The 57,671-nt window shown below is 52.2% G+C and carries 43 protein-coding genes (1 of these 43 only partly in view); 13 read left to right on the top strand and 30 right to left on the bottom strand.

Annotation, left to right across the window (positions count from 1 at the left end; genetic code table 11):
• The 6 genes from mepK to cmoM form a co-directional block, all read right to left on the bottom strand.
• A protein-coding gene (gene mepK / locus OGV89_RS20100) for a peptidoglycan L,D-endopeptidase MepK (protein ID WP_003035820.1) crosses the window boundary here: on the bottom strand, positions 1-294 show its 5' portion. The gene continues 255 nt to the left of window position 1, outside the view; only the first 294 of its 549 coding nucleotides appear in the window; its start codon is at positions 292-294; the stop codon falls past the left edge of the window.
• Between the two features lie 177 nt (positions 295-471).
• Positions 472-2,223 carry a L,D-transpeptidase gene (gene ldtD / locus OGV89_RS20095; RefSeq protein WP_003836872.1) on the bottom strand — a complete coding sequence of 584 codons (1,752 nt, stop codon included), beginning with the start codon at positions 2,221-2,223 and terminating at the stop codon, positions 472-474.
• A gap of 245 nt (positions 2,224-2,468) precedes the next feature.
• On the bottom strand, positions 2,469-6,929 hold the full coding sequence (gene mukB / locus OGV89_RS20090) for a chromosome partition protein MukB (protein ID WP_003846984.1): 4,461 nt from the start codon (positions 6,927-6,929) through the stop codon (positions 2,469-2,471).
• On the bottom strand, positions 6,929-7,633 hold the full coding sequence (gene mukE / locus OGV89_RS20085; RefSeq protein WP_200002959.1) for a chromosome partition protein MukE: 705 nt from the start codon (positions 7,631-7,633) through the stop codon (positions 6,929-6,931). Before mukE ends, mukB begins: the two co-directional genes overlap by 1 nt.
• Positions 7,614-8,936 (bottom strand): chromosome partition protein MukF, encoded by a 1,323-nt coding sequence (gene mukF / locus OGV89_RS20080; protein ID WP_003836877.1) that lies wholly within the window; start codon positions 8,934-8,936, stop codon positions 7,614-7,616. The genes mukE and mukF overlap by 20 nt, the downstream gene beginning before the upstream one ends.
• Positions 8,929-9,732, bottom strand: coding sequence for a tRNA uridine 5-oxyacetic acid(34) methyltransferase CmoM (gene cmoM / locus OGV89_RS20075; RefSeq protein ID WP_003846990.1), 804 nt, complete (start codon positions 9,730-9,732; stop codon positions 8,929-8,931). The genes mukF and cmoM overlap by 8 nt, the downstream gene beginning before the upstream one ends.
• 135 nt (positions 9,733-9,867) lie before the next feature.
• On the opposite strand from cmoM, the gene elyC reads away from it, so the two are divergent.
• A complete protein-coding gene (gene elyC, locus OGV89_RS20070) occupies positions 9,868-10,632 on the top strand; it encodes an envelope biogenesis factor ElyC (RefSeq protein ID WP_003846991.1) in 765 nt (254 codons plus the stop codon).
• A gap of 117 nt (positions 10,633-10,749) precedes the next feature.
• On the opposite strand, the gene OGV89_RS20065 is transcribed toward elyC, so the two are convergent.
• From OGV89_RS20065 to OGV89_RS20005, 13 genes are all read right to left on the bottom strand, one after another.
• Positions 10,750-11,643, bottom strand: coding sequence for a YcbJ family phosphotransferase (locus OGV89_RS20065; protein WP_003846993.1), 894 nt, complete (start codon positions 11,641-11,643; stop codon positions 10,750-10,752).
• A gap of 164 nt (positions 11,644-11,807) precedes the next feature.
• Entirely contained in the window at positions 11,808-12,554 is a 747-nt protein-coding gene (kdsB, locus tag OGV89_RS20060; protein WP_003035796.1) for a 3-deoxy-manno-octulosonate cytidylyltransferase, read from the bottom strand.
• Entirely contained in the window at positions 12,551-12,733 is a 183-nt protein-coding gene (gene ycaR, locus OGV89_RS20055; RefSeq protein WP_003035793.1) for a protein YcaR, read from the bottom strand. Before ycaR ends, kdsB begins: the two co-directional genes overlap by 4 nt.
• Before the next feature lie 51 nt (positions 12,734-12,784).
• Entirely contained in the window at positions 12,785-14,017 is a 1,233-nt protein-coding gene (locus OGV89_RS20050) for a winged helix-turn-helix domain-containing protein (RefSeq protein WP_003846998.1), read from the bottom strand.
• Positions 14,018-14,058: 41 nt separating this feature from the next.
• A complete protein-coding gene (lpxK, locus tag OGV89_RS20045) occupies positions 14,059-15,036 on the bottom strand; it encodes a tetraacyldisaccharide 4'-kinase (RefSeq protein ID WP_200002960.1) in 978 nt (325 codons plus the stop codon).
• Positions 15,033-16,781 carry a lipid A ABC transporter ATP-binding protein/permease MsbA gene (gene msbA / locus OGV89_RS20040; protein WP_003035784.1) on the bottom strand — a complete coding sequence of 583 codons (1,749 nt, stop codon included), beginning with the start codon at positions 16,779-16,781 and terminating at the stop codon, positions 15,033-15,035. The genes lpxK and msbA overlap by 4 nt, the downstream gene beginning before the upstream one ends.
• Before the next feature lie 36 nt (positions 16,782-16,817).
• Positions 16,818-19,082 carry a ComEC family protein gene (locus OGV89_RS20035; protein ID WP_199998422.1) on the bottom strand — a complete coding sequence of 755 codons (2,265 nt, stop codon included), beginning with the start codon at positions 19,080-19,082 and terminating at the stop codon, positions 16,818-16,820.
• A 206-nt stretch (positions 19,083-19,288) separates the two neighbouring features.
• Positions 19,289-19,573: an integration host factor subunit beta gene (gene ihfB, locus OGV89_RS20030; RefSeq protein WP_003035780.1), complete on the bottom strand. Its 285-nt coding sequence runs from the start codon at positions 19,571-19,573 to the stop codon at positions 19,289-19,291.
• A gap of 159 nt (positions 19,574-19,732) precedes the next feature.
• A complete protein-coding gene (gene rpsA, locus OGV89_RS20025) occupies positions 19,733-21,406 on the bottom strand; it encodes a 30S ribosomal protein S1 (RefSeq protein ID WP_003035776.1) in 1,674 nt (557 codons plus the stop codon).
• Between the two features lie 113 nt (positions 21,407-21,519).
• On the bottom strand, positions 21,520-22,203 hold the full coding sequence (gene cmk, locus OGV89_RS20020; protein ID WP_003035772.1) for a (d)CMP kinase: 684 nt from the start codon (positions 22,201-22,203) through the stop codon (positions 21,520-21,522).
• Positions 22,204-22,374: 171 nt separating this feature from the next.
• The gene (aroA, locus tag OGV89_RS20015; protein ID WP_003847004.1) at positions 22,375-23,658 is read right to left on the bottom strand and encodes a 3-phosphoshikimate 1-carboxyvinyltransferase; all 1,284 of its coding nucleotides are present in this window, start codon (positions 23,656-23,658) and stop codon (positions 22,375-22,377) included.
• 69 nt (positions 23,659-23,727) lie between these two features.
• Positions 23,728-24,816 carry a 3-phosphoserine/phosphohydroxythreonine transaminase gene (gene serC, locus OGV89_RS20010; protein WP_003847007.1) on the bottom strand — a complete coding sequence of 363 codons (1,089 nt, stop codon included), beginning with the start codon at positions 24,814-24,816 and terminating at the stop codon, positions 23,728-23,730.
• 212 nt (positions 24,817-25,028) lie between these two features.
• Positions 25,029-25,721: a DUF421 domain-containing protein gene (locus OGV89_RS20005; protein ID WP_003847009.1), complete on the bottom strand. Its 693-nt coding sequence runs from the start codon at positions 25,719-25,721 to the stop codon at positions 25,029-25,031.
• Between the two features lie 136 nt (positions 25,722-25,857).
• Between OGV89_RS20005 and ycaO the strand changes: the two genes are divergently transcribed.
• The 4 genes from ycaO to pflA all read left to right on the top strand — a co-directional run bounded on the left by ycaO (position 25,858) and on the right by pflA (position 32,149).
• Positions 25,858-27,618 (top strand): 30S ribosomal protein S12 methylthiotransferase accessory factor YcaO, encoded by a 1,761-nt coding sequence (ycaO, locus tag OGV89_RS20000; protein ID WP_016149860.1) that lies wholly within the window; start codon positions 25,858-25,860, stop codon positions 27,616-27,618.
• 405 nt (positions 27,619-28,023) lie between these two features.
• A complete protein-coding gene (focA, locus tag OGV89_RS19995) occupies positions 28,024-28,881 on the top strand; it encodes a formate transporter FocA (protein WP_003035756.1) in 858 nt (285 codons plus the stop codon).
• 59 nt (positions 28,882-28,940) lie between these two features.
• A complete protein-coding gene (gene pflB, locus OGV89_RS19990; protein WP_003035753.1) occupies positions 28,941-31,223 on the top strand; it encodes a formate C-acetyltransferase in 2,283 nt (760 codons plus the stop codon).
• Positions 31,224-31,408: 185 nt separating this feature from the next.
• A complete protein-coding gene (gene pflA, locus OGV89_RS19985; RefSeq protein ID WP_003035751.1) occupies positions 31,409-32,149 on the top strand; it encodes a pyruvate formate lyase 1-activating protein in 741 nt (246 codons plus the stop codon).
• A 43-nt stretch (positions 32,150-32,192) separates the two neighbouring features.
• Here pflA and OGV89_RS19980 read toward each other — a convergent pair whose 3' ends face one another.
• On the bottom strand, positions 32,193-33,614 hold the full coding sequence (locus OGV89_RS19980) for an amino acid permease (RefSeq protein ID WP_003035749.1): 1,422 nt from the start codon (positions 33,612-33,614) through the stop codon (positions 32,193-32,195).
• Between the two features lie 213 nt (positions 33,615-33,827).
• Complete coding sequence (locus OGV89_RS19975; RefSeq protein WP_003836902.1) at positions 33,828-34,976, bottom strand: MFS transporter; 1,149 nt, start codon at positions 34,974-34,976, stop codon at positions 33,828-33,830.
• Positions 34,977-35,360: 384 nt separating this feature from the next.
• Here OGV89_RS19975 and ycaC point away from each other — a divergent pair, with 384 nt between their 5' ends.
• Entirely contained in the window at positions 35,361-35,987 is a 627-nt protein-coding gene (ycaC, locus tag OGV89_RS19970; RefSeq protein WP_003035746.1) for an isochorismate family cysteine hydrolase YcaC, read from the top strand.
• Positions 35,988-36,096: 109 nt separating this feature from the next.
• Here ycaC and OGV89_RS19965 read toward each other — a convergent pair whose 3' ends face one another.
• The 8 genes from OGV89_RS19965 to lrp all read right to left on the bottom strand — a co-directional run bounded on the left by OGV89_RS19965 (position 36,097) and on the right by lrp (position 48,423).
• Positions 36,097-36,960 (bottom strand): dimethyl sulfoxide reductase anchor subunit family protein, encoded by an 864-nt coding sequence (locus OGV89_RS19965; RefSeq protein ID WP_003847014.1) that lies wholly within the window; start codon positions 36,958-36,960, stop codon positions 36,097-36,099.
• A 1-nt stretch (position 36,961) separates the two neighbouring features.
• Positions 36,962-37,579 (bottom strand): DMSO/selenate family reductase complex B subunit, encoded by a 618-nt coding sequence (locus OGV89_RS19960; RefSeq protein WP_003847015.1) that lies wholly within the window; start codon positions 37,577-37,579, stop codon positions 36,962-36,964.
• A 10-nt stretch (positions 37,580-37,589) separates the two neighbouring features.
• Positions 37,590-40,034, bottom strand: a complete 2,445-nt coding sequence (gene dmsA / locus OGV89_RS19955) for a dimethylsulfoxide reductase subunit A (protein ID WP_003847016.1) — start codon at positions 40,032-40,034, stop codon at positions 37,590-37,592.
• 236 nt (positions 40,035-40,270) lie between these two features.
• Positions 40,271-41,563 (bottom strand): serine--tRNA ligase, encoded by a 1,293-nt coding sequence (serS, locus tag OGV89_RS19950; RefSeq protein WP_003836908.1) that lies wholly within the window; start codon positions 41,561-41,563, stop codon positions 40,271-40,273.
• Between the two features lie 92 nt (positions 41,564-41,655).
• A complete protein-coding gene (rarA, locus tag OGV89_RS19945) occupies positions 41,656-42,999 on the bottom strand; it encodes a replication-associated recombination protein RarA (RefSeq protein ID WP_003836910.1) in 1,344 nt (447 codons plus the stop codon).
• Positions 43,000-43,009: 10 nt separating this feature from the next.
• The gene (gene lolA, locus OGV89_RS19940) at positions 43,010-43,621 is read right to left on the bottom strand and encodes an outer membrane lipoprotein periplasmic chaperone LolA (protein WP_003831898.1); all 612 of its coding nucleotides are present in this window, start codon (positions 43,619-43,621) and stop codon (positions 43,010-43,012) included.
• 111 nt (positions 43,622-43,732) lie between these two features.
• The gene (gene ftsK / locus OGV89_RS19935; protein WP_262143850.1) at positions 43,733-47,794 is read right to left on the bottom strand and encodes a DNA translocase FtsK; all 4,062 of its coding nucleotides are present in this window, start codon (positions 47,792-47,794) and stop codon (positions 43,733-43,735) included.
• A 134-nt stretch (positions 47,795-47,928) separates the two neighbouring features.
• Complete coding sequence (gene lrp, locus OGV89_RS19930; RefSeq protein WP_002439523.1) at positions 47,929-48,423, bottom strand: leucine-responsive transcriptional regulator Lrp; 495 nt, start codon at positions 48,421-48,423, stop codon at positions 47,929-47,931.
• Between the two features lie 547 nt (positions 48,424-48,970).
• On the opposite strand from lrp, the gene trxB reads away from it, so the two are divergent.
• The 5 genes from trxB (at position 48,971) to infA (ending at position 54,795) form a co-directional block, all read left to right on the top strand.
• The gene (trxB, locus tag OGV89_RS19925) at positions 48,971-49,939 is read left to right on the top strand and encodes a thioredoxin-disulfide reductase (RefSeq protein ID WP_003035727.1); all 969 of its coding nucleotides are present in this window, start codon (positions 48,971-48,973) and stop codon (positions 49,937-49,939) included.
• Positions 49,940-50,053: 114 nt separating this feature from the next.
• Entirely contained in the window at positions 50,054-51,820 is a 1,767-nt protein-coding gene (cydD, locus tag OGV89_RS19920) for a heme ABC transporter permease/ATP-binding protein CydD (protein ID WP_174329433.1), read from the top strand.
• Entirely contained in the window at positions 51,821-53,542 is a 1,722-nt protein-coding gene (gene cydC / locus OGV89_RS19915; RefSeq protein ID WP_196614662.1) for a heme ABC transporter ATP-binding protein/permease CydC, read from the top strand.
• A 44-nt stretch (positions 53,543-53,586) separates the two neighbouring features.
• Positions 53,587-54,291, top strand: a complete 705-nt coding sequence (aat, locus tag OGV89_RS19910; protein ID WP_003035721.1) for a leucyl/phenylalanyl-tRNA--protein transferase — start codon at positions 53,587-53,589, stop codon at positions 54,289-54,291.
• A gap of 285 nt (positions 54,292-54,576) precedes the next feature.
• Positions 54,577-54,795, top strand: coding sequence for a translation initiation factor IF-1 (gene infA, locus OGV89_RS19900; RefSeq protein WP_002211347.1), 219 nt, complete (start codon positions 54,577-54,579; stop codon positions 54,793-54,795).
• 79 nt (positions 54,796-54,874) lie between these two features.
• On the opposite strand, the gene OGV89_RS19895 is transcribed toward infA, so the two are convergent.
• On the bottom strand, positions 54,875-55,786 hold the full coding sequence (locus tag OGV89_RS19895; protein WP_003847025.1) for a LysR family transcriptional regulator: 912 nt from the start codon (positions 55,784-55,786) through the stop codon (positions 54,875-54,877).
• A 108-nt stretch (positions 55,787-55,894) separates the two neighbouring features.
• Here OGV89_RS19895 and OGV89_RS19890 point away from each other — a divergent pair, with 108 nt between their 5' ends.
• Both OGV89_RS19890 and OGV89_RS19885 read left to right on the top strand, forming a co-directional pair.
• Positions 55,895-56,755 (top strand): pirin family protein, encoded by an 861-nt coding sequence (locus tag OGV89_RS19890; RefSeq protein ID WP_003847027.1) that lies wholly within the window; start codon positions 55,895-55,897, stop codon positions 56,753-56,755.
• A 16-nt stretch (positions 56,756-56,771) separates the two neighbouring features.
• Positions 56,772-57,449 (top strand): isochorismatase family protein, encoded by a 678-nt coding sequence (locus OGV89_RS19885; RefSeq protein ID WP_003035382.1) that lies wholly within the window; start codon positions 56,772-56,774, stop codon positions 57,447-57,449.
• Positions 57,450-57,671 lie beyond the last annotated feature (222 nt).

Here is a 57,671-nt window from a genome sequence, read left to right as displayed (position 1 = left end):
CAGGCCCTGCAGACGGAAGAGTTGATCAAACAGTCCGGGGTCAATGGATTTCACTTTATTGGCCCGAAAATCACGGAAAAAGTGGTTAAGTTTTGCTAATTCGTCCTGAATATAGCCCCTGCCATCAAAAAACTCTGCTTTTATTGACTCACCGGTATGCAGGTTATTCAGAGTCAATATACGCGGACGTGGGGTAGAGAGTGTTGCAAACGCAGGCGTAGGCAGGATGGCAGCGCCGAGGGCAATACCACCAAGCGCCAGCAGTTTGCGGCGATTAGCGTCAAATTTGTCCATGGTATTAAGGTCTACAAGGTCAATGTTATCGTATGTATGCTCTAGCGCACGCGGGAAACCTTATCTGGCTAAGTAGTCCACGTCAAGGCTCCCAACCCCAGGAAATACGGGGCTCACAGCCATTTTGCCCCGTTTCCAGCATAACTTACGACAATCATTTTCCTCGAACTGCTTCATTTATCTGATTAATTGCTCGGCTTTTGACACAATTTGTGCGCTGGATCGCGCTGTCAGATCGTAATTGTAAATATCTGTACGATACTGCGTACGACCATCCGGGCCAACAAATGCGGTCAGATAGTAGAGGTTGACCGGAATATTCTGGCGAATATTCACGTACCGCGTATCCCCTTGCTTCAGGGCATCCGAGATGCGGGTATCATTCCAACCCGCGTCCTGTAGCAGCATATTCGCCAGCTCAGATGCCTTATTCACACGCACACAGCCGGAACTTAACGCCCGCGTATCTTTCTGGAACAGATTGTGGTTCGGCGTATCGTGCAGATAAATAGCGTCCGAACTCGGCATATTGAATTTATAGCGTCCGAGCGAGTTACGTGCGCCCGGAGCCTGCTGAAAGCGGAACGGCAGATTGGACGCAGTGATGGTGGCCCAGTCAACCTGCCACGGATCTATCGTCTCTTTACTGTTCCAGCCGCGCATTACGGTATAGCCGTGACGTTCAAGATATCCCGGATCATTCCATAACTTAGGCAGAATATCTTTTCGGGCCAGCGTCGGTGGAACGTTCCACGGTGGGTTAACGACCACGTTATTCAGCGCACTACTCATCATCGGCGTTTTGCGATCTGGACGCCCGACAATAACGCGCGAGGCCAGCACCTGATTGCCATTCTGATAATAAACCAGCGAATAGGCAGGAATGTTCACCATGATACCGGTAGACAGCTCACTCGGCAGCAGGCGCAAGCGCTGAATATTTAACGCCAGCACGCCCGCACGCTGAGCAGGCGTTACGTTCAGCCAGTCACGCGTGGCAGGGCCAATCGCGCCATCAGCCCCAAGCCCTTGCCACGTCTGAAAACGCTTTACCGCATCGACAAGTTCACGATCGTAAGCGCTACGTCCTTCTTTAGCAGATGTACTGACGGTGGACTCCAGCATTCCCGTACGACGCAAAATTTCACGCAGCGCAGGGATGTCATTACTCCACTCCCCCGGACGTAGCGTCGCGGTACCGGTTAGCTGCGGCCAGGGACGTGTATCACCTACCAGCTTGAGCAGCGATTCATGCATTGCGGCGTACTGCGGATGCTGCGGTGCCAGGCTGGCAACAAACGAAGTTAGTTGACCGTTATCCAGTGCGACCTGCCACTGGTTGATGACAGAAATCGGCGGCGTCGTTAGCGCATAGGGCTTACCGCTGTAAAGCCAGCGATTACCTTTGACAGGGATATTAGCGATAAAGTGCAGATACCCCATCATCGCATCCGAGAGCACAATGTCTCTCGCCTGACCGGTTACTGCCGGATCAGTCAGAAGTGCAACCCAGGTAGTAAACTGCGGCTGAAAGCCAGCAATCGCGACCTCGGCCAACTGTTGTTGAAAGGCCTTTACCGCATCACGATTTTCCCACATCGGCTTCATTTCACGTGCGGCATACAGCAATTCCAGCTGGCTCATATACACTGGCGTGAAGCCCGCTGGAAGTTGAGATTGTAATTCGGCGCGGGCTTGATCAACTGACACGCCCTGCGGTAACGGTTGAATCCCCGCCATAATAGCCGTCGCGGAAGATTGTACCTGCGGCTGCGATAATGCTGTTGGCTGTTCACTGACGCTCGCAGAGCTATCGCCAGGGATCATTTCAGGCTCATCGGCCTGCGCATTGAACAGTGGAGCGAATGTTACGGCCAGGCACAAACTGATTGCCGACAGCCGACGACCACACATTTTATTAAGCAACATCCCTTGCCCCCTGTTTTCTTTATCATACTCTATAGCCAGGCACCATAAATCGGGTTTGCAACGCCTGTAGACGCCAATACAACTGAAGTATGACGAGTAAGCCTGCATACCCGTCAGGCTTATCTTCAGTATATAAACTTCGCCAATGTTTTACCTGGTATAATGTAAAGAAGTTAAAAGAAATTGCACCTGCAATTGAGACTTTTCGGAAAAGAAGAAAGGCGGTCAAATGACCGCCTTTCTATTTAGCTTGCCTGCGAGGAGGCATCTTCAGTCCCCGGCAGTGGTTCCGGTAACTGAGGCGCAAATCCGCGCAGCCCCACCACATGAACGTGCTCGGTGTTCTGGAAGACTTTACGCACCAGTTTGTAGGTCGTGCCTTTCTCTGGGCTGATGTTTTCCGGGGCAGCGATAATCAGCTGCATCTGCAAACGCTCACACAGCTCAAACAGAGTCGCAATAGAACGCGCATCGAGTCGTGCTGCTTCATCAAGGAACAGCAGGCGGCAAGGAGAGATGTCTTTCCCGCGCAATCTGCGACCTTCATCTTCCCAGCTTTGCACCACCATCACCAGAATAGACATCCCGGTCCCGATCGCTTCACCCGTTGACAGCGCGCCAGATTCAGCACGCAGCCAGCCGTCAGAGCCACGGTTAACCTCAACTTCCATCTCCAGATAGTTACGGTAGTCCAACAGCTCTTCACCTATGGTTTGCGGCGTACGCTGTCCCATGTCAATCTGCGGATTCAGACGTTGATACAGCTTCGCCAGCGCTTCAGAGAAGGTCAGACGATTGCTGTTAAACAGATCCTGATGCTGCTCATGCTGCTCTGAAAGTACGTCCAGCAAGGTAGCATGCGTTTCACGCACATTGACGTTCAGGCGAACGCTGTTAACCTGGCCAAACGACACACTTTGCAGCCCCTGGTTCAGCATGCGAATACGGTTCTGTTCACGCTGAATGGTCTTACGAATAATGTTCGCCACGCTGCGTGAGCTGATCGCCAGTTTCTGTTCACGAGAGGTTAGCTCTTCCGTCAGACGGCTCAGCTCAATCTCCATCTGTTCGATGGCTTCAACCGGATCGTCGGTACGGATAATATCCTGGCGAATACGTTCACGCAGATGCTGGTAAACCGCGACGAAGAACTGGATTTTGCGCTCTGGGCGTTTTGGATCTTCAGACATACGCAACACATCGCGCAGGTGTTCGTTATCCGCAACCGCCAGACGTAGCGCACCGAGCGCCTTATCCGACATCGAACGCAGTTCGTCACCGGAAAGATAGGCCAACTCGCGACGGTGCAGACGACGTTCCACACCGTTATCTTTCACCATCCGCATGACTGCACACCAGCCGGCTTTGGCGGTGACTACCTGCTCGCGCATTTCATGATAATCACGTTCCAGCTTGCGCAGTCTGCGGGTCAGGTTTTCCATCTCCGCTTCGCAGAAGGTCAGTGCTTTCTCAAGTTGGTTACGGCGTGCACGGTTGTTGCTGAGCTGCGCATGCAGTTCGTCACGACGGATACGCGCGCGCTCTTCGGCACCGCTGTCCGCACGAACGCCAATATCCTGCAGTTCACGTTGTAAATCATTAAGCAGCTCTTTTTTGGTGTCATAAGAGCTTTTTAGCGATGCCATGACCTGGTTGTACTGGCTTAACTGTGCAGCATGACTACGCAGCGCTTCACGAGCGCGGGTACGTTCGGCTTCCGCCTGTTCCAGGCGTTCACGCAATTTTTCGTTCAGATCGCTATTACCGCTCAGCATTTCGGCTGAGTCGGAATAACTAAAGTGCGCCCGACGCTGTACGACTTCAGTCAGCGCAAAAGCCTGCTGACGTGCGTCGCGCTGCATCTGCTGGGAATACGTATAGTCTTCCTTCAGTTGTTCAAACTGCTCAGGGTCATTTTGCAGAACTGAAACGATAGGTTCCAGTTTCGCCAACTGATTACCATGTTGCTGTACAAAACGCGCGGCTTCCTGAGCTTCATCCAGACGCTCGCGAATTTCGTCCACGCGATCGGCCAGCGTGTCATCTGCCAGCAGATTCAAGCGCGGCAGCAGGCGGTTCAGCGCGGAGACGCCCTCTTTCGCCTGTTCAAACTGCATACGGCTTTGCTGATTATCATTTTCATGATTGGTCAGCGCACGTTCCAGTTCAACGCGACGGCTATTCAGTTGGCGAATTTCCGCTTCTGGATCGGCTTCAAACGCCACCGACAGATGGCTGCCGATAAAGCGGCTGAACGCCTGATGCAGACGCTGGGTTTTCTGTACATCAAAGGAGAGCGTGGCGAAACGTTCAGACAGCCCTTCACGCTCGGCATGCAGGGTTTCGATACGGCTTTCGCGCGCGGCACGACCAAAAATAGGCACCTTCGGGAAGCGGGAATAACGCCATTGACGCTCGGCGGTTTTCACCACCACCGCATTTTCCAGTTCATCAACGCTGAAGACGCTATCATCGAACGACTGCGGATCCCCTTCGATGAAATAGAGATCTTCCGGGCAATCCGTCAGCCCTTCAAGCTGTTCGGTAATTAGTGATAGATCTGGTACCACGATGGCATGGCGCGAAGGACCGTACAGCGCAGAGAAGTACGGGGCATCTTCAAGGCTAACGTCATCATAAATTTCTGACAGCAGCACGCCGCCAAAGCGTTCAGCCAGCGCGTTCAGACGCTGATCTTCCGCACCGCCCGGCTGACTTAAACGTTCAATCTCTTCATCAACCGCATTTTTACGTGCACCGACTTCATCACGCTCAACAATGGCCTCACGCTCGCGCTCCAGCAATTGTTGCAGATACTCGGTCACATCCTGGCTGGAGGTAAACTCTTCGCCACACTGCTCGCTAAGCTGATTCAGGCTATTTTGCGCAGCCAGCCAGACAGGTGCCCGCTTCATCAAATGCTGAATACGGGATTGTAGCTGTTCCTGTTCCTGACGCAGCGTCATACGCTGTTCGCTGGCAGACGAGACGCTGTCCGACAAGGCGGCGATGCGCGCTTCCAGTTCCTGGTGCAGCGCTTCCAGCTCATCGATATCAAACTGTTTACCCTGACGCTTGCAGAATTCGGCCAGCAGACGCTCGGCATCCTGCTGTTCGCGCAGACGCTGCTCCAGTTCGCTCAGTCGCATACGCAATGGCTGAACCTGTTCCGCCAGGTGGCGCTGTTCAACGCCTTCGCGCAGCAGTTCACGCGCCACGCTCCAGGCTTCACTACGTGCCAGCGGGCCGTTGATAGCCGCCACCAGCTGATAAGCCTGTTCGAACTGGCTATGCGCGGTTTGCGCCACGCTCATTTTTTGTTCAAGCGTTAGCAGTTTTTCAGTGGCTTCCTGCTCTTTGGCCTGGAAAGTCTCCAGCCATTCGGCGGCGCTGTCGGCTGTCAGATCCGGTAGGTGGCAGAGCTCTTTCGCCCGATTTAGGGCCTGGATCGCCTGGGTATACTGGATGGCTCGCGTCTGCTGGACGTCCAGCGCCTGCTGGTAATCGGCAAGCTGGCTTTTCAGCTCATCCACTTCCAGTTCGGCGGCTTCCGCGCGGGCTTCGTTTTCATCCTGGCGGTCAACGGCTTCCGCAACCACCTCATTTTGTTCTTCAAGACGGATCTGCAGTTCTTCGAGATCCGCTTCGTAGCGTTCAATTTTTTCCTGCTGACGCAGCGCGGTTTGCACCAGATTCAGGTGATCGCTCGCGGCCTGATAATCGGCTTCAAGATCGCCTTCGGCGCCGTTATGCTCGCCCAGTTCACGCGCCATATCCACGTGCTTGTACTGCTCTGCCGCCAGCTGCTTACGTGAGGTATACAGTTCACGACGATATTCCAGTGCTTTATCCAGATGGATACGACGTTCGTTGGCATGGCGCATATAATCCGCAGCCACATAGTTGGTCGCTTCGCTGATCAAATGCTTAAACAGGTCGCGGTCAGACTGGGTTACGCGAATCGCTTCAAGCGTCATGCGGTTTTCACGCAGCGCGGCTTCCATATCCTGGAACGCTTTACGGACGCCGCCGTTTTCCGGCAGCAGGTAGTCACGCAGTGAACGGGTAATGGCGCTGGAGATCCCGCCGTACAGCGAGGCTTCAATCAAACGGTAGAATTTACTACGATCAGACGCGGAGCGCAGACGGCGAGCAATGATGCCCAGATCGAACATCAGCGAATGATAATCGGTTATTGAGTTGAACTGCTTAAACTGCACACCTTCCATCTCATCAAGCTTCTCTTTCAGCTCAGGTAGAGACAGTACGCGCGCCTGGCGTTCGTTCAGCGTTTCCGTCACCAGTTGGGTTGGCTGTACCGACATCGGCAGCCCCTGAATGGCAAACGGTTTGATATCCACTTTGCGATCACGACCCGCAACCTGTTGCAGACGCACACCCACGACCACGCGCTGATGACGCGAGTTGAGGACGTCGAGCATTGAGTAACAGACCCCTGCTTTCAGCTTACCGTGCAGACCTTTATCACGTGAACCGCTGGTTGCACCAGCTTCGGTGGTGTTACGGAAATGCAGCAGAGTTAAGTCCGGAATGAGCGCCGTAACAAATGCCGCCATGGTGGTGGATTTACCCGCACCGTTACCACCGGACAGCGTGGTGACCAGCTCATCGAGATCAAACGTACGGGCAAAAAAACCATTCCAGTTAATCAGCGTAAGTGAGCGAAATTTACCGCGTTCAATCATTATTCTTCTTCTCCACTGTCCGGCTGATTCTCTTCGGGCTCATCGTTGAGCTGCAGACGGTTCTCGACCGCCATCGCTTCACCATCACGAATTAAGCGACGCTGTGCTTCACGCGGATCGTCACCGCTACGCACATCCGCGCCAAAGCGGAAGACAGATTCTGTAATACGGAATTTGCTGCTGTCGTGGCCCAGAAACCACACCATGCCTAAGCGGCGCAAGCGGTTGAGCGAAGAACGCACTTTTTCCTGTAGCTTCTGGCGGTCAACGTCAGAACCGGTTGAACGGTTGTTTACCAGCTTCAGCAGTTTGGCTTCATCCGCCAGCGTTAACAGCTCGTCATACAGCTCTTGCTGGGTAAAAATCCCTTCGTTCGCCAGGCGTTCCGGGCTGAGATAGAGGTAGCACAGAATTTTACCCACCATCATGTCCAGTTCAGACAGGACCGAACGCGGAATGAGCGTCGTTGAACGCGGACGAAGGTAAAAGAACCCTTCCGGCGCACGGATCAATTCCACGTTGTAGCGGTTGTAAAACTCTTCAAAATATTCCTGAAAATCCATCAGGAAGGCATGATTATCCAGTTCATCCAGACCGATATGGCGGCCCGAACGTAAGGCGCTATCCAGCGCCGGAAATAACGGATTCGCCAGCGCCTGCGCCAGCTTTACCGGCATCACTTGTTCAATATTTGTCAATGACATGCGCCTGTACCTTGGCTCCGTAATCATTAATCGGCTGCCATTTGGCTGGCAGTCCAGTGAAGTCTGCTTGCGCTACGCCAAGGCGTACCGCCTGATCGATAACAATACGCGCGACGTCGAAATGACGCGCACGTGGGTATTGCGCCAGATACTCGCGCACTACCAAACCGAGATCCAGTGGTGTTTGTCTGGATTTGTAGATAGCCAGCTGTTCTTCGATGATCGCCGCCAGTTGTTCACGGATCTCGTTAAATTCTTCATATTCCAGATCTTCCGGAAGTTCACCGGTGACCTCTTCGTCACGCAGCACCATCTCCTCGTCACGCATATCCAGCAGACGATCGGCGTTGGCATAGGTCAGCGCCCATGGGTCGTCAAAGTAGGTCTGCACGGACTGACGCAGACGCTGGGCGAAGACGCGGTTTTTATCCATATCGATCGCGGTACGGATAAATTTATGCACATGACGATCGTAGCCGATCCACAAGTCAATGGACTGCTGACCCCAGCTAATAATGCGGTCGAGCTTGCTTTGTAAATCAAACACCAGCCGATCAACAAAATGCAAATCATCATGCGTCATTGTGGCGTCCTGGATGCGTAACAGGTTAGCCTGTAGCTTATCCCCCGCCGCCTCCAGCGTATCCTGCAGTTCACGCAGCGTACCAGACGTTTCAGAAAGCAACAGTTCACAGCTGGAAATCGCCGCCCGCCAGTCTTTGTTTAGCAACTGTGCGATGTCGTCTTTTACCTGCTGCTGCTGTTCATCCATGATGCGCTGGGTCAGATCGATACTGTCGAAAATCTCCGCCACCGAGTATTTCAATGGCGCATAGACGTTGCGGTGCCAGTGGAACTCATCGCCACCTTCCGCTGCCGCATCCGCCGCGCGCTTCAGTTCGCCTGCAACAATCGACAGTTGCATGGAAAGACGCAGCGTAGAGAACTCGCGCTGACGAATATAGTAATCTGTGATGCCAATCCCGAGCGGCGTTAAACGGTAAATGGCGTTGCCTTCAGCCTGCTCGCTGGTAAAGCGGTTCAGCAGACGTTGACGCACCATATCGTTGATCGCGTTGTTGGCGCGGACGCCGATGGTTTCGCTGGTTTGCTCAAACGCATCACTCACATGGCGGAACGCATCCACCAGTTCACCTTCACTCATCTCACCGTCAAGTCGCTCACCGTTCAATGTGGCGACCGCCAGCAGGAACGAAAGTCTGTCTACCGGCAGAGAGATGGAGAAGTCATTTTTTCTGGCCCAGGCAACCAGTTCGGGGACTGTCTGGGAAAATTCACTCATAGGTTATCCTTGCATCTGCGGCTCGGGCCGGACGTTTAATCGCGGTGACATGAATATAGCGCCCAAGGCTGATATACGGTTCCTGGCGGCAATAGCGCGTTTCTATTTCTGTTAAAGCATCAAAACAGTCATGCTGTTTTTGTTTATCACGCAGATAATCATGAAACACCCTCACGCCCGTTTTACCGGTTATCTCCCAGCCAATCTCCTCCAGCCAGCCATAGACCTGCTGAGGGTCGCGCGGGAAATCGGGAGACAACGTGCGCCGTTTCTTTTTATACATTCCCTGCTGTACATAGCCGAAATTACCGACCAACACATTACGCATCAACAGGCCATTTGCATTGTAGAACATCAGCGATAAAGCACCGCCCGGGCGTAACATCGACCACAATGTTTTTAAGACGGCTTGTGGATCGGCCACCCATTCCAGCACAGCATGAAACAATATCAGATCAACCTGAGAATCCAAATGCTGTGGGATGTCCTGAGCGGCACAATGTATAAAATGCATGTTGTCGCTCACACCTTGCTCTTCTGCCGCCCGTTGCGCTCGCGCCACCATCTCAGCAGAAAGATCGCACAAGGTAACGTGATGGCCCCGCTGCGCCATCAGAATGGCTGTCTGCCCTTCTCCGCCACCCGCATCAAGCACACGCAATGTCTGGCCCGCGTATTCGGCAAGAAGTTTGTCCAGATCCTGCCAGAGGATCGTCTGGCGAAGCTGACCTTTAGTGGTGCCGTAAATGTTACGGGAAAACTTCTCTGCAATGTCATCAAAATTGCGATCCCGCATCGGGCTCTCCACACGCTGGCTTTAAGGTGACTAAGTAAAACCGCTATTTTGTCACACCCACGCCGAGAATGAACCTTCCTGGTGTAATATCCCTGCAGATCCCCTGCTGTATGGTTAAAAAAGGAACCAAAAAGGATGCTTTTTACGCTGAAGAAAGTGATTGGCGGTATGATGCTGCCACTTCCGCTAATGCTCATTATCATGGGTACAGGCCTGGTGCTGCTCTGGTTTAGTCGCTTTCAAAAAACAGGGAAAGTGTGCATTAGCCTGAGTTGGCTGGCGCTGTTACTTCTTAGCTTGCAACCCGTCGCTGATAGCCTACTGAAACCGATTGAGGACAGCTATCCAACCTGGCAGGATACACAAAAAGTGGAATACATTGTGGTGCTGGGCGGAGGGTATACCTGGAATCCTCAGTGGGCACCAAGTTCAAACCTAATCAGCAACAGTCTTCCGCGTCTGAATGAAGGTATTCGCCTCTGGCGTGCTAATCCGGGATCGAAGCTTATCTTTACCGGTGCTGCGGCAAAGAGCAATAACGTCAGTACTGCAGAAGCGGGAGCCCGCGTAGCGCAGTCACTGGGTGTGCCACCCGGTGATATCATCACGCTGGATAAACCTAAAGATACTGAAGAAGAAGCCGCAGCAGTTAAGCAGGCCATCGGCAGCGCGCCGTTCCTGCTGGTGACCTCCGCATCGCACTTACCACGAGCAATGATTTTCTTCCAACAGGCTGGGCTACAACCGTTGCCCGCGCCGGCTAATCAGTTAGCAATTGATTCACCGCTAAATCCGTGGGAGCGCGCGATCCCCTCTCCCGTCTGGTTGATGCATAGCGATCGTGTTGGTTACGAAACATTGGGTCGCATCTGGCAGTGGTTAAAGGGATCGGAGCACTGACAGAAATATTGCCTGACGGCGACGCTAACGCGGCTTATCAGCCCCAGGCGTTCAGCGCAGAATTGTAGGCCGGATAAGGCGCTCACGCCGCCATCCGGCAATGCCGTAACGGGATAGTCAGGCGAGCCACGGCAGCAGTGATTTCGTTGCCAGGTCAAAGTTGGTGCGATTAAAACGTCCGGTATTGACCAGTTGCGCCACCTCATCCCATAACACATACAGCCAGCGCCGCCAGATGAAGGACTCCGCCACGGGCGCGCGTTGCAGGTATTGCCAAAGCAGGCTTTCCGCCAGCGCGTTATCCATTAAACGGAACAATTCATACTCTCTGGGCGCCCACAGCATCAACCCCGGTCCCACCATGGCCAGTAGCTGATCGCTACGGGCGTCTTTGAGCATGCTACGTAAACTGAAATTACCGTGGATTAGTACGCAGTTATCATTGAATCCTTCAAATAAAGCGGGTAAACACTCACGGGTACGAAACAGGATGCGCTTATCCTGCATCGTCAAGCCAGTATTATTGAACTGATTTAACGTGGTCCACAGCACCTCAACACGCTGGCGATACCAGGATGGCCAGATATTCTCTTGCGTGTTATCCACCATTCCCACGCAGCCACGGCTATCCTGCCGATGCCATGACAGCAGACCTTCTACGATCTGATCTTTTAAATGTTCCCAGCGTTCGGGCGTTCGGGCTGGCGCTTCCACCGACACACCCCGTAAACGCTCAAGCAGTAACACATCGGGGCCGGGATGCTCTTCGTGGGTCAAGACCCCGTAAATGACGGGCATACGCACCGTACCGCTGCGCGCTAACATGGAGGTTTTCCATGCCAGTTGCTGCGCCATACCTGGCGTGGTGAAACTTCTCGCCATCAGCGGCATCGGATTTCCCTGGCTGTCGTACAGTGACCACAGGGCCGTATCCACTTTTTCATTCACGCATTCTATACGACTGAGTTTTTCGCCCAGCAGGTGGCTGAGTTCGGCACGCAACTGTTCCATTTCAGATTGCCCTCATAAATGCTACTGCTTTCATAATGAGCGTCGGGCAGACAGATGTCACCCGGATGAGATCAATTGATGAAAAGAAAAGTTGAGGGAAAGCGCAACGATACGACACTCCTCCCAAAAATACGCATCAATATGGGGGAGTGCCGTGAGAAAAACTAAGGCATTTCAGCGCGAACGCGCTCGAGATCTTCGGTAGTGTCTACGCCGGTACCCGGGACTTCTTTTGCGACGGCAACGTGAATTTTTTCGCCGTACCACAGCACTCGCAGCTGCTCCAGCATTTCGATATGCTCAAGCGGGCTAGGCTGCCAGTTAACATAGCGGCGAATAAAACCGGCGCGATAGCCGTAAATGCCCAGATGGCGCAGGAAGGTGTCCCCCACCGTTTCCAGACTTTTGGCGAAACGATCGCGATCCCATGGGATGGTCGCGCGTGAAAAATAGAGCGCATATCCTTCAGCGTCCAAAACGACTTTTACCGCATTCGGATTAAATGCCTCTTCCGCACTGTGAATCGGAGCCGCAAGAGTCGCCATGCCGACCTGACGTTGCGCCAGATTCTCAGCCACCTGGCGAATAATGACCGCCGGAATCATCGGCTCATCACCCTGTACGTTCACAATAACGGTATCATCGCTAAAACCACATTTCTCGACGACTTCCGCCAGGCGCTCCGTACCAGACTGGTGATCGGCGCGGGTCATGCACACTTCCCCCCCCACCGCTTCTACCGCGCGAGCAACATCCTCGTGATCGGTGGCCACGATGATACGTTCAGCGCCAGATTCACGCGCACGCTCCAGGACATGCACGATCATAGGCTTGCCGTTGATATCCAGTAGCGGCTTGCCCGGCAGACGAGTGGACGCATAACGCGCAGGAATAATGACCACAAAACTCATGATTTACTCTCATCAGCAGTCAGAACGCGGGCTTCGGTTTCCAGTAACACAGGAATGCCATCACGCAGTGGGAAAGCAAGGTTATCCAGTTTACAAATCAGTTCCTGTTTTTCCTGGTTAAACCAGAGTTTGCCATTGCATACCGGGCAGGCAATGATTTCAAGCAGACGATGATCCATAGTTCCTCCAGATGGACCGGATTGTGAATCCGTAAATATTAACATAATCGCTTAATGGGCTGGGTCTATTTCCCAACCATGGCGTGCATCAGCAAATAAACCTTCAGGATAACGTCCCAGCGTCACGCGTGTTGCCAGTTGCCAGCGGGCAAAATCGTCAATCGCCTGAAACAATCCTTTTTGCAAAGTCACCCCAGGCTTAACCCCATCCTGTAACCACAGCGAAATCACGTCCAGCACGCCCGTTTTACGGTGCATTTTGGCATCCATTCGCCCAACCAACTGCCCGCGGTGCAGCAACGGCAAGACGAAATAACCGTACTGACGTTTTGGTGCTGGCGTGTAACACTCCAGCCGGTAGCTAAAATCGAATAGCTGCTCTGCCCGTTTACGATCCCAAACCACCGGATCAAAAGGCGATAACACTGCGCTGTGGGTCGCCGTTAATTTGCCCGCCAGCGCCTGTTCGAGTAGCGGCTGAAGGTGGCTATGCAGCCACAGCGTTCCCAGCCCTTCAACGTCGACAGGAATAATCTGTTGCTGTTCCGCCCGTTCGTTGCACCAGTTTTTTAGCGCCGGGCGCTTCAGGCGATAGTAGTCTGCCAGCCATTGTTCGCGGAAAATCCCCAGACTGCGGGCGCTGTTATCCAGCATGACGCTTTCAGCATCTTCCTGTGAAAGTGGGTCGCGTTCATCGTCCCAGTGTGGCATGACGCGATGGGTTAAATCATACACGCGCTGGAAATTACGCCGTTCCACCACCATCACTTTCCCGGCAGTGAACAGCCCTTCAAGATGACGCTTTTGCGGTTTCCATTCCCACCAGCCGCTGCTCCCCTTGCGTGGATGCTCAAAATCAGCAGATCGTACCGGTCCGTTATGCTGGATGTGCTGGAGCAGTTGCTCAATTTCATGAGCATGTTCTTTCATCCACGCCGCTTTATACTTCCAGCCCATATTCTCCGGGGCCAGCATGCGGTGACGTATCAGCATAAAATCGCTGCGCGGCAAAAAGCAGGCCTCGTGCGCCCAGTATTCCATCAGTTCGCCCTGCTGTAACGAGTCGTCCAGCCATTGGGGTGAATAATCGCCTAAACGACTAAACAGCACCAGGTAAGGACTTCGCGCCACAATATTGATGGTATCGATTTGCAGTAACGACATGCGCGAAATAGTCGCGAGAATATCTGCCGGGGTTGCCCGACGGCGTGTTTTTTTCAGCAGACCTTGAGCGGCAAGGTGAAGATGACGGGCATCCGTCAGAGAAAGGTGCGGCAACGACATCTATGGCCTCATAAATGATTCGCTGCCGCAGCGTGAATCAGTTAGCGAGTCAGCGAGATTAAGCTATCCAGCAACACGTCAGGCCGATCGCCTGACAAATGTGCGTCAACAGGTAAATACCACCAGTTTTCATCGGCAAATGCCCGGCACTTAACCGCATCTTTTTCCGTCATCACCAGCGTTTGCCCGGCGTTTACAAACGCACTGACGTCACTGTAGGTCAGAGACTGATGGTCTGCCAGCGCAATGCTTTTTTGCACGCTGGCACCGCATGCTTTCAGCGTGGCAAAAAAACGCGGAGGGTGACCAATGCCCGCCATGGCGACAATATTGGGCAATTGCGCTACATCACGGCGTTCGCCTGTACGTAAATTAACGGCCAGCCCCGGTTCAAGTCGCATAGGGATTTCACCTGGTTGCGCAACGCCACCGTTAACAATAGTCGCATCCACCGATTTTAAGCGACCTGCGCGTTCCCGCATTGGACCAGCGGGAAGCCACCAGCCGTTGCCAAACCGACGTTCGCCGTCAATAACCACGATTTCAACATCTCGCGCCAGACGATAGTGCTGTAGCCCATCGTCGGTCACAATAATCTGCACGTCATGTTGGGCCAAAATGGCTTTTACCGCATCCGATCTTACCGGGGATACCGCTACCGGCACGCCGGTACGTTGGGCGATCAGCACAGGTTCATCACCCGCTTCTGCGGTAGTGGTCTCTGCGGTCAATAACAACGGGTAAGCAGCCGCTTTCCCGCCGTAACCACGCGACACCACGCCCACGCGAATCCCGCGTTGCTGCAGTTGTTCAACCAGCCAAATCACCACCGGTGTTTTGCCATTGCCGCCGGCTGTAAGGTTTCCGACCACCACAACCGGTACTGGCGCGCGCCAAGCGCGTTTCAGCCCAAGCTTGTAGCATAGGCGGATCCCGCCACTCACCAGGCCATAAAGCCAGGAGAGTGGAAGTAACAATCGCCACAGCGGCGATTCACCAGACCAGATACGTGTGATCATTGACCGAATTGCATTTTGTGTAATTGCGCATAGACCCCGCGCTGCTCAATCAGGTCGCTATGGGTTCCGCGCTCGACAATCAGACCATCCTCCACCACGATGATTTCGTCGGCTTGTTCAATGGTTGAAAGACGGTGAGCAATGACCAGAGAAGTACGGTTTTTCTGTAGCTCATCCAGCGCAGACTGAATCGCACGTTCAGATTCGGTATCAAGAGCTGATGTTGCTTCATCAAGGATCAGAATTGGGCTGTCACGCAACAAGGCACGGGCGATAGCGATACGCTGACGTTGTCCGCCGGAAAGCAGGACGCCGTTTTCACCAATCACCGTATCCAGACCATTATCCATCTTGTTGATGAAATCCATGGCGTAGGCCATCTGTGCCGCTTTTTCGATCTGCTCACGGCTGTACATATCGGTACGCGCGTAGGCGATGTTGTTGGCAACCGTATCGTTAAACAAGTGCACATTCTGCGAAACCAACGCAACCTGATCGCGCAGGGATGCCAGGGTATATTCGCGCAGATCGTGTCCGTCCATCAGAATCTGCCCTTCATCAATATCGTAGAAGCGCGTAATCAGGCTGGCGATGGTGGATTTTCCTGAGCCCGAACGGCCAACCAGAGCAACGGTTTTACCCGCGGGAATATTCAGGTTGATGTTACGCAGAGCCGGTACTTCACGTCCCGGATAGGTGAAAGTCACGTTGCGGAACTCGAGATCGCCGGTAGCACGCTCGATAACACGTTTACCTTCATCTTTCTCCTGTTCGCTATCCAGAATCGTAAATAAGGTCTGGCATGCCGCCATACCGCGCTGGAACTGCGCGTTGACGTTGGTCAGCGATTTCAACGGACGCATCAGCGCGATCATTGAGGAGAAGACAACCGTAATTGTCCCTGCCGTCAGGTTTTCCATTACGCTTGGGAAGCTGGCCGCATATAACACGAAGGCCAGAGCCAGAGACGCAATCAACTGGATGATAGGGTCGGAGATAGAAGAAGCGGAAACCATCTTCATACCCTGCAAACGCATCTTGTTGCTGACCTTATCAAAGCGCTTGGTTTCGACTTCCTGACCACCAAAAATCAGAACTTCTTTGTGGCCTTTCAGCATCTGCTCCGCACTGGTCGTAACCTGCCCCATAGTGTTTTGCATGTTTTTACTGATGCTACGAAAGCGCTTGGAAACCACACGGATCGCCACTGACACAATTGGCGCCAGTACAATCAGGATCAGTGACAGCTGCCAGCTGTAATAGAACATCATGATAAACAGGCCAATGATTGAGGCCCCTTCACGTACCACGGTGATCAGCGCGCCGGAAGACGATGACGCGACCTGCTCTGAATCATAGGTAATACGTGACAACAGCGTACCTGTAGACTGTTTATCAAAAAAGGAGACTGGCATGCCCATCATATGACCAAACAGGCGGCGACGCATGGTCATGACCACTTTGCCTGACACCCATGAGATACAGTAGCTGGAGACATAACTGGTTAAGCCACGAACTATCATCAGCCCAATGACCACCAGCGGCATCCACAGCAGCACCGAACGATCCGTTTTACCAAAACCATCATCCAGTAATGGTTTAAGGAGCGATAACATGAAGGTATCGCTGGCCGCGTTAAGGACTAACGCTATACCCGCCACGATCAGACCCGATTTAAAAGGCGCTATGGTTGGCCATAGTCGGCGAAACGTCTGCCACGTAGAGAGATCTTTATCGTTATGCATTCAAAAAACCAGCATTTGTTAGAATAGCCGCATATTCTACCCGTTATCCTCCGACACGCCAAACCACTGATGATACCAACGAGGTAAAATCTGATCCCGCAAGCTGTGTATTCGCCAGTTTTTTTGGTAAAAATCCAGCGTAATCTGCCCCTGATGTGGTGTATCCAGCCATTGATAATTTTGTTTCCGATAACGTTGCTTCACTTTCCAGGATGGCAGACGCCAGGCGTTGTAACGGGATGAAGAGGCTAATGCGGCCTGCCCGTCAACTCGCTGAATGAGTGCCAATGATGATGAAGTATTGCTGCCATGATGCGGAACCTGCATCACCGTAGACTGCAGATGCTGCCAGTAGTGACTTAGCATTTTTTGTTCAGCGGGAGACTCAATATCGCCGGTCAGCAGAACACTCTGATACCCATCATCAACTTTAACCACGCAGGAGTGGTTATTCCCCTGCCCTGTACTTCCACGCACAGGCCAGTGCGCACTGAAGGTTAACCCTTGCCATTGCCAACGTTCTCCGCGAAAACACGGGAGGTGTCCTTTCCAGCCTAGCGGACTTCTTATCCATAGTGATGGCCAGGCTTGTTGTAAGGAGTGCAACCCTCCTCGGTGATCCATATGTTCATGACTTAAAATGACCCCTTCCGGCTCCAGATTATGCCAACGCAACCAGGGAATAATCAGCTGTTGCGCGCTATCACCTTCAGGCCATGCCAGACCGGTATCGTAAAGCAGCGCTTTTCCATTACGCACAATCACCATCGCCAGCCCCTGCCCGACATCCAGCATATGCACTTGCCACACATCTGTACGCGGTGCACGCCAAAGCGGCCCACTCAGCAAAAGTAGCGCAGAGAAACAGACCACCGGTAGCGTACGCAAGATATTTAGTCGCCATGCGATAATCATCATTCCGGGTAAAAATGCGAGCCATTGCCAGCGTGCATCAATCTTGATCCACCCTTCAGGCAGGCTCCTGAGCCCCCAAAATAGTAGCGCCAGAGAACGATCCGCTAAATACCACAGATTCGATTCAATCATCACCAGTCCGGCTAAATGCACGATCATGCCTGCTAATATCAAGGGTACGGAAACAAACGTGACCAAAGGGACGGCAAACAAATTAGCCGGAAACGAGGTCAGACTAAAACCGTGAAACAATGCGATTTGTACGGGAAGAAGCAGAAGCGTAATACCCAATTGCAGATGAGCCAGCGCCAGAAATTGACGACCAGCACGCGACAGCGGCCAGTCCGGGAGCGGTACCCATTGGTACCAGAACAGCAGTGCCGCAACGGCGGATGCAGACAACCATAGACTTTGCGAAAGAACGGCAACAGGATCCACCACCAGAATGGCTGCCAGACAGCAGATCCATACCGACCATCCGCTCCACTGCCTGCTGCTAAGTCTTAGCGCCCCCCAGACTAGCAGCGCAACAACCGTTCGTAATGCCGGGGGTTGCAGCCCCGTCAGCCAGGCATATAATGTGGCGCAGACAATCCCACCCACTAATGGAACCTGCCAACAAATCCATCTGGCGGGCAAAAAAAATTGTCCCGCGCGAATTATTCCGCCAGCCAGAAGTGCAGCAAACGCAATATGCAGCCCGGAGATAGCCATCAAATGAGCCGTGCCGGTATCACGCATAATCGTTTTCACCTCTTGTGACACGGACAAGCGCTCACCCATTCCCAGACCCAGTATGACCTGCTGCCAGGGATAGTCGGCGAGTACCGTTTTCAACGAGTCGAGAAATCGCGAACGCAAACTGCATTGTGGTGTGATAACCGAAGCCTGTAAGAATCGCCCCGTCAACGGTTGATGCTGCGCCAATGCGTAACGCTGGCTATCAAATCCGCCTTCGTTTAATTGACCGTGTACGGCGCGGACTTTCAACGTCATCGCCCATGTCTGACCCGCACAAACATCACCGGGTAAATACTGTCCGTACAAGACGATTCCTTGTGCAGGAAAGATTCGTTTCCCCTGAAGGTGAGTGATTTGGCCGTAGTGCGTTGTCATATTGTCAGTTCCGGTTATCCGCACAATTGCTTGCTGGGTTTTCGCAGGCAGCGTATTACCGGCCCACAGAGCCTCTTTCGCAGCCAGGATTCCCCAAAGAAAAAACAGCAGGGTTAGTCCGGCGGAACGTATATATTTGTGGGGGAGAAAACAGAGCAGACATGCCAGACAAAATACAATGCCGATACACAACATGCCTGGCAGCGTAGGTAATAGCATGAGTGGGAGAATGCCGAATAATGCACACGTACTCACCGTTGTTATTTTCATCAATAACCTCCCTGTTACAGGGAGTGTGCAGTACTCTTCGACGATTGTCTGGCATCAATTTATCGTTATACGACCTGAGTTCCGCAGACATTTAGTGGGGGTTGTAACGTACAAATTAACTGGGATGAGGATTCCAGGATAGGCGCACAGAAATGAAAAAAGCACCCATGTGGGTGCTTTTCTCGGCGTTAAGTCTCGCTAAAAACTTAACCGTAAATATTGGCGCGGTCGCGCAGTTCTTTACCTGGTTTAAAGTGCGGAACGTATTTCCCTTCCAGATCCACTTTATCGCCGGTCTTCGGATTACGTCCGGTGCGTGGTGCGCGGTAATGCAAAGAGAAGCTGCCGAAACCGCGGATTTCAATACGCTCGCCCTGCGCAAGAGTCGAGGCCATATGTTCCAGCATCTCTTTAACTGCATCTTCAACCGCTTTCGCGGGAATATGAGGTTGCTGGGTTGCAAGTCTTTCAATCAATTCTGACTTGGTCATGATTCCTCCGGTTCCTTAAAGGCATAATTAGCTGCTGCATTGATTAAGGGCGGCCGTAGCCGCCCTTTGTCATTGATTACAGGACGAATCCTGTAATCTGTCAAGCTACTCGTCATCCTTTGTGCCGTTAACAGCACAAAGGATTTAGAGCACTCGATATTACTCGCCTTTAGCTGCTTTGAAAGCTTCAGCCATTGCGTTGTTAGAGAAGTTAGCATCTTCCTGTTTGTTAACAGTTGCGATTGCATCTTTCTCATCAGCTTCGTCTTTAGCACGAACAGACAGGCTGATTGCACGGTTCTTACGATCAACGCCGGTGAATTTAGCTTCAACGTCGTCGCCTACGCTCAGAACCAGAGTTGCATCTTCAACGCGGTCACGTGAAGCTTCAGAAGCGCGCAGGTAACCTTCAACGCCGTCAGCCAGTTCTACGGTTGCGCCTTTAGCGTCAACTGCAGTGACTTTACCGTTTACGATTGCGCCTTTCTTGTTCAGTGCAACCCAGTTGTTGAACGGATCTTCTGCGAGCTGTTTAACGCCCAGAGAGATACGCTCACGCTCTGCGTCAACCTGCAGAACAACTGCTGCGATTTCGTCGCCTTTTTTGTATTCACGAACTGCTTCTTCGCCTGCAACGTTCCAGGAGATGTCAGACAGGTGAACCAGGCCGTCGATGCCGCCGTCCAGGCCGATGAAGATACCGAAGTCAGTGATAGACTTGATTTTACCTTCAACACGGTCGCCCTTGTTGTGGGTTTCCGCGAACTGCTGCCATGGGTTGTTTTTGCACTGCTTCAGACCCAGGGAGATACGACGACGTTCTTCGTCGATATCCAGAACCATAACTTCCACTACGTCGCCAACGTTAACAACTTTGGACGGGTGGATGTTTTTGTTGGTCCAATCCATTTCGGAAACGTGAACCAGGCCTTCAACGCCTTCTTCGATTTCAACGAAGCAGCCGTAGTCGGTCAGGTTGGTCACGCGACCAGTCAGTTTGGTACCTTCTGGATAACGCTTAGCGATAGCTACCCATGGATCTTCGCCCAGCTGTTTCAGGCCCAGAGATACACGAGTACGCTCGCGGTCGAACTTCAGCACTTTAACAGTGATTTCGTCGCCAACGTTTACGATTTCGCTCGGATGCTTAACGCGTTTCCATGCCATGTCGGTGATGTGCAGCAGGCCGTCAACGCCACCCAGATCAACGAATGCACCGTAGTCAGTGAGGTTCTTAACGATACCTTTAACTTCCATGCCTTCCTGCAGGTTTTCCAGCAGCTGATCGCGTTCTGCGCTGTTTTCGGATTCGATAACGGCACGACGGGAAACAACAACGTTGTTACGCTTCTGATCCAGCTTGATTACTTTGAATTCAAGCTCTTTGCCTTCCAGGTGCAGCGTGTCGCGGACCGGACGAACGTCTACCAGGGAACCCGGCAGGAACGCGCGAATACCATTCAGCTCAACAGTGAAGCCACCCTTGACTTTGCCATTGATAACACCAGTAACGGTTGCAGCTTCTTCGTAAGCTTTTTCCAGCGTGATCCAAGCTTCGTGACGTTTAGCTTTTTCACGGGACAGCAGGGTTTCACCGAAGCCGTCTTCTACTGCATCCAGAGCAACGTCAACTTCGTCACCAACCTGGATTTCCAGCTCGCCCTGGGCGTTTTTGAACTGCTCTGCCGGAATGGCGGACTCAGATTTCAGACCAGCGTCAACCAGTACTACGTCTTTGTCGATAGCAACAACAACACCACGAACGATGGAACCCGGACGGGTTTCGATTTCTTTTAAGGATTCTTCAAACAGTTGAGCAAAAGATTCAGTCATGTTTAATCTTCAGGTTTCATATTTAACGTCCACCTGGCTCCATGCCGGATGGGGTTGTTTAACATACCCGCTGTCAATCCATTGCAACGGGGGTACTGCAAATTCGGTCGCACTTAAGCGAGAGCCAGTTTTTGGCGCGCGTATTGTAACGCTTTTTCAATCACTTGCTCAATGCTTAATCGGGTTGAATCCAAAACTAAAGCATCAGCAGCAGGAACCAGCGGCGCTACAGCACGGTTACGATCGCGATAATCGCGTTCTTCGATCTCGGCCAAAAGGCGTTCAAAGTTAACACTAAAGCCCTTCTCCTGCAACTGTAGCATACGTCTATGCGCACGTTCTTGCGAGGAGGCGTCCAGAAAAATTTTCACCGGCGCATCCGGGAACACCACGGTCCCCATATCACGTCCATCAGCAATCAGACCTGGGGTTTCGCGAAATGCGCGTTGACGACGTAAAAGCGCTTCACGCACGCGAGGAAACGCCGCGACCTGAGAGGCGGCATTCGCCACTTCCTGGGTACGGATTTCACCGCTGACATCCTCACCTTCAAGAATGACTTCAAGGTTGCCGTCTGTTGAGATAAAACGCACATCCAGGTGTGAGGCAAGCGGTACCAGAGCATCTTCAGAAGTGACATCAACATGGTGATGTAACGCTGCGAGCGCCAGTACGCGGTAGATCGCGCCTGAATCTAACAGATGCCACTGCAATGCTTCCGCCATTGCCTTGCACAAGGTGCCTTTTCCTGCACCGCTTGGGCCATCAATGGTAATAACCGGGGCAATTGCCGTCATCTTTTTCTCCTTAAACGGGCGTACATTAACGTGAACGCCGCGCATTATACGCGCCAACGCTAATGATCGTTATCTTTGTGTGAAAAATGCAGAATCATTGAAGCTGAGTGTAGAATAAATAGGCAATCGGAGATGTCAGAATGTGCCGCACCCGAAAGTGCGGCAATGAAATCAGGCAGGAGTACTAATACGCGCCAGCTGTTCGAAATAATCCGGGAAAGTTTTGGCGGTACATTTTGGATCAAGAATGGTCACAGGCGTGTTAGACAGCGCCACCAGCGAGAAACACATCGCCATGCGGTGATCGTTATAGGTCGCGATGTCCGCAAATTGCAATGTTGCAGGCGGGGTGATGCGGATAAAGTCATGCCCCTCTTCCACTTCCGCGCCCACTTTGCGTAACTCCGTCGCCATCGCGAACAGACGATCGGTCTCTTTGACGCGCCAGTTGTAGATATTACGTAATGTTGTGGTGCCTTTCGCAAACAGCGCCGCCGTTGCAATGGTCATCGCCGCATCAGGAATATGGTTCATATCCATATCCACTGCGTTCAACTCGCCGCGAGTACAGGCAATAAAATCGTCGCCCCATGTAATGGTAGCACCCATTTTTTCCAGTACATCGGCAAAACGAATATCACCCTGCATGCTGTTACGGCCAATCCCGGTAACTTTTACCGTACCGCCTTTAATGGCACCCGCCGCGAGGAAATAGGAAGCGGAAGAAGCATCGCCTTCAACCAGGTATGCACCCGGTGACTGGTACTGCTGCTGCCCCTTCACGACAAAGCGCTGGTAGTTTTGATTTTCAATTTCAACACCAAACGTTTTCATCAGGTTCAGTGTGATATCAATGTAAGGTTTGGATACCAGGTCACCTTTAATTGCAATCGTCGTATCCTGCGGCGCAAGCGGCGCAGTCATCAGCAGCGCAGTGAGGAACTGGCTGGAAACGCTACCGTCTACCTCAACCTGGCCACCGGTAAAGCCACCGCGCAGACGTAAAGGTGGATAGTTTTCCTGCTCCAGATAGTCAATTTTGGCTCCGCCCTGGCGCAGCGCATCAACCAGATGACCAATCGGGCGCTCTTTCATGCGCGGTTCGCCCGTCAGCACGATGTCATTGCTGCCCAGACATAGCGCTGCGGCCAGCGGGCGCATTGCGGTTCCGGCATTACCAAGGAACAGTTCCACTGAGCCTTGCGCATGTAATGCACCACCATTGCCAATAATCTCGCAGCGGGTACGATCAGCAGAAAGGGTATAGCTAATCCCTAACACATTCAGAGCATTAAGCATATGGCGAACATCATCGCTGTCCAGCAGGTTGGTCAGGACAGTGGTGCCATTGGATAATGCGGCCAGCAGCAAAGCGCGGTTAGAAACACTTTTGGATCCAGGCAGATTGATTGTGCCATCCACCCGCGCAATGGGTTGTAACGTCAGGGATTCCATGAAACTCGACTCTCAAAAACAGACATAAAAACCCCACAGACGGGCTGTGGGGATGAAAAGTACAGCAGATTAGCCGCGACGGCGTTCAAAATCGACCATGAAATCGGTCAGTGCTTTTACACCTTCAAGCGGCATTGCATTGTAGATGGACGCACGCATACCGCCGACCACACGATGCCCTTTCAGCGCGTGCAGGCCCGCAGCAAAAGACTCTTCCAGGAACAGTTTATCCAGTGCGCTGTCAGCCAGCTGGAACGGTACGTTCATGCGTGAACGGTTGGATTTCGCCACATCGTTACGGTAGAAATCGCTGTTATCAATTACGCCGTACAGCAGTTCCGCTTTTTGCTGGTTAATCTTATCCATTGCATTAACACCGCCCTGCTTTTTCAGCCATTTAAAGACCAGGCCAGACAGATACCAGGCAAAGGTTGGCGGCGTATTGAACATGGAATCGTTGTCATTCAGCACGGTATAGTCGAGGATTGACGGGCATGATACATGAGCTTTACCCAGCAAATCTTCACGGACGATGACAATCGTCAGGCCGGCCGGGCCGATGTTTTTCTGTGCACCGGCATAAATTACGCCATAACGGCTAACGTCAAGCGGTGCGGAAAGAATGGTAGAGGACAGATCCGCCGTGACCACAACGTTGCTGGCAAAATTCGGCGTTTCATCGATCGCAATGCCATCGATAGTTTCGTTCGGACAATAGTGCAGGTACGCCGCGTTATCAGAAAGCTGCCATTCACTCATCGGCTTAACAGCACGCAGGCCGTCCACGGTGACTTTGGCATCAATAACGTTTGGTGTGCAGTATTTTTTCGCTTCTTTAATTGCACTGGCGGCCCAATAACCGGCATCGACGTAATCCGCGGTGGTTTTATCCCCCAGAATATTTAACGGGATACCCGCGAACTGCCCACGACCACCGCCATGGCAGAACAACACTTTATAGTTGGAGGGGATGCTAAGAAGATCACGAAAATCCTGCTCCGCTTCCTCGGCGACCTGGATGAATTCTTTGCCACGGTGGCTAATTTCCATCACCGACGTGCCAAGACCGTTCCAGTCGCGAAGATCCTGTTGAGCCAGTTTAAGTACTTCTGCCGGTAGCATTGCCGGACCTGAACTAAAATTAAAGACCTGAGCCATTTCCCCTCACCACGTTGTGTTGTTGTCCAATCAACATCCTGTCATTGACGATAATCCGGTGACAGACATTGGTATAAGTTATTCCTGTGGATATCGGTTTTATCATTCAGTGACACGCGCCGCAATGGGTAAAACTGACCAGGGTAAAAATGTGTCATTGGTCACACAACAGAATCTATCGGATTGACGGGTAAAAACCGAGATTTTTGCTGTCAGGTAACCCGTTTTGCCCGACTGGCCTTCGACCATTCTGGATTTGCACAGCGTGGACATAATTGATGATCTCCGGCGTTCATTTGCACCACTTCGCTACAACGTATACAGGCATAGTCTCCTGCTTCAGGCATTACTTTAAATCGTTGCGTACAGTGCTTAGGTAAAATACTGAGCCCCGGCTTTACGTCTTCATCGGCAAAGAAGTAGACGCTGATTTGTCCATTCGTCTCCAGAATAGCCAGTTTTACCTGTCCCAATTGCTCCACGCCGTTCAAACGCAGTTCCATAAAGAATTCAAATTCCGTCATATTGGCACTATTGAGCTTTGACCATGCCAGCTCGCCGTCTTCAATGATCACGACGGGTTTGCCCTCCAGCAGGTCCTCCATTTTTTCACTATGCGCCATCAGCCACATCACCAACCGATACAGCACAGCAAGAGTAATAAAAACCACCAGCACTGGCAGCATCGGGACATCGTCATAGAATGCCACGTCTCCCGCTGCAGAACCCAGCGTAAGGATGATCAGCACTTCAAAAAGCGACATCTGGCGTACGCCGCGACGTCCGGTGATTTTTAAAAACAGAAAAACCAATATAAAGGTGTAGAGGCTGCGTAACGCAACTTCCCCCAGAAAATCCATGGGCACCTTATCAAGCGCCATACGGTGCAAATCGAAAGCTTTCATTAATATGCTCTAAACGTGGTTGGTTGTAAGAAAGCATAGCCAATGCTTTTATTTACGCCTGAGCTCCGGCGGCGATAGCGCCGTTCATTGAAAACCCGTATCATTGCGCGCTTTCCGTACGACAAAAGTGATTTTCATGACGCAAACATTTATCCCCGGCAAAGATGCCGCTCTGGAAGACTCCATCGCTCGCTTCCAGCAAAAATTGCTCGACCTCGGTTTTCAAATTGAAGAAGCCTCGTGGTTGAATCCCGTCCCTAACGTCTGGTCTGTACATATTCGCGACAAAGAATGCGCGCTGTGCTTCACCAACGGTAAAGGCGCGACGAAAAAAGCGGCGTTGGCTTCCGCGCTGGGCGAATATTTTGAGCGTCTGTCGACTAACTATTTCTTTGCGGATTTCTGGTTGGGCGAAACTATCGCCAATGGCCCGTTCGTGCATTATCCGAACGAAAAATGGTTCCCGCTGACAGAAGAAGACGATGTACCAGAAGGTTTACTGGATGCACGTCTGCGAGCGTTTTACGATCCAGATAACGAACTGACTGGCAGCATGCTTATCGATCTGCAGTCTGGTAATGAAGAACGTGGCGTCTGCGGCCTGCCGTTTACCCGTCAGTCGGATAACCAGACTGTCTATATTCCGATGAATATTATCGGCAACCTGTATGTTTCTAACGGCATGTCCGCGGGTAACACGCCTAACGAAGCGCGCGTTCAGGGCCTGTCTGAAGTCTTTGAGCGTCATGTGAAGAACCGCATTATTGCGGAAAGCATCAGCCTGCCGGAAATCCCGGCCGAAGTCATGGCGCGCTATCCGGCAGTGGTGGAGTCCATCGCCACACTGGAAGCTGAAGGTTTCCCAATTTTTGCCTATGATGGCTCGCTGGGCGGTAAGTATCCGGTGATTTGTGTTGTCCTGTTCAACCCGACCAACGGTACCTGCTTCGCTTCCTTCGGCGCACACCCGGATTTCGGCGTGGCGCTGGAGCGTACCGTCACTGAACTGCTGCAGGGTCGTGGTCTGAAGGATCTTGATGTCTTCACCCCACCGACCTTCGACGATGAGGAAGTGGCAGAACATACCAACCTTGAAACTCACTTCATCGATTCCAGCGGTTTGATCTCATGGGATCTGTTCAAGCAGGATGCCGACTATCCGTTCGTTGACTGGAATTTCTCTGGCACCACGGAAGAAGAGTTCGCCACTCTGATGGCCATCTTCAATGCTGAAGATAAAGAAGTGTATATCGCTGACTATGAGCACCTGAGCGTTTACGCGTGCCGCATTATTGTGCCGGGAATGTCTGACATCTATCCGGCAGAAGATCTGTGGTTAGCTAACAACGCTATGGGCGCCCATCTGCGTGACACCATTCTCTCTCTGCCGGGCAGCGAATGGGATAAAGAAGACTATCTCAATCTGATCGAACAACTGGATGAAGAAGGCTTTGACGACTTCACCCGCGTACGCGAGCTACTCGGTCTGGCGACCGGTGCAGATAACGGTTGGTACACCCTGCGTATTGGCGAGCTTAAAGTGATGCTGGCGCTGGCCGGTGGCGATCTGGAGCAGGCGCTGGTGTGGACAGAATGGACGATGGAATTTAACGCCTCCGTCTTTAGCGCGGAACGTGCAAACTACTATCGCTGCCTGCAAACATTGTTGCTGCTGTCTCAGGAAGAGGACCGTCAGCCGCTGCAATATCTGAACGCATTTGTCCGCATGTACGGCGCAGAGGCGGTTGAAGCGGCAAGTGCGGCATTGAGTGGCGAAGCGCCATTCTACGGGTTGCAAACCGTTGATAACGATCTGCAAGCTTTCCCGGCGCATCAGTCTCTGCTGAAAGCCTATGAAAAACTGCAGCGCGCGAAAGCGGCACATTGGTCAAAATAATGACAGTCAGCCTGCGCTAAGTAGGCTAAAAGTATTGTCTGGGATATATTACGGGGCGCTTTAAGCGCCCTGTTTTTTTATTTTGGTCAAATCGGAAAATAAATGTAAAAACAAGGTTAAATATTAGTAGTTGATATTAAAAAAATTAGCATATTAATGTGGTTTTTTATCTCAATTACTCCATTTTAATTAACCGTCTGACAGGAGACAAAAAGAAAAAATTCAACTCACTTTATAATTTTTAAAATTTATTTTTATATGGATAATCAACAAGTTACTCCGTAATCGCATAAAAACCATGCGTCTTGCGGGCCTATAAGCCAGGCGAGATATGATCTATATCAAATTCTCATCTATAATGCTTTGTTAGTATCTCGTCGCCGACTTAATAAAGAGAGAGTTAGTGTGAAAGCTGACAACCCTTTTGATCTTATTCTACCTGCTGCAATGGCCAAAGTTGCCGAAGAAGCAGGCGTCTATAAAGCAACGAAACATCCGCTTAAGACGTTCTATCTGGCAATTACTGCCGGTGTATTCATTTCAATTGCCTTTGTTTTCTATATCACCGCCACAACCGGTACCGGAACTATGCCTTTCGGCATGGCAAAATTAGTAGGTGGTATCTGCTTTTCCCTGGGGCTGATTCTTTGTGTTGTCTGCGGCGCAGACCTCTTCACCTCGACCGTATTGATTGTCGTAGCAAAAGCCAGTGGTCGTATTACCTGGGGCCAATTGGCTAAAAACTGGCTTAACGTTTATGTCGGTAACCTGGTGGGTTGCTTGCTCTTCGTGCTATTGATGTGGCTTTCCGGCGAATACATGACCGCCAACGGCGCGTGGGGGCTCAACGTCCTACAAACAGCCGACCACAAAGTGCACCATACTTTTGTTGAGGCGGTAAGTCTTGGCATCCTGGCTAACCTGATGGTGTGTCTGGCCGTATGGATGAGCTACTCGGGCCGCAGCCTGATGGACAAAGCGTTTATCATGGTATTACCGGTCGCAATGTTTGTTGCCAGCGGTTTTGAGCACAGTATCGCAAACATGTTTATGATCCCTATGGGTATTGTAATACGCGATTTCGCCACCCCGGAATTCTGGACCGCAGTTGGGTCTTCTCCGGAGAATTTTTCTCACCTGACCGTGATGAATTTCATCACCGATAACCTGATTCCGGTTACGATCGGTAACATTATCGGCGGCGGTTTGTTGGTCGGGTTGACATACTGGGTCATTTATCTGCGTGGTAACGATCATCATTAATCTGATGATGCCCATTACACGCAGTAAATAAAAAATCCACTTAAGAAGGTAGGTGTTACATGTCCGAGCTTAATGAAAAGTTAGCCACAGCCTGGGAAGGTTTTACCAAAGGTGACTGGCAGAATGAAGTAAACGTACGTGACTTCATTCAGAAAAACTACACTCCATATGAGGGTGACGAGTCCTTCCTGGCTGGCGCAACTGATGCGACCACTGCACTGTGGGACAGCGTGATGGAAGGCGTTAAACAGGAAAACCGCACTCACGCGCCTGTTGACTTTGACACCTCCGTTGCTTCTACCATCACTTCTCACGACGCTGGCTACATCAACAAAGCGCTCGAGAAGATTGTTGGTCTGCAGACTGAAGCTCCGCTGAAACGTGCGATCATTCCGTTTGGCGGCATCAAAATGGTTGAAGGTTCCTGCAAAGCGTACAATCGCGAACTGGACCCGATGCTGAAAAAAATCTTCACCGAATACCGCAAAACCCACAACCAGGGCGTATTCGATGTTTACACCAAAGACATTCTGAACTGCCGTAAATCCGGTGTTCTGACTGGTCTGCCAGATGCGTATGGCCGTGGCCGTATCATCGGTGACTACCGTCGCGTTGCGCTGTACGGTATCGACTACCTGATGAAAGACAAATACGCTCAGTTCGTCTCTCTGCAGTCCGATCTGGAAAACGGCGTAAACCTGGAAGCAACTATCCGTCTGCGTGAAGAAATTGCTGAACAGCACCGCGCTCTGGGTCAGATCAAAGAAATGGCTGCTAAATATGGCTGCGATATCTCTGGTCCGGCTACCAATGCTCAGGAAGCTATCCAGTGGACTTACTTCGGCTACCTGGCCGCTGTTAAATCTCAGAACGGTGCAGCAATGTCCTTCGGTCGCGTATCCACCTTCCTGGATGCTTACATCGAACGTGACCTGAAAGCAGGCAAAATCACCGAGCAAGACGCACAGGAAATGATCGACCACCTGGTCATGAAACTGCGTATGGTTCGCTTCCTGCGTACTCCTGAATATGATGAACTGTTCTCCGGTGACCCGATTTGGGCAACTGAATCAATCGGTGGTATGGGCGTTGATGGCCGTACTCTGGTTACCAAAAACAGCTTCCGCTTCCTGAACACCCTGTACACCATGGGTCCTTCTCCGGAGCCGAACATCACCGTTCTGTGGTCTGAAAAACTGCCTCTGAACTTCAAGAAATTCGCCGCTAAAGTGTCCATCGACACCTCTTCTCTGCAGTACGAGAACGATGACCTGATGCGTCCGGACTTCAACAACGACGACTACGCTATCGCTTGCTGCGTAAGCCCGATGGTTGTTGGTAAACAAATGCAGTTCTTCGGTGCGCGTGCAAACCTGGCGAAAACCATGCTGTACGCAATCAACGGTGGCGTTGATGAAAAACTGAAAATGCAGGTTGGTCCTAAATCTGAACCGATCAAAGGCGACGTTCTGAACTTCGACGAAGTTATGGACCGCATGGATCACTTCATGGATTGGCTGGCTAAACAGTACGTCACTGCACTGAACGTTATTCACTACATGCACGACAAGTACAGCTACGAAGCCTCTCTGATGGCGCTGCACGACCGTGACGTTATCCGCACCATGGCGTGTGGTATCGCTGGTCTGTCCGTTGCTGCTGACTCCCTGTCTGCAATCAAATATGCGAAAGTTAAACCGATTCGTGACGAAGACGGTCTGGCTATCGACTTCGAAATCGAAGGCGAATACCCGCAGTTTGGTAACAACGACTCTCGCGTTGATGACATGGCGGTTGACCTGGTAGAACGTTTCATGAAGAAAATTCAGAAACTGACTACTTATCGTAACGCTATCCCGACTCAGTCTGTTCTGACCATCACCTCTAACGTGGTTTATGGTAAGAAAACTGGTAACACCCCAGATGGTCGTCGTGCTGGCGCGCCGTTCGGACCGGGTGCTAACCCAATGCACGGCCGTGACCAGAAAGGTGCTGTTGCCTCTCTGACCTCCGTTGCTAAACTGCCGTTTGCTTACGCTAAAGATGGTATCTCTTACACCTTCTCTATCGTTCCGAACGCTCTGGGTAAAGACGACGAAGTTCGTAAGACCAACCTGGCGGGTCTGATGGATGGTTACTTCCACCACGAAGCGTCCATCGAAGGTGGTCAGCACCTGAACGTGAACGTCATGAACCGTGAAATGCTGCTGGATGCGATGGAACATCCGGAAAAATATCCGCAGCTGACCATCCGCGTTTCTGGCTACGCAGTACGTTTTAACTCCCTGACTAAAGAACAGCAGCAGGACGTTATCACTCGTACCTTCACTCAGACCATGTAATTGGTTTTGACTGAAATCGTACTTTAAAAAGCGTACAATAAAGGCTCCACGTAAGTGGGGCCTTTTTAATAGCCTGCTTTGTCAGCCATCTATACTTATGGATAGCAGCCAAAACAGACTCGACACAGTTAATAACTGTGCACTAACACTGGCCCCGGATGGGCCACACCTGGAGAAACACCGCAATGTCAGTTATTGGTCGCATTCACTCCTTTGAATCCTGTGGCACTGTTGATGGCCCGGGCATCCGTTTTATTACCTTCTTTCAGGGCTGCCTGATGCGCTGCCTGTATTGCCATAACCGCGATACGTGGGATACGCACGGCGGTAAAGAAGTTACCGTTGACGAATTAATGAAAGAGGTGGTGACCTACCGCCACTTTATGAACGCCTCCGGAGGCGGCGTGACAGCGTCTGGCGGCGAAGCTATCTTGCAAGCTGAATTCGTACGTGACTGGTTCCGGGCCTGTAAAAAAGAAGGTATTCATACTTGTCTGGATACTAACGGTTTTGTTCGTCGCTACGATCCGGTGATCGATGAGCTGCTGGAAGTCACCGACCTGGTCATGCTCGATCTCAAACAAATGAACGATGAAATCCATCAGAATCTGGTGGGTGTGTCTAACCATCGTACACTCGAGTTCGCGCGTTACCTGTCCAACAAAGACATCAAAGTGTGGATCCGCTATGTTGTCGTACCTGGCTGGTCTGACGATGACGACTCCGCACACCGCCTTGGCGAATTTACCCGCGATATGGGCAACGTTGAAAAAATCGAGCTGCTGCCTTACCACGAGCTGGGCAAACACAAATGGGTGGCAATGGGCGAAGAGTACAAACTGGATGGCGTCAAACCGCCGAAGAAAGAGACCATGGAGCGCGTGAAGGGTATTCTCGAGCAATATGGACATAAAGTGATGTATTGAGTTTTATGGTGGGTAACAGATACGTTACCCACCTGACCCTGCCTTAACGCCCTCTTCTCGCCAGTAACGGGAAAATCAATCCCAGTCCAACCAGCACAAATGGCGTCACAATATTCAGCGTGAGCTGGAATGTCCACTCAGGGGTGAAGGCTTCCATTTTCGGGAAAATCCCGGTCAGACAGGCAAATGCGGTAAAGGCAAAGCACCAGATCCCCACGGTCATCGCGAGCGATCGGTTGCGAATAAAGACATATTCTGATTTATATTTTTGCGCCAGACGAATAACGGCAATGAATGCCACAAACACCCATAAATAACGCAATGGCATCACGACAGAGTTAAGATTCAATAGCCATTTATACAGATTGTTCATGTCGCCAATTCCCAGTGTTGGCAACATAATTAGAATCGCCACCAACACCAGCGTCAGAATATAACCATTTACCGGCGTACCGGAAGCGTTGGTTTTACACAGGCTCTCGGGAATATATTTACGATCAGCATCACCCAGCAGAACTTTAAGCGGTGCATCAATAGAAAATACCAATGCCGCAATCTGTCCCAGCGTATTGGCAATCGCGTAAATAACCATCAGCGAATTACCCATACCATAATACTCACCCAGTTTCTGGAAGGCGTAATATTGACCATTCGTCATCAGGTCATCTGGAATATGCCGGGAGTCAAACATCATTCCCATAGCCAGCGACCCGAGAATCGCACATACCGCCACCATAACAGCCAGAACGAGCATCCCTTTCGGAAATTCTTTGCCCGGATTACGTGTCTGATTAACGTATGGCGAAATTTTCTCCGCGCCGCCCACGGCAAAGACCAGCATGGAGATCGTGGTAATGTAGGTAAAATCAATGTGCGGGATAAACGATTCCCAGGTGATATTAGTTGTCGCTATCTGCACATCCGTAATTGCAGGCGCAGTTACCGCCATCACGACATACAAAATGGACATCACAAACATCGCGATGCCTGCAACTGACCCAACAATTTTCAGCGACTTCATGCCACGGGACGCAACCCACATGAAAAAGACAAACAGCGCCAGTGTCAGCCCCTGCAACGCCACGACGGTGTACTCTTTAATCAACGAACCATCGCCCTTCAGCGCCCATCCCAGCGCAATCAGAATAGCCTGCGGTTTTTGCGCCAGATAAGGAATATGCACAACCCAATAGGTCCATGCAGCAAGATAAGCCAGCCCTGGCCCCATGGTATGTTTAATCCAGGTACTGACGCCGCCTTTACCCTCTTTAAAAGTTGAGCCAAGCTGCCCGACGATCAACGCATAAGGTATAAAATAGAGCGCGAAAATAAAGATCCAAGAGGAGACAACAACTAATCCCTGATTGGCATAGTTGTTAACGACGTTGCCAAAACCCCAAACGGTAATAAAAGACATCAATGCAATGTTGTACCATCGCAATTGTTTTTCCTGCACACCAGCCATACGCAATCCTTCGTGGAAGCTTTATGATTATAAATAAATGAGGCGTGGGATTATGCGCGGTAAAATGAGCGAGCGGAAACGGCAGGATGTAAAACTATAACCTTCTGCACACTTTATTTTCAGGAAAGAAGTGTGTGATTAAATAATGCAGGTTCCCATAAAGCATACATAAACAGTATGTATGGGAACCTGTTCATATGCTGTTAAATCAGGTCAAATGTGCGCAATAGAATTGGGTGTATGGCCCGTTTTACGCAACAGCATCAGTAAATAAATAAACGATACGCTGGCGATCATGATAAACAGCAAGCTATCTGAATAATTCTGCATCAGCATCGCTGTAAATGAAGGACCCAGCAGACTGCCCACGGTATAGCTCAATAACAATGCCTGATTCATGGCGACCAGCTGATGATGCTCCACCTTTTCACAGGCCCAAGCCATCGCGACCGGGTAGAGGGTAAAGCCTGCCGCACCCAACATAAACAACGCGGGCGCCATCGCCGCCTGATTCAGCATGGCGATACTCCCGACGATCACCACGAAGACCTGGACGCGTAAAACCAACAGACGTCCCAGCTTGTCCGCCAGACGGCCAATCGGCCATTGCCCCAGAATACCTGCACTTACCAGGACCGCCATCCAGAAACCAATGCTGGCGTTACTCACCCCCTGATGATTGAGATACAGCGGCATCAGGCCATACAAAGACCCCAGCACAATCCCGGAAATAATACAGCCATTCACGCCCAGACGCGCCTGGCGGAGTTTCAGCATGGAAACAATAGGCGTAGACTGCTGCTCATCACCCTGCTGATTGGCAATGCGCGTAAACAGCAGTGGCAAAACACCCGCCAGGATAGTACCCGTCACCCACGGCAGGACATTCATCAATTCCGTGGATACTTTACTCACCAGCAGTTGGCCTAAAAACGTCCCCACGTAATAGATCATCATATAGGCGGCAAGCAAACGTCCGCGATTACGCGAAGTCCCGCTGCACATCAGCGCGCTTTCCACCACCACCCAAATCATGGCGCAGCCAACACCAGCGATAAAACGCCAGGTCATCCAGCTCCAGAATCCCACCATAATCCCCAGCCCGACACAGCCCGCGGCAAAAATAAGCGAGGCGATATAATAGCTGCGGTTAAAACCAAGGTGTTTTATTAAATACCCTGTCAACAACGTCCCTACCAGATTACCGGTAAAGTAGGACGAGCTCACCACGCCTACCTGCCAGGTGGGCAGATTTTCATGGGCGAGCCAAAGCGGGACGAGCGTGTTTAACACGGCGATCGCCAGGGTCAACAGAAGTAGCCCGCACAGCAATAGCATGACGGGACGGGTATAGGTGGACATGAATAAAAACCGTGAGGAAGTTCAAATTTCATGCGCATCATGCCACTGCTAAAAACATTGTCAATCGGCGTAATCAGAGGGCTGAGGCGCTTTCTGGTCGATCGATTTGCATTACTGATTCTTAATGTGAATAGATAAAAAATACAAAATCACATCTGCTTGTTTTTATTGATCTAAAACAAAAATCTCGCGTTACGTTCAGTCGAAAAATTTCATGGATTACCCTTACTTTTATTTCTTACTAAACTCAATGCGGGATGCTGAGCTGCATTGTCTTCAAAATAGAACAGTGAGTTCTTATTTAGGCATCTACTCCAGATATCGTTCTTTTCGTAGACTTAAACTCATCAAATTTCCCCCACTGAGCTGAACAGGAGAAATATCATGACTAAACCTTACGTAAGACTTGATAAAGATAATGCGGCAGTACTGCTGGTCGACCATCAGGCAGGCCTGCTCTCTCTGGTTCGGGATATCGATCCCGATAAATTTAAAAACAACGTGCTAGCCCTGGGTGACTTAGCAAAATACTTCAACCTCCCAACCATTCTGACAACCAGTTTTGAGACAGGACCAAACGGGCCGCTGGTACCGGAACTGAAAGCGCAATTTCCCGATGCGCCCTATATTGCTCGCCCAGGAAACATTAACGCATGGGATAACGAAGATTTCGTGAAGGCAGTGAAAGCGACCGGCAAAAAGCAGCTGATTATCGCCGGTGTCGTGACGGAAGTTTGCGTCGCCTTCCCTGCGCTCTCAGCTATTGAAGAAGGCTTTGACGTCTTTGTGGTAACCGATGCTTCAGGCACATTTAATGAAATTACCCGTCATTCAGCTTGGGATCGGATGTCTCAAGCAGGCGCTCAGTTGATGACATGGTTCGGAGTAGCGTGCGAGCTGCACCGCGACTGGCGCAACGATATCGAAGGTCTGGCAACGCTGTTCTCGAATCACATTCCGGACTACCGCAATCTGATGACCAGCTACGACACGTTAACTAAGCAGAAGTAAAACCAGGGCGAAAGCCCTGGCCTGACATATTGCCTGATGACGCGCAGCTTTAAGGCCTACAGATCTGTAGGCCTGATAAGACGCAAACCGCCATCCGGCATAGTTTGGATTAACTCGCCACCGCCATACCGACTGTCATATGCAGCCCGTAGAACACGCCACGACCAATCAGCTCGCCGACTAACAGCAAAATAAACGCCACGGAAAGCAGCGGAACAGCAGGCTGGTAGCCCTTCACTTGCGGTACAATCCAGCAGCACAACGCTAATGCCAGCGCCACAATCCGCCACGCCATCAGCGAGCCGTAATCCGGAACCAGCGCAGACGCCTGTTGAACAGAACTGTGGATCGTCGCCAGTTCAGCCCCCTGCATGACAGACATAATGGCGCTTACGACCAGAGCAAGCACTGAAATTGCCGGCAGCAGGCGCATCGCCCAACCATCCACGCCAGCAATTCTCAGTAACAGATACCCCAGCAGCGGACCGCCCATAAACATCGTCAGGAAGAAGCCCAGCGGAGTCCAGACGCTGTACCAGGTCGGCACAGTATCAATGGTGTTATAAACGCGTACCATCATCCAGACAAAAACCACACCCAGCACCATGGTGATAACTAACCACAGATTGCGTAATGCGGGCGACATTTTTTTCAACGTGGCCAGCAGCCAGCCGATACCACCAACGGCAAAGAAGATTGAACCGCTGGCAATTTCGTTACTCAACGCCGAAGACCCAACGCGATTGAGCGAGTTAAAGGCGCGCATCGGCGAGCCCAGGTGGAGCATAGAAGCAATGAAGCCAATGCCCATTAATACCCACAGCCCAAACATGCAGGCAATCACGCGCTGCTGCGATTCTGGACGTAAGTCACCTTTCATCAACGCCAGCGCCAGAACGATAAAGCCACCAACCACACACTGTCCGAAGACCGTGAAGATCATCAGCGGCCATTCATGCCATCCACTTCCCATCTTACACCTCCTTCGGATTGGCCAGATAACCTGTGGTATCCCCGGCCGGGCGGCTATTGGCGTTAGGTTTGATGACAATACTCGGTTTGGTAAAGTGCGCGCCCGGTAGTGGTGCAACCGCAGCCAAAGCACCGTGTTTTTTGCGCAGTTCATCAATTGGGCCAAAATCCAGCGCACGCAGTGGGCAGGACTCGACGCAGATAGGTTTCTTACCTTCAGCGACGCGCTCATGGCAGCCATCGCATTTAGTCATATGCCCTTTTTCAGCATTGTACTGCGGCGCGCCGTAAGGACAGGCCATGTGGCAATACCGACAGCCAATGCACACGTCCTCATCGACAACGACAAAGCCATCTTCACGTTTGTGCATGGCGCCACTCGGACACACCTTGGTACAGGCTGGGTCTTCGCAGTGGTTACACGCAATGGAGAGGTAATAGGCAAAGACGTTCTGATGCCAGACGCCGTTATCCTCCTGCCAGTCACCGCCCGCGTATTCATAAATGCGGCGGAAGCTGACTTCCGGGGTTAAATTTTTGAAGTCTTTGCAGGCCAGTTCGCAGGTTTTGCAACCGGTGCAACGGCTGGAATCAATAAAAAATCCATACTGGGTTGTCATCGGTTACTCCTTACACCTTTTCAACCTGAACAAGGTTCGTGTGTGATGGGTTCCCCTTCGCGAGAGGAGACGGACGCTGGGTCGTCAGGACGTTAATACAACCGCCCTGGTCCACGCGTTTTGCGTCCGGGTCATACCACGCCCCTTCGCCTAGTGCCACCACGCCAGGCATCATACGCGGCGTTACTTTAGCCTCGATGTGCACTTCACCACGATCGTTAAAGATGCGCACCTTGTCGCCGTTGTTAATGCCGCGTCTCTGCGCATCCATCGGGTTGATCCACATTTCCTGACGGCAGGATGCTTTCAGAACATCCACGTTGCCATAGGTCGAGTGGACACGAGACTTGTAATGGAAACCGGTCAGTTGCAGAGGGAATTTCTCCACCAGCGGATCGTTTATGCTTTCAAATCCTGGGGTATAAATCGGCAGTGGATCAATCACATCACCTTCCGGCAGTTCCCAGGTCGCCGCGATCTCGGCAAGTTGCTGCGAATAAATTTCGATCTTACCTGACGGAGTAGTCAGCGGATTGGCGTCAGGATCCTCACGGAACGCCTTGTACGCCACGTGATGCCCTTGTGGGTCGCGCTGTTTAAAGATCCCCTGCTTGCGGAATTCTTCAAACGTTGGCAGTTCAGGAATCGCTTTGCGCGACTGCTCGTACAGATGACGCATCCACTCTTCCTGAGTGCGACCTTCTGTAAACTGCTGCTCAACGCCAAGGCGTTGAGCAAGCTCGCTGGTCATCTGGTAGATAGTCTTGCATTCGAAGCGTGGTTTGATCGCCTGATCGGTGAAAATCACATACGACATATTCCCGCAGGAGGCATCCAGTGCGAAGTCCATCTGCTCCGAAGCGGTACAGTCCGGCAGCAAAATATCCGCGTATTTCGCCGAGGAGGTCATATGGCAGTCGATGACAACGATCATCTCGCACTTCTTATCATCCTGTAGGATTTCGTGTGTGCGGTTGATGTCGGAGTGCTGGTTAATCAGGCAGTTACCCGCATAGTTCCAGATCATCTTAATCGGAACATCGAGCTTATCTTTACCACGAACACCGTCACGCAGCGCCGTCATCTCCGGACCTCGCTCAATGGCGTCCGTCCACATAAACATCGAGATACTGGTTTCTACAGGGTTTTCCAGCGTAGGCATACGTTCAAACGGCAAACTGTATGAGCCCTCACGCGCCCCGCTGTTGCCGCCGTTAATCCCAACGTTACCGGTCAGAATAGCCAGCATAGAAATGGCGCGGGTCGCTATTTCACCATTAGCATGACGCTGCGGTCCCCACCCCTGGCTGATGTATGCCGGTTTAGCGCTACCGATTTCACGTGCCAGTTTGACGATTCGTTCAGCAGGAATCCCGGTAATTTGCGCTGCCCATTCCGGGGTCTTGGCAATACCGTCTTTGCCCTGCCCAAGAATATACGCCTTATAGTGACCGTTTTTCGGTGCATCTGCCGGTAAGGTTTTCTCGTCGTAACCTACGCAATATTTGTCAAGGAACAGTTGATCAACCATGTTTTCGGTGATCAGAACATACGCCAGCCCATTTACCAGCGCGGCATCCGTACCAGGACGGATGGGGATCCACTCATCTTCACGACCCGCACCAGTATCCGTGTAGCGAGGATCGATAATGATCATGCGGGCATTGGATTTCTGTCGCGCCTGTTCAAGGTAATAGGTTACCCCACCCCCGCTCATACGGGTTTCACCTGGGTTATTCCCGAACAGAACCACCAGCTTGCTGTTTTCAATGTCTGACGGGCTGTTACCGTCTGCCCAGCCGCCGTAGGTGTAGTTCAACCCGGCAGCGATTTGCGCTGAAGAGTAGTCACCGTAGTGGTTCAGGTAGCCACCACAGCAGTTCATCAGACGTGCTACCAGCGTTTTGCCCGGTGGCCAGGAGCGTGTCAGGGTGCCGCCCAGCGTACCTGTGCCGTAGTTCAGGTAGATAGACTCGTTGCCGTAGTCTTTGATAAGACGCTGCATATTGCTGGCAATGATATCGTAGGCTTCATCCCAGCTGATACGCTCAAATTTACCTTCGCCACGCTTGCCGACGCGTTTCATCGGGTATTTCAGACGATCGGGATTATAGACGCGACGACGCATGGAGCGACCTCGCAGACAGGCGCGTACCTGATGCAAACCGTCGTAGTTGTCATCACCGGTGTTGTCGGTTTCAACATACTTTATTTCACCATCTACCACGTGCATACGCAGAGGACAGCGGCTACCACAGTTCACCGTACACGCGCTCCAGATGACTTTCTCACTGGCCTGTGTTGGATTAAGGGCTTCTGCAGCATTTGCAATACGGGTAAATGGCAGGGTAAACGCGCTACTGGCCACCGCCAGTCCGCCTATCGCCGTCGTTTTCACCAAACCTCGGCGACTAACCTCAGCTGCCAGCATGGCATCGGGGATCTTAGTTTTCATAGTGGCTCACTCTGCTGCTCACAATAAACAAAAGGCAAATATCCGTTGTATAGATTTTTATATAACGTTACTATCGATATAAAGACTGGTAGATACTGAATTTGCGAAAAGACAGAGATAAATACTGACTTTCATTTGAAGGCAGTATTACTCCTATGGAGGTAGATGTTATTGTCCAGCGTCAAACAGGCATAAAAAAAGCGCCCGGAGGCGCTTTTTTAGCAGGGAAAGGTAGCTTAGCCGATGAATTCCAGGCCATTCATGTATGGACGCAACACTTCCGGAACCTGAATGCGGCCATCAGCCTGCTGATAGTTTTCCATTACCGCAACCAGCGTACGTCCTACCGCCAGACCAGAACCATTCAGCGTATGTACTAAACGGGTCTTTTTGTCGGATTTACTGCGGCAACGCGCCTGCATACGACGAGCCTGGAAATCCCACACGTTGGAGCAAGAGGAGATTTCGCGATAGGTGTTCTGCGCCGGGATCCACACTTCCAGATCGTAGGTTTTGCATGCGCCGAAGCCCATGTCGCCAGTGCACAGGATGATCTTGCGATACGGCAGACCCAACAGTTGCAGGACCTTCTCAGCATGACCGGTCATCTCTTCCAGCGCGTCCATAGAGTCTTCCGGGCGAACGATCTGCACCATCTCAACTTTATCGAACTGGTGCATACGGATCAGACCACGGGTATCACGACCGTAAGAACCTGCTTCAGAACGGAAGCACGGCGTATGCGCAGTCATTTTGATCGGCAGCGCATCTTCGTCGATGATTTCGTCACGTACCAGATTGGTCAGCGGCACTTCTGCCGTTGGGATCAGCGCATAGTTGCTGCTGTCAGCTTCTTCATCCAGCGGACGGGTGTGGAACAGATCGCCAGCAAATTTCGGCAGTTGGCCTGTTCCGTACAGCGTGTCATGGTTAACCAGATACGGAACGTAGTTTTCGCTGTAACCATGCTGTTCGGTATGCAGATCCAGCATGAACTGAGACAGCGCACGGTGCATGCGCGCGATCTGGCCTTTCATAACAACGAAACGAGAGCCAGTCAGCTTAACCGCTGCGGCGAAATCAAGACCCGTGTGCATTTCACCCAGAGTAACGTGATCGCGCACTTCGAAATCAAACTCACGTGGTGTACCCCAGCGGCTGACTTCGACGTTGTCATTTTCATCTTTACCCACCGGAACTTCGTCCGCTGGAAGGTTAGGAATGGTCAGCGCAATATCGCGGATCTCGGCCTGTAAGGTATCAAGTTCAGCTTTCGCGGCATCCAGCTCTTCGCCCAGTTTGTTCACTTCCAGACGTAAAGACTCGATATCTTCCCCGCGCGCTTTTGCCTGGCCGATGGATTTCGATCGAGAGTTACGCTCTGCCTGCAGGTTTTCAGTTTGTACCTGCAGAACTTTACGACGCTCTTCAAGAGCGCGCAGCTTATCTACATCCAGCTTAAAGCCCCGGCTTGCCAGTTTTTCTGCGACTGCGTCTGGCTCATTACGCAGCAGATTGGGATCGAGCATGCTTATCCTGTGCTTATCGAATTAAAATAGGAGAAAGTGACCACAGCCTGCGGTCACAGGGATACAGAGACAACATTACCGCAACGATAACACTAACGGTAGCGTTTTATAGGGCTATTTTGATCCTGTCCGGCGAGCCAGGCGAGCTTTTCGCCAATCTTGCCTTCAAGACCTCTGTTTGTGGGGTGATAATAGCGCGTTTGTGCCATTTCCTGCGGGAAGTACTCTTCTCCGGCGGCATAGGCATTTGGTTCATCATGGGCGTAACGATACTCCTGACCGTAGCCCATCTCCTTCATCAGCTTCGTCGGCGCATTGCGCAGGTGAACCGGCACGTCGTAATCCGGACGTTCACGTGCATCAGCCAGCGCGGCTTTGAAGGCGGTGTAAACTGCATTACTTTTCGGCGCGCAGGCCAGATAAACAATCGCCTGAGCAATCGCACGTTCACCTTCCGCTGGTCCCACGCGGGTAAAGCAGTCCCATGCGGAAATTGCCACCTGCATGGCGCGTGGATCGGCATTGCCCACATCTTCAGAGGCAATTGCCAGACAGCGACGAGCAACATACAGCGGGTCACCGCCTGCACTAATGATGCGCGCATACCAATAAAGCGCTGCATCCGGTGCACTGCCGCGAACCGATTTATGTAATGCGGAGATGAGATCGTAAAAGCGATCGCCTTTATTATCGAAGCGTGCGCTACGCTCACCGGCAATTTCAGTGAGCAATTCTGGTTTCAATACGCGCTTGCCAGAATCATCAACTTCGGCCATATCGGCCATCATTTCCAGCGTATTCAGCGCCCGGCGCGCATCACCATTAACCAGTTCGGCAATAGCCCGACGCGTCTCTGGCGGCAGTACGATATCCTGGCCGCCGTAACCCCGCGCTTTGTCTGACATCGCCTGGTCCAGCACCTGTTCAATGTCGTCGGTGGTTAACGATTTCAGTAAATAAACACGCGCCCGCGACAGCAGCGCTGAGTTCAGTTCAAACGAGGGATTTTCAGTGGTGGCGCCAATAAACGTGATGGTACCGTCTTCAATATGCGGTAAAAACGCATCCTGCTGGCTTTTATTAAAACGGTGAACTTCGTCGACAAACAGGATCGTACGCCGACCAGCGTTACGGTTCTGACGCGCACGCTCAATCGCTTCACGAATCTCTTTTACACCAGACGTAACCGCCGAAATGCGTTCGACATCGGCGTTAGCGTAACGGGCAATGACTTCGGCAAGGGTGGTTTTCCCCGTCCCCGGTGGCCCCCATAAAATCATGGAGTGCAGGTGCCCGGCCTCGATAGCGCGCGGCAAGGGTTTACCCGCAGCCAACAAATGCTGCTGGCCGATATACTGCGCTAAATTTTCTGGCCGCATACGCGCGGCCAGTGGCTGAAAGGTATTATCAGAAAAGTCGAGCGACAGATTGCTCACTCACACGCCTCTACTTACGTTGATCGTCAACCGTTACACCTTGCGGCGGGGTAAAGGTGAATTTGGAAGGTTCAATCGCACCATTCTGCTGAGATTTCAGCTGATAGCTGCTGCGCTGATCGTCTTGCTCAACGGCGCTAAACTGATGGATCGTCCCGTCACGCCCAACATTGATCGTAAACTGCTTCAGGTTACCGCTGCTGGTTTTTGGCGTCAGCACGAAATCATCGCCGTTTTGCTTAATGTTGTACTGCTGCCAGTCACTGGCCTGGTTACGCGCGATCAGCATGAACGGCGTATTGCCCGTGGCGTCTTTCAGCCAGGTCGCGGTCGCCTGTTCAACAAACGGGTTAAAGAACCACAGCGTTTTCCCATCGGAAACCAGGATGCTCTCATCAGGCTGGGTCATATGCCAGTTAAACAGATTAGGACGTTTAACCCATAAATCACCCTGACCTTCCTGCACCGCTGCGCCGCTGCCGTCCGTGACCTTCTGAGTAAAGCTGGCATGGAAGCTACTGACTTTATCCAGACGGCTTTTCAGGTCGCTGGCAGCGTCAGCCCAGACACTGCTCACCACAAAGCTCGACAGTAATGCACAGGTGATTGCGATTCTTTTCATCGTTATTCCTCAAAATACGTCACTCCCAACGGGGAGATCCCTCTGCTATCCATTTCAGGCCAAAAATCAGCATGAGGAAAGTAGAAAATACTGAATTACTTAACTTTGCAATCATTCGAAGGGCGGCGGAGCCAGCACTTCACGATTACCATTATGCCCTTGTTCGCTGACAATACCCTGCGCTTCCATCTGCTCGATGATGCGCGCCGCTCGGTTGTAACCGATACGGAACTGACGCTGGACGCCGGAGATTGAGGCTTTGCGTTTCTGGGTCACAAAGTTTACCGCCTGATCGAACAGCGGATCCAACTCTTCGCCACCATCAAAGCCGCCACCGCCGCCTTCGCTTTCGCTGTCAGAGGTAATGCCGTCGACGTATTGCGGACGACCGCGCGCCTTCCAGTCCTGAACCACCGCGTGAACTTCTTCATCACGAACAAAGGCGCCGTGAACACGCACAGGGATCGTCGAGTTCGGTGCGGAATAGAGCATGTCACCCATACCTAACAGCGATTCCGCTCCGCCCTGGTCAAGGATGGTACGCGAGTCAATTTTACTGGACACGGTAAAGGCGATACGCGTTGGAATGTTCGCTTTAATCAGTCCGGTGATAACGTCAACCGACGGTCGCTGGGTTGCCAGCACCAGGTGGATCCCCGCCGCACGCGCTTTTTGCGCCAGACGAGCAATCAGTTCTTCCACCTTTTTGCCAACCGTCATCATCAGGTCGGCGAATTCATCCACCAGCACAACAATATACGGTAGTTTTTCCAGCACCGGATGCTGAACATCCATACTGTCACCCGGCTTCCAGTACGGGTCCGGAATCGGACGCCCCATGCGGGCGGCTTCAGCGATTTTCTCGTTATAACCGGCAAGGTTACGCACGCCAAGCGCCGACATCAGCTTGTAGCGACGTTCCATTTCATTGACGCTCCAGCGCAAGGCGTTAGCAGCATCTTTCATATCGGTCACGACTTCGGTCAGCAGATGCGGAATGCCTTCATAAACCGACAGTTCCAGCATTTTCGGGTCAATCATGATAAAGCGAACGTCTTCCGGCTGCGCCTTATACAGCATGCTGAGGATCATGGCGTTCACCCCAACAGACTTACCGGATCCGGTTGTCCCTGCTACCAGCAGGTGCGGCATTTTTGCCAGATCTGCCACCACCGGTTCGCCCGCAATATCTTTACCCAGCACCACAGTCAGCGGAGATGAGTTATCACGGAATTTAGCGTTATCCAGTACTTCACGCAGATAAACGGTTTGACGTTTTTTATTCGGTAACTCCAGTCCGACATACGGTTTGCCTGGAATAACCTCGACCACACGTACCGCTGCGGTCGACAATGAACGCGCCAGATCTCGCGACAGATTGGAAATACGCGCCGCTTTAACCCCAGGAGCCAGATTAAGCTCAAAGCGGGTAATCACCGGGCCTGGAGAGTAGTTCACCACATCGGCTTTAATGCGGAAATCCGCCAGACGCGCTTCCACCAGACGTGCCATTTGCTCCAGCGCGAACGTATCTATCGGCTCAACCTCGCTCGGCGGCGGTGTAAGCAGATCTAACGATGGCAGCGGCGTGCTTGGACGGTGCGCCGGACGGCTGTCGCCATTACGCATCAGCAGCGGATGGATCAGACTATCCTGCGGCGGCGGTGTAACAGGCTGCGCTGGCTGCTGATAATGCTGCTGCGGTGCAACAGGCTGCGCTGGCTGCTGATAATGCTGCTGCGGTGCGACAGGCTGCGCCGGTTGCTGATAATGCTGCTGCGGTGCAACAGGCTGCGCCGGCTGCTGATAATGCTGCTGCGGTGCGACAGGCTGCGCCGGTTGCTGATAATGCTGCTGCGGTGCAACAGGCTGCGCCGGTTGCTGATAATGCTGCTGCGGTGCAACAGGTTCCTGGTACTGCGGCGCAGGCTCCGGCATCACGCCAGGCGTAAACAGTGGCTCATGCGGCCCATCATCTACCAGCGTTTTCATTGGCGAAAATTCAAAGTCATCGAGCGAGAACGGATTCGCTCCGGCAGGCTGTTCACCGGAATAACGCTGCTGCTGAGAAGAAGCAAACTGGCGAGCCAGTTCCGCTTCTGCGGCTGAATCTTCGTCATCAGTCTGGTGGGTATCGTCCTGATACTCTTCGCCATAACGATGCTGCTGCGACTGAGCGAACTGGCGTGCCAGCTCGTCCTGCTGCATTGCATCCATTTCATCGTCATTGTACGCATCTGTATCAAGCTGCTCTTCGCGCGCTTTCTCTTCAGCCATACGCTGTGACGGCAGTTTGATGCCATACGACGCCAATTCCCGGCGAGTAGGCACGCGCACACGATTTGGGCGCGGTAACTGCGGGCCAATCCCCTCTTTCACCTGCGGACGCGGCGCACCGCTGCCCGCAAGGCTAAAGACAGGTACAGCTGCCGCTGCACCCGCCCCTAAAGCGGCGCTTTTTACACCGGCAGCCAGCGGTGCAACAGCAGCAACAGACTCAACGGGCGGTATGGATGCAGTCGTCGGCATAGATGGCGTAGACGGTTTAATACGCTCAGGCTCCTGAGCAGGTTCTGGAATCGGCTGATACCATGCGGCCAGTTGCTCACGCTCACGCGCACGTTTCTCTTCGACTTCTTCAAAGTAATAGAGCGGCGGACGAGTCGGTTTAACTTCTTCAACCACGGGCTCAGGTTCCACCACAAGCGGTTGTTCAACCACAGGCTGCTGGAACGTAGTGCTCTGTTGAGGGATTGATTCCTGCTGATAAACAGGTTGCGGCGCAGGCTCCGGCTGATAAGCAGGCTGCTGGAATGTGGCGTTCTGTTGAGAGGTCGGATCCTGTTGATAGACAGGCTGCAGCACAGGCTCTGGCTGATAAACAGGTTCCGGCTGCGGTGCGACTGGCTGCGCATAAACAGGTTCCGGCTGCGGTGCGTAATATTGCGGCTGCGGACTCTCCTCCACAACCGGCTGTTGCCATGGCTCATACGGCTGCTGCACCGGAGGTTGCGCGTACTGGGCTGGTTGCGGATAACCTTCAGGCGTTGGTGCAATCGCGGCATCACCGGTTTGCGGGCCTGGTGCGGATTGCCAGGCTACGGCTGGGGCCGGTTGCTCCATAACAGTGTTGGTCACGGGCGAGGTTTGCAGCAACGGATCTACCGGCGCGCTCCAGGCCTGAGCGGCCGTTGTAGCTGCAGCTGCTGCAGCCACAGGCTCGGTCACCGAGTGGCCGTTAAGCAGTGGGTCAAGCTCGTCATATTCAGGCAGCGTCGCGCGATTGCCGGAAAACAGCACATCGTTAGGATCGGCAACCACGCCACGGGCGCTGTATTCAATTTCGTCTTCATCATCCATGCGTTTGCCGGAGAACAGCGCCGCATCGGTGTGACGACCAAGCGGGTTGGTAAATTTCTCTGCCAAACGCTTACGGCGCGCTAACGCACCGCGCAGAATACGAGCCCGACGCGATTCATGGGGTTTGCCATCAGCGGCATCGACAGACTCTTCTTCATCTTCATATTCTTCGTCATCGACCCAGGTATCGTCGCGGCGGGTACGGTTGCTGGCAAACGTCAGGATATTGAGTAACCAGCCGCCCAGTTTTTCCGCAATGCTCACCCATGACCAACCGGTGAACAGCGTTAATCCCGCCGCCCAAATGCACAACAACGTCAGCGTGCCGCCGCTGCTGTGCAGTAAAGGTTGTAGCGTAGTGCTGAGCAGACTGCCGATCACGCCGCCAGAGGCGAAATACCAGATGTCATCGGCGTTAATTGCGGCCAGCCCGCAGGAAGTGAGAATCAGCGCCAGAACGCCAATAATGCGCAGCGAGACGGCAAAATAATCGACGTATTCGTCGCTGGCCTGGTGTCGCCAGGCAAACCAACAGCCGCCAACAATGATGACGGGAATGGTGTAGGCCATGACGCCAAAAATAAAGAACAGCGTGTCCGCCAACCATGCTCCGGGTATTCCCCCCAGATTATGGATAGGTTCATGCCATGCGGTTTGTGACCAACTGGGATCCGAAGGGTTAAAGCTGAGTAAGGCAGCCATCAACCAGACGGCAAAAAGGGCAATAAGGATCAGTAGCGCTTCCAGAAGTCGGCGCCCGCTGCTTAACTTCGTCAATGTGACGTCTTTGTCTTCAGTGTATTCCTGGCTCAAAAACGGCTCTCCAGGTTTCAGGCTTTTCCTGCCCGATGCTAAAACGGACAACAGCACCGGGTTACCCCGGCACTGTTGCTGTATGGATTAACAGGAGTGTAATCAAACTGCGTCGATTTTGCACCTGTTCCGTGTTAGCGCGTCTTAATTACCAGACGATTGCTCTGTTTGACTTCTTCCATGACTACATAAGTACGTGTGTCATTCACGCCAGGCAGACGCAGCAGGGTTTCCCCCAACAGCTTACGGTATGCCGACATATCCGGTACGCGTGTTTTCAGCAAATAGTCGAAATCACCGGAAACCAAATGACACTCTTGAATTTCTTCAAGTTTTTGTACTGCAGAGTTGAATTGTTCAAACACATCCGGGGCGCCACGATTCAGAGTAATCTCAACAAAAACCAGAAGTGATGCATCCAGATAATGCGGGTTTAACAGCGCTGTATAGCCCTGAATAAAACCCTGTCTTTCCAACCGACGCACACGCTCAAGGCAGGGCGTTGGTGAAAGTCCCACACGTTTAGAAAGCTCGACGTTAGAAATACGCCCATCCTTTTGCAGCTCATTAAGAATGTTACGATCGATACGGTCGAGATCTTTGCCAGGGCGCTTCTTACTATCTACCATTATTATTGTCTCTCTGTATTCCTTCCCTACTCCTGCCTGACTCTACCAACATCACTGTTCAGAGTCGCTACCCATCAAAATAAACCGCAACCCAGAGGGATTTTCGGTTCGCAATGTCTGGGTTTATGGTGAGAAGACCGTTGCCTGTCGGCGGCTATCGACATCACGAATGGCATCTGTCCACACCATGCGTAGATTTCGCTAACACGGTAAACATGGTATCTACATGCATGATTATGCAGCACATACATGACACAGTTTTTTTCTTCCTTGAATGTTTTCGCAAAACAGCAGGGGATTGTCAAAGCAAAACATCGATTTTTAGTACAACATGCCAGTTATTCATTCGCAGTGATGGAAAATCGTCATTTTATCACCTTATAACTGACCGATTTTAAGTAGAAATCGTTATAGTATTACGGCTGATCACCCCGTTCATCGGTTTCTGCTATTACACATATTGTTAACAAAATCGCCATACTCTTTTTTTACGTCTGTAAATTCCCTACAATCCTGCTCATTGCCTGCCAACAACTATGGGGATCTCATGGGCGCAACCAAACACAGTAAACTTCTTATTCTGGGCTCTGGCCCTGCGGGGTATACCGCTGCGGTCTACGCTGCACGCGCGAACCTGCAACCGGTACTGATTACCGGTATGGAAAAAGGTGGTCAGTTGACCACAACAACAGAAGTGGAAAACTGGCCTGGCGATCCGCACGATCTTACTGGCCCGCTGCTGATGGAACGTATGCACGAACATGCGTCCAAATTTGACACTGAAATCATTTTTGATCACATCAGCAAAGTTGATCTGCAAAACCGTCCTTTCCGTCTGACCGGCGACAGCGGTGAATACACCTGTGACGCACTGATCATCGCCACCGGCGCTTCAGCACGTTACCTGGGTCTGCCTTCAGAAGAAGCATTCAAAGGCCGTGGCGTTTCCGCCTGCGCGACCTGCGACGGTTTCTTCTACCGTAACCAAAAAGTTGCGGTGATCGGCGGCGGCAACACCGCTGTTGAAGAAGCGCTATATCTGGCGAATATCGCATCTGAAGTGCATTTGATTCACCGTCGCGACAGCTTCCGCGCGGAGAAAATTCTCATCAAACGTTTGATGGATAAAGTTGAAAACGGCAACATCGTGCTTCACACCCACCGCACGCTGGAAGAAGTGACCGGCGATCAAATGGGCGTAACCGGACTGCGTCTGCGCGATACGCAAAACACTGACAACGTGGAATCACTTGACGTTGCCGGGTTATTTGTCGCTATCGGTCACAGCCCTAATACCGCTATTTTCGACGGTCAGCTTGAACTGGAAAACGGCTACATCAAAGTTCAGTCCGGTATTCACGGCAATGCCACTCAAACCAGCATTCCGGGTGTCTTCGCAGCCGGTGACGTGATGGACCATATTTATCGCCAGGCGATTACGTCTGCGGGCACGGGCTGTATGGCCGCGCTTGATGCAGAACGTTATCTCGACGGTCTGGCGGACGCTTGCAAATAAGTTTTACAAATCAGTAACAAAAGTAAAAAAGGCGACTATAAGTCGCCTTTATTTTTGCCTCGTTGTAACATTGCCCTGCCCAAAAATTCCAATAACTCACCTGCTAAGCGTGCAATGAATAAAACCCGTCAAAAAGAGCTGACCCGCTGGTTAAAACAGCAAAGTGTAATTTCCCAACGATGGCTGAACATTTCGCGCCTGTTGGGGTTCGTGAGCGGCCTGTTAATTGTCGCTCAGGCCTGGCTCATGGCCCGAATTCTGGACCATATGATCATGGCCAATATTCCCCGAGAGGCGCTTCTGCTTCCTTTCATCGTGCTGGTATTGATTTTCATCCTGCGGGCATGGGTCGTCTGGTTACGCGAACGGGTCGGGTTTCACGCAGGGCAGCATATTCGCTTTGAAATTCGCCGCCAGGTGCTTGACCGTCTGCAACAGGCAGGTCCGGCCTGGATACAAGGCAAACCGGCCGGGAGTTGGGCCACGTTGATCCTGGAGCAGATTGACGATATGCATGATTACTATGCACGTTATCTGCCGCAAATGGCGTTGGCCGTATGCGTCCCCTTATTGATCGTGGCGGCGGTATTCCCGTCAAACTGGGTGGCCGCCCTGATTCTGCTTGGAACTGCCCCGCTGATCCCGTTGTTTATGGCGATGGTTGGTATGGGTGCTGCCGACGCTAACCGCCGCAATTTTCAGGCTCTTGCTCGCCTCAGCGGCCATTTCCTCGACCGCCTGCGTGGCATGGAGACGCTAAGAATCTTTGGTCGCGGTGAAGCCGAAACGGAAAGCATCCGCGCTGCGTCACAGGATTTCCGCCAGCGCACTATGGAAGTCCTGCGCCTGGCTTTCCTGTCATCCGGTGTCCTTGAGTTCTTTACCTCCCTGTCCATCGCACTGGTCGCGGTTTACTTCGGCTTTTCCTACCTTGGCGAACTCGATTTTGGACACTACGGCACAGGTGTCACATTGGCTGCCGGCTTCCTCGCGCTCATTCTGGCGCCGGAATTTTTCCAGCCCCTGCGCGATCTGGGCACTTTTTATCACGCCAAAGCACAAGCCGTTGGTGCAGCAGACAGTCTGAAAACCTTCATGGAAACCCCGCTTGCACATCCTGAGCGTGGCGACATTGAGCTGACAACAAAAGACGCTGTTTCAATTGAAGCACGAGATCTGGTCATCACCTCGCCGGAAGGTAAAGTGCTTGCAGGCCCGCTCAACTTTACCCTGCCAGCGGGCCAACGCGCGGTGCTGGTTGGCCGCAGCGGCTCCGGAAAAAGTTCGTTGCTCAATGTCCTGTCCGGATTTCTCTCTTATCAGGGATCGCTGCGAATTAACGGCTTTGAACTACGTGACCTGTCGCCTGATTGCTGGCGCAAACAGCTGTCCTGGGTTGGACAAAATCCGCAACTCCCTGCCGCCACGTTACGCGATAACGTGCTGCTCGCTCGCCCCGATGCCAGCGAAGAACAACTGCAGGCCGCACTCGACAGCGCCTGGGTCAGTGAGTTTTTACCGCTACTGCCGCAGGGTGTAGATACACCAGTAGGCGATCAGGCGGCTCGACTTTCTGTCGGACAAGCGCAGCGCGTTGCCGTGGCTCGCGCCTTACTCAACCCGTGTCAGTTGCTGCTGCTTGATGAACCCGCCGCCAGCCTGGATGCACACAGCGAACAACGCGTGATGCAAGCGTTGAACGCAGCGTCACGCCGCCAGACTACGCTGATGGTGACACACCAACTTGAAGACCTTGCCGACTGGGATGCTATCTGGGTGATGCAGGACGGACAGATCGTTGAACAAGGCACTTATGCCGAACTTAGCGCAGCCAACGGGGCGTTTGCGACATTACTGGCTCATCGTCAGGAGGACATCTAAATGCGCGCTTTGCTACCTTATCTGACGCTGTATAAACGTCACAAATGGATGTTAACCCTGGGGATCGTTCTGGCGATCGTCACACTGTTGGCAAGTATTGGTTTGCTGACGCTTTCCGGTTGGTTCCTGTCGGCTTCTGCTGTGGTGGGTGTCACCGGGATTTACAGTTTTAACTATATGCTCCCTGCCGCCGGGGTACGCGGTGCGGCAATCACCCGCACCGCGGGCCGCTATTTCGAGCGACTGGTCAGCCACGACGCGACGTTCCGCGTGCTGCAACATTTGCGTATATATACCTTCAGCAAACTGCTGCCGCTCTCTCCTGCTGGCCTGTCCCGTTATGGACAAGGTGAATTGCTTAATCGCGTGGTGGCGGATGTCGACACGCTCGATCATCTCTATTTACGCGTGCTCTCCCCGCTTGTAGGCGCTTTTGTCGTCATCATGGTGGTCACGCTGGGGCTAAGCGTTCTCGATTTCACGCTAGCTATTACTCTCGGCGGTATTATGCTGCTGACCTTATTTATCTTGCCCCCACTCTTTTATCAGGCAGGTAAAAGCACCGGGCAAAGCTTGACGCATTTACGTGGGCAGTATCGTCAGCAGTTAACATCCTGGCTGCAGGGCCAAGCTGAACTGACCATCTTTGGTGCCAGTGAACGTTACCGCGCCCAAATGGAAGCCACCGAGTTGCAGTGGCATGAAGCTCAACGACGTCAGTCTGAATTAACGGCGCTATCACAGGCGGTCATGCTGTTAGTCGGCGCACTGGCAGTGGTTGTGATGTTATGGATGGCCTCAGGTGGCGTAGGTGGCAATACCCAGCCGGGTGCGCTGATCGCGCTGTTTGTCTTCTGTGCGCTGGCCGCATTTGAAGCATTAGCACCCGTCACCGGCGCGTTTCAGCATCTCGGACAGGTTATTGCCTCTGCGCTGCGCATCACCGAACTGACTGAACAGCAGCCAGAAGTCACCTTCCCGGATGCCGGTTCCCCGGTTTCTGAGCAGGTCACTCTCACACTACGCGATGTATCATTCAGTTATCCGGGACAAGCACAAAAAGCGCTCGACACCCTTTCCCTGCAGGCTCAGCCCGGTGAGCATATTGCGATTCTCGGTCGCACCGGATGTGGTAAGTCAACGTTACTGCAATTGCTCACCCGCGCATGGGATCCGCAGCACGGCGAAATTCTGATTAATGAGCAGCCGATTTCAGCCCTCAGTGAAACCACGCTGCGCCAGAGCATCAGCGTCGTGCCACAGCGCGTGCACCTGTTCAGCGCGACGCTTCGCGACAATCTTCTACTGGCGGCACCGCACGCCAGTGATGACACATTATCCGCGATGCTGCGCCGCGTCGGTCTGGATAAACTGCTTGAGGGTGATGGACTCAACGCCTGGTTAGGCGAAGGGGGTCGACAGCTTTCTGGTGGCGAACTTCGTCGTCTGGCTATCGCTCGTGCCTTATTGCACGATGCCCCACTGATGCTGCTGGACGAACCGACCGAAGGGCTTGATGCAACAACAGAAAGCCAAATGCTTGAATTAATTGGCGATGCCATGCGTGATAAAACCGTATTGATGGTGACACATCGTCTGCGCGGCTTGTCACGTTTTGATCAAATAATAGTGATGGACAACGGACACATTATTGAGCAAGGTAATCACGCAGATTTGTTAGCCCGGCAGGGGCGTTATTACCAGTTTAAGCAACGTCTGTAAGCTATTATTGAACGATCAAACTCGCGTAGTGGAGTTTCGCAGTCATGCGCCTGGTGCAATTGTCCCGCCATTCTATAGCCTTCCCTTCACCGGAAGGCGCTTTACGCGAGCCTAACGGTTTGTTGGCGCTTGGCGGCGATCTCAGCCCAGCCCGACTGTTAATGGCCTATCAGCGCGGAATTTTCCCGTGGTTTTCGCCTGGAGACCCCATCCTTTGGTGGTCGCCCGATCCACGCGCCATTCTTTGGCCCGAGAAATTTCATCTCAGCCGCAGCATGAAACGCTTTCATAAAAACTCGCCTTATCGCGTGACGCTCAATTACGCGTTCGGTCAGGTGATTGAAGGCTGCGCGAACGACCGGGAAGAAGGCACCTGGATAACGCATGATGTAGTGGACGCCTACCATCGCCTGCACGAACTGGGCCATGCGCACTCCATTGAAGTGTGGCGAAAAAATGAATTAGTGGGCGGTATGTATGGCGTGGCGCAAGGTACACTATTTTGTGGCGAATCAATGTTCAGCCGTCAGGAAAATGCGTCCAAAACCGCACTGCTTGTTTTTTGCGCTGAATTTATCCGTCAGGGCGGGAAATTAATCGACTGCCAGGTATTAAATAGCCACACAGCTTCGCTGGGCGCCGTCGAAACCCCTCGTCGGGAGTACCTTGAACACCTGAGCAGACTGCGCCAGCAGCGGCTACCGAGCCATTTCTGGGTTCCCAGGACGTTATTTTCGCCTCAGGGGTGAATGTTTTCGGCACATTTTTTGTCGGGGTGTTATAATTGTCGCGCAGAGTTGGTTTAGCCCATTACCCCGCCGCCGTTAAGGAACAGTTCGCGTCAGGCAACGCCTATCGTTTATCTCCTCGTTCCCTTACACGTTGCGCTTTAAGTGCGGCTTTGCCGTGTGTGGTTAGAGTAATGCGCCAAACCCGATTTGCTGTGTTTTAAACGCACAAATCTTTACTTATTAAAAGAACTTCGGCATTATCTTGCCGGTTCAAATTACGGTAGTGATACCCCAGAGGATTAGATGGCCAAAGAAGACAATATTGAAATGCAGGGTACCGTTCTCGATACGTTACCTAATACCATGTTCCGCGTAGAGTTAGAAAACGGTCACGTGGTTACTGCACACATCTCCGGTAAAATGCGCAAAAACTATATCCGCATCCTGACGGGCGACAAAGTGACTGTTGAGCTGACCCCGTACGACCTGAGCAAAGGCCGCATTGTCTTCCGTAGTCGCTGATTGTTTTTAACGCCCGAATGGCGTCCAGATAATAAAAGGTCGGTTTAACCGGCCTTTTTTGTGGGCTGAGGATATGTATTTAATCCTCAATCATCCGCGCATATTCTTCCGTTAAGAAATCTACTAAAGCGCGCACTGACGGCAATAATCCCCTGCGTGATGGAAAGACTGCGTGAATAATTTCTCGTTTCGGTTCCCAACCGTCGAGCAACGCCACAAGTTCACCCGCGGCTAATTGATCTTTTACCATCAGTTGCGGAAGTTGCACTACCCCCACGCCGGCAACTGCGGCTTCACGTAGCGCCAGCATATCGGTGGTAATCATTCGCGGCGTGAAATGCACCTCTGCCCGCGCGCCCTGCGGGCCAAATAACTCCCAACGATGTACATGTTTGCCCGAGGCGAGACTCAAACCAGGCCAGCGTGTCAGCTCTGCCGGAGAGTGTAGCGCCCCCATTTGCTCGATTAACTGCGGGCTGGCATACAAACGATGCCCCCTGTCCGCCAGCACGCGCATCACCAGGTCGCTATCCTCAAATGGCCGAGGCCTGACACGAATCGCCACGTCCAGGCCTTCTCCAACAACGTCAACACGACGATTTGTCGCCTCCAGTTGTACTGATACGTCAGGATAACGCGCCATAAAACGAGCAAGCATTGGCCCGATATGCACATGCAGCAACGTGACCGGGCACGTCAACTTCACCACGCCACGCGGTTCAACCTGTAACGCGGCAATGGCATCCTGCGCCGCCTGCGCTTCAACCAGCATCGCCTTACAGTGTTCGTAAAAGGTTTGCCCCACTTCCGTCACGTTAAACTGGCGGGTGGTTCGCTGAATCAGTCGAACTCCCAGCCTCTCTTCCAGTTGCGCTATCCGTCGGCTTAGTTTTGATTTCGGTTCATCAAGCGCCCGACCCGCCGCCGCGAATCCTCCTTCCTCTACAACATGCACAAACCATGCAAAATCATTGAGATCTGGCTTCGTCATCTAATTGTCCTATTTATGAGACAGTGAGAACTATTTTAGCTACTACTCAGCTCGCTGTCATGAATATAAGCTTATTCACATCAAGATAACGCCACTGAGGAGACACAAATGAAACACGTAACAGGCGTCTACACCGCACCTCGCCCGCACTGGGTTGGCGATGGATTTCCGGTTCGCTCGATGTTTTCTTACCAGTCTCATGCTGAGCAACTAAGTCCGTTCCTGCTGCTGGATTACGCCGGTCCACATACGTTTACGCCGGGTAACGAAAAACGCGGCGTAGGCGAGCACCCTCACCGTGGTTTTGAGACGGTGACCATCGTTTACAGCGGCGAAGTTGAACACCGTGATTCAACCGGTCGCGGCGGCATTATCGGCCCCGGCGACGTGCAGTGGATGACCGCGGGTGCAGGAATATTACATGAAGAGTTCCATTCACCAGAATTTACCCGTCAGGGCGGCGAACTGGAAATGGTACAGCTGTGGGTCAATCTGCCAGCAAAGGACAAAATGGCCGTTCCGGGTTACCAGGGCATCAACAGCGATGTGATCCCCTCTGTCGCCCTGCCTGATGAAGCAGGAAGCGTTCGGGTGATTGCGGGCAGCTATCAGGATACAAAAGGCCCGGCACATACCTTCTCGCCGCTGAACGTTTGGGATATGCGTTTACAACGTAATCATCAGCTCACGTTGTCCCAGCCGGAAGGATGGAGCACTGCGCTGGTGGTATTGAAAGGGAATATCACCGTAAACGGCACTACGTCTGCCAGCGAAGCGCAACTGGTGGTGCTGAGCCAGCAAGGGAAAACGCTGCATATTGAAGCCTCCAGCGACGCCAGCGTGCTACTGCTTTCTGGAGAACCGTTGAACGAGCCGATTGTAGGTTACGGTCCGTTTGTAATGAACACGAAACAAGAAATCGCTGAAGCCGTACGCGATTTTAACTCCGGCCGCTTTGGCCAAATCTGAATCGAAGGAGAAGAATATGTCCAGTCCTGCAAACTTTAATGGTTCACGTCCGGTCATCGATGTAAATGATTCCGTCATGCTGCTTATCGATCATCAGAGCGGGTTGTTCCAGACCGTCGGCGACATGCCAATGCCAGAACTGCGTGCGCGTGCCGCCGCGCTGGCTAAAATGGCGACCCTGGCGAAGATACCTGTGATTACCACGGCATCCGTACCGCAGGGACCTAACGGCCCGCTGATCCCTGAGATCCACGCTAATGCGCCACATGCCCAATACGTGGCGCGTAAAGGCGAAATCAACGCCTGGGATAACGAAGACTTCGTGAAAGCGGTCAAAGCAACAGGTCGTAAGACGCTGATTATCGCCGGTACGATTACCAGCGTGTGCATGGCTTTCCCGGCTATCAGCGCGGTTGCAGAAGGCTATAAGGTCTTCGCAGTGATCGACGCTTCCGGTACTTACAGCAAAATGGCGCAGGAAATCACCCTGGCTCGCGTTGTTCAGGCTGGCGTCGTGCCGATGGATACCGCCGCCGTCGCGTCTGAAATTCAGGGCACATGGAACCGTGAAGACGCCGCCGAATGGGCAGAAGTGTATACCAAAGTCTTCCCGGCTTATCAGTTGCTGATCGAGAGCTACAGTAAAGCCCAGGAAGTCGTGACCAACGGCGAAAAACTGGACTCTCAGCGCTAATCTTATCCTCCGCGCCTGCCTGGGCGGAGGAATATGTATATTGCGTAACCAAACGAGAGTTAACACGTAAATTCTGCTTGACCGTTTTAGCGCAACTCCCTATAGTAGCGCCCCGTTGCCCCCCAAGCGGTAAGGCAGCAATACAATATGGTGAGGTGTCCGAGTGGCTGAAGGAGCACGCCTGGAAAGTGTGTATACGGCAACGTATCCGGGGTTCGAATC

This window comes from Citrobacter sp. Cf125, assembly GCF_030333935.1.
GTDB lineage: Bacteria > Pseudomonadota > Gammaproteobacteria > Enterobacterales > Enterobacteriaceae > Citrobacter > Citrobacter freundii.
The sequence above is the reverse complement of the archived record's forward strand: the minus strand, read 5'-3'. Positions and strand labels throughout refer to the sequence as shown.

Excerpts from the sequence above, each read along its gene's own strand:
- ldtD (WP_003836872.1), bottom strand. The coding sequence starts at position 2,223 with ATGTTGCTTAATAAAATGTGTGGTCGTCGGCTGTCGGCAATCAGTTTG.
- mukB (WP_003846984.1), bottom strand. The coding sequence starts at position 6,929 with ATGATTGAACGCGGTAAATTTCGCTCACTTACGCTGATTAACTGGAAT.
- mukE (WP_200002959.1), bottom strand. The coding sequence starts at position 7,633 with ATGTCATTGACAAATATTGAACAAGTGATGCCGGTAAAGCTGGCGCAG.
- mukF (WP_003836877.1), bottom strand. The coding sequence starts at position 8,936 with ATGAGTGAATTTTCCCAGACAGTCCCCGAACTGGTTGCCTGGGCCAGA.
- cmoM (WP_003846990.1), bottom strand. The coding sequence starts at position 9,732 with ATGCGGGATCGCAATTTTGATGACATTGCAGAGAAGTTTTCCCGTAAC.
- elyC (WP_003846991.1), top strand. The coding sequence starts at position 9,868 with ATGCTTTTTACGCTGAAGAAAGTGATTGGCGGTATGATGCTGCCACTT.
- OGV89_RS20065 (WP_003846993.1), bottom strand. The coding sequence starts at position 11,643 with ATGGAACAGTTGCGTGCCGAACTCAGCCACCTGCTGGGCGAAAAACTC.
- kdsB (WP_003035796.1), bottom strand. The coding sequence starts at position 12,554 with ATGAGTTTTGTGGTCATTATTCCTGCGCGTTATGCGTCCACTCGTCTG.
- ycaR (WP_003035793.1), bottom strand. The coding sequence starts at position 12,733 with ATGGATCATCGTCTGCTTGAAATCATTGCCTGCCCGGTATGCAATGGC.
- OGV89_RS20050 (WP_003846998.1), bottom strand. The coding sequence starts at position 14,017 with ATGTCGTTGCCGCACCTTTCTCTGACGGATGCCCGTCATCTTCACCTT.
- lpxK (WP_200002960.1), bottom strand. The coding sequence starts at position 15,036 with ATGATCACACGTATCTGGTCTGGTGAATCGCCGCTGTGGCGATTGTTA.
- msbA (WP_003035784.1), bottom strand. The coding sequence starts at position 16,781 with ATGCATAACGATAAAGATCTCTCTACGTGGCAGACGTTTCGCCGACTA.
- OGV89_RS20035 (WP_199998422.1), bottom strand. The coding sequence starts at position 19,082 with ATGAAAATAACAACGGTGAGTACGTGTGCATTATTCGGCATTCTCCCA.
- ihfB (WP_003035780.1), bottom strand. The coding sequence starts at position 19,573 with ATGACCAAGTCAGAATTGATTGAAAGACTTGCAACCCAGCAACCTCAT.
- rpsA (WP_003035776.1), bottom strand. The coding sequence starts at position 21,406 with ATGACTGAATCTTTTGCTCAACTGTTTGAAGAATCCTTAAAAGAAATC.
- cmk (WP_003035772.1), bottom strand. The coding sequence starts at position 22,203 with ATGACGGCAATTGCCCCGGTTATTACCATTGATGGCCCAAGCGGTGCA.
- aroA (WP_003847004.1), bottom strand. The coding sequence starts at position 23,658 with ATGGAATCCCTGACGTTACAACCCATTGCGCGGGTGGATGGCACAATC.
- serC (WP_003847007.1), bottom strand. The coding sequence starts at position 24,816 with ATGGCTCAGGTCTTTAATTTTAGTTCAGGTCCGGCAATGCTACCGGCA.
- OGV89_RS20005 (WP_003847009.1), bottom strand. The coding sequence starts at position 25,721 with ATGAAAGCTTTCGATTTGCACCGTATGGCGCTTGATAAGGTGCCCATG.
- ycaO (WP_016149860.1), top strand. The coding sequence starts at position 25,858 with ATGACGCAAACATTTATCCCCGGCAAAGATGCCGCTCTGGAAGACTCC.
- pflB (WP_003035753.1), top strand. The coding sequence starts at position 28,941 with ATGTCCGAGCTTAATGAAAAGTTAGCCACAGCCTGGGAAGGTTTTACC.
- pflA (WP_003035751.1), top strand. The coding sequence starts at position 31,409 with ATGTCAGTTATTGGTCGCATTCACTCCTTTGAATCCTGTGGCACTGTT.
- OGV89_RS19980 (WP_003035749.1), bottom strand. The coding sequence starts at position 33,614 with ATGGCTGGTGTGCAGGAAAAACAATTGCGATGGTACAACATTGCATTG.
- OGV89_RS19975 (WP_003836902.1), bottom strand. The coding sequence starts at position 34,976 with ATGTCCACCTATACCCGTCCCGTCATGCTATTGCTGTGCGGGCTACTT.
- ycaC (WP_003035746.1), top strand. The coding sequence starts at position 35,361 with ATGACTAAACCTTACGTAAGACTTGATAAAGATAATGCGGCAGTACTG.
- OGV89_RS19965 (WP_003847014.1), bottom strand. The coding sequence starts at position 36,960 with ATGGGAAGTGGATGGCATGAATGGCCGCTGATGATCTTCACGGTCTTC.
- OGV89_RS19960 (WP_003847015.1), bottom strand. The coding sequence starts at position 37,579 with ATGACAACCCAGTATGGATTTTTTATTGATTCCAGCCGTTGCACCGGT.
- dmsA (WP_003847016.1), bottom strand. The coding sequence starts at position 40,034 with ATGAAAACTAAGATCCCCGATGCCATGCTGGCAGCTGAGGTTAGTCGC.
- serS (WP_003836908.1), bottom strand. The coding sequence starts at position 41,563 with ATGCTCGATCCCAATCTGCTGCGTAATGAGCCAGACGCAGTCGCAGAA.
- lolA (WP_003831898.1), bottom strand. The coding sequence starts at position 43,621 with ATGAAAAGAATCGCAATCACCTGTGCATTACTGTCGAGCTTTGTGGTG.
- lrp (WP_002439523.1), bottom strand. The coding sequence starts at position 48,423 with ATGGTAGATAGTAAGAAGCGCCCTGGCAAAGATCTCGACCGTATCGAT.
- trxB (WP_003035727.1), top strand. The coding sequence starts at position 48,971 with ATGGGCGCAACCAAACACAGTAAACTTCTTATTCTGGGCTCTGGCCCT.
- cydD (WP_174329433.1), top strand. The coding sequence starts at position 50,054 with ATGAATAAAACCCGTCAAAAAGAGCTGACCCGCTGGTTAAAACAGCAA.
- cydC (WP_196614662.1), top strand. The coding sequence starts at position 51,821 with ATGCGCGCTTTGCTACCTTATCTGACGCTGTATAAACGTCACAAATGG.
- aat (WP_003035721.1), top strand. The coding sequence starts at position 53,587 with ATGCGCCTGGTGCAATTGTCCCGCCATTCTATAGCCTTCCCTTCACCG.
- infA (WP_002211347.1), top strand. The coding sequence starts at position 54,577 with ATGGCCAAAGAAGACAATATTGAAATGCAGGGTACCGTTCTCGATACG.
- OGV89_RS19895 (WP_003847025.1), bottom strand. The coding sequence starts at position 55,786 with ATGACGAAGCCAGATCTCAATGATTTTGCATGGTTTGTGCATGTTGTA.
- OGV89_RS19890 (WP_003847027.1), top strand. The coding sequence starts at position 55,895 with ATGAAACACGTAACAGGCGTCTACACCGCACCTCGCCCGCACTGGGTT.
- OGV89_RS19885 (WP_003035382.1), top strand. The coding sequence starts at position 56,772 with ATGTCCAGTCCTGCAAACTTTAATGGTTCACGTCCGGTCATCGATGTA.